The organism is Vibrio sp. 10N.286.52.C3 (assembly GCF_041468865.1).
GTDB classification, from domain to species: domain Bacteria; phylum Pseudomonadota; class Gammaproteobacteria; order Enterobacterales; family Vibrionaceae; genus Vibrio; species Vibrio crassostreae_C.
In genome coordinates this window covers 115,343-173,013 of sequence record NZ_JBFRJM010000001.1, presented here as the reverse complement: position 1 = coordinate 173,013, position 57,671 = coordinate 115,343, and the positions used below count along the sequence as shown (strand labels likewise).

Genomic DNA, 57,671 nt, shown 5'->3' with positions numbered 1-57,671 from the left:
TCGGTACGGTCGACTTCGCGACGGTCTAGTACTTCAACAATGTGCCAACCGTGTACGGTTTTGAATGGCGCACTGATTTTGCCTTCTGGTAGCGTTTCTACTTGGTGTTTGAATTCTGGTACATACAAATCTGGTGTTTGGTAGCCTAGCTCACCATCTTGTACTGCAGAACCTGGATCTTGGCTGTATTGCTGTGCAAGGTCGCCAAAGCTCGCTTCACCTGTGTTTACGCGGCGCGTGATCTCTTCAAGTTGTTCTTTCGCGCCATCGTCACTCAAGATTACGGTTGGCTTAATCAAGATATGACGAGCATTCACTTCCGTTACTGCTACGGTTTCTAAGCCTTTCACATCTTCAATTTTTAGAATGTGGAAACCTACACCGCTACGGAAAGGACCGATGATGCTGCCTTTATTTTGCATTTTGATCTGGTCAGCAAAAATGGTTGGCATCTCTTCTTTACGCATCCAACCCCAATCACCACCTTGCAGCGCTTTAGGACCCTTAGAGTAAGTATATGCCATGGTGCTGAAATCTTTGCCTGAGTTCAGTTCTTCAACCAGTTCAGTAGCTTGAGCTTCTAACTCTTCTTTGGTTTGGTCATCATTAAAGCGCAGTTGAATGTGGCCAATTTTATATTGAACGGTCGCGTTAGTCTCTTGCGCTAAGATATCTGCTAGGTTATCAACTTCCGCAGGAAGAATATTGATACGGCGACGAACTAAGGCGTTACGAGCTTCACTTGCTGCAATCTCTTTTCTTACTTGCTCTCGAAATGCATTGTAGCTAAGGCCTTCTTCAGCAACCGATGCGGTAAGTTGTTCTACCGTTTGGTTGTTGTCTTTAGCGATACCTTCAATTGCTTGATCAAGTCGAGCATCATCAATACGAACACCGATACGTTCTGCTTCTTGAGTTTGAATAGTATCGATGATCAGTTTTTCTAGTACTTGCTCATTGAGCACATCTTGCGATGGCAGTGTTTGACCGCTTTTTTTTGCGTTGGCACGCAGTGTCTTCATCGAAGCATCGATGTCGCTTTGTAAGATAACGCCTTCGTTAACGATAACTTTTACGCTGTCTAGCTCAACCGGTGCTGCAAAGCTTGTTGATAAAGTACAAGTCGCTGCAATAGCAATTAATGTGCGTTTCCACAATGTCATGTGTAATCCTTTAAATTTACTGATGTGTTATCAATAAAGAAAATTAGTTATTTAAGAAGAATGGGCGACCGTAGCTCAAAGAGTTATCTGAACTGCTATCACCAATAGCGCCGGAATCAGATCCGATATTGGTACCAAAGCCAACAATACCGAAGTTCACACTGAAGTTGTTTTCGTATTCAGGTGTGGTATTCGGGTCACTAATGTTATTTGTCAAACGGTTACTATAGGTAAAGCCGATGTACCAACAATCCGATCTATAGTTTAAACGAGCTAACCACTCTAGATCTTCTTGTGTGGTTAAGTCATAGAAATATTGAGCACTGGTGCTCCATTTCGGTGAAATTTGGTAGGAACCAAGTAAACCCGCTTGCGAAATACCATCTCTTGTTATGGATGATACGTCAAAATCTACAGTTTCATTTATGTACTCTTCTGTTACATAGCGGTAGTTGGTTTGTATGTAACCGCCTGCGAAGCGATATTCTAATGTGCTGTTTGCAAGTTGCATTGCAGTAGTATCGATATCGTATTGCACGCCACCATGGTAGAACAGGTAGTCATCATAGTTGAAATCCATTTCAATAGCCCAAGACGAGTAATTAGTTTTTTTGCCTGAATCGTCGTTGTCTAAAGTCTGTTTTGTATCTTTGTCGATATAAAAAATTTGACCGAAAGAGATATTGAGGCGCTCTTTATACTCATCATCGAAGAAACGAGATGATGCACCATAACTAATTTGATTCGCAGATGCGATACGATCAACACCGCTATATTTACGGCTTCTAAATAGACCATAGTAATCGGTCTGCAGTAGTGTCGTATCGTAAAGACCAATGTCACTTTGATCTTCTTCTGGTACGTAAAGATACTGAACTTGAGGTTCGAGTGTTTGAGTGTAATTGCCCACAATTTTTGTATCACGTTCAAGAACGATACCTGCGTGGCTTCTAAACTCTGGAATAACTCGGCTTACCGATTCTTCTAAGCCTTCATAATCAGAACCCGCACCTGTATCAACGCCATCAAGGTCTTGTTGATAGTAAGTACCAAGTAGTCGAGCTTCTGTTGTCCAAGTACCCCAAGTATTGCCTACAGGAATGGTAATGCCAGGTTCCACGTGAATACGGTTCGCAGATGGTTTACCTGCAGCGTCGGTATCAAATATTGAGACATGACTGATCATGTCGAAATCTAAATACTCCATCACTTCAGGAGCATAGTAATTGTACTCTAGCTGTGGCATTAGGCGGTAAGGTAGGTTATTGCTTGTAGTCAGAACTTGGAAATCTCGAACAAGTACCGATGCATCCCAGTTTTGGGAACGGTATGTCGCTCGGCCTTCCTGAAGTAGTTGGCCATCTTCACGGTTACCAATACCAGAACTTAGATCGGTAAAGTAATCAATATCACTGACTTTTGAATAGTCGACTTCAAACAACCACGATTGCTGGAATATCCCTGAATGTTGGAGTTGAGCACCCCAACGGTCACCTTTTTCTGAGTATTTTTTGTCATCCGGCAAATATTCAGACTCGATACTACCTGAGCCAAAATCGCTCAAGTAACGGAATTTACTATTAAGTTGAGTGCCACGTTCTTGCATGTACTTGAAGGTGGTTTCCAAGTCGTAGTTTGGTGCTAAGTTCCAATAAACTGGGATTTCAGCTTCAAAACCATCGCTTGAACCATACGAAACTGTTGGGTACAAGAAACCGGTTTTACGTGTATCACCCACCGGTACTGTTAAGTAAGGTAAGTAAAAGACGGGAACACTTTGGATTTCAAAACGTGGATTATAAAAAGTGGCTTGTTCTTCGTCTTGGTCGACACTGATGCTCGATGCTCTTAGACGCCAAGCATTATCGCCGATAGGGCAAGAGGTAATGGAGCCATCTTCAATCTCATAAACCGCTTTACCTGTTTTTGCTATATAAACAGCATCTCCGCGACCGGGCTCGCAAAGGAATTCGTAATCGGTGTTCTCAAGCGTCATTTCATCTGTAGTCAGATTATTGGTCGCTCTGTCTGAGATAGATTTGATTTGACCATCACTAAAGTTTACGTTGCCTTCAGCTACAACGATATTTTCTTGTTGGTGCAGGGTTACGTTATCTGCAAGGATGGTCTTGTTCCCTTGCGTAACGACTACGTCACCTGAGTATATTGCCTTGTCACCATTGATAGCTTCTAAGCGATCTGACTCAACATGAGCGGGTAGCTGTGTCTCGTTTTCTGCAGCGGGCTCGATCAAGCATTGATCTATAGAGGGCATTTCCTGCACACTACTATCGGTGATTGTTTCAGCTTGAGTTGTCGACACGTATAACGCCGTACTTATAGACGCGGCTAACAAGGTGCGGGAAAAAGATTGCATGAAGTTGAACTATCCTGTGTCACTAGATGAAGGGTTGATCTAGTATCAATCCAATTAATAAAGCATTTTCCTTATGATAAAGGAAATAATAGCATTCAGCATCATCAGACAGCATTACTCAGATAAAATTCATAGATAGAGAACACATAATGCAAATATTTGGCAAAATTTTGGGCGCGTTTTTTGGCTTTTTATTTGGAGGGCCACTCGGTTTAGTTTTTGGTCTGTTTTTAGGACACCAATTCGATAAAGCTCGCGGATTGAACCAATCAGGCTTCAATAGCTCTGGTTTTGGTCGAGGTCCAAGCCAAGCAGAAAGACAGAACGAGTTTTTTAAATCCGCTTTTGCGGTTATGGGGCACGTTGCTAAAGCGAAAGGGCAGGTAACGCCAGAAGAGATTCAACTCGCTTCTACCATGATGGAGCGTATGAACCTGCATGGCGAACAGCGTAAAGCAGCGCAAGATGCATTCCGTGACGGCAAAGAGAGCGACTTCCCTCTGAACGACGTACTTGAGCGAGTTAAAATCTCATCGGGTGGTCGTTTTGATCTTCTGCAGTTCTTTCTAGAGCTTCAGGTATCTGCCGCATTTGCGGATGGAAGTTTGCACCCGAGTGAACGTCAAGTTCTGCATAAAATAGCGCAAGGGCTTGGGTTTTCGGCAGCACAACTAGAACGCCGCTTGCAGATGCAAGAAGCTGCGTTCCGTTTCCAACAGCAAGGTGGAAGCTTTGGTGGCCATCAGGGTCATGGGCAATCATCAGGTTGGCAACAGGCTTCGCAACAGAACCAACTTGGCGACGCATATAAGGTTCTTGGTGTGAGTGAAAGTGCTGACGGTAAAGAGGTGAAGAAAGCCTACCGCAAGCTGATGAATGAACATCACCCAGATAAACTGATGGCGAAGGGCTTACCGCCTGAGATGATGAATGTTGCGAAAGAGAAATCGCAAGAAATTCAGAATGCTTATGACCTGATAAAGAAAGTAAAAGGTTTTAAGTAATTGAACACTAAACCGAGTAATAACAAAGTTACTCGGTTTTTTATTAAAGGGAATTATATGACGGTAACGTATCAGGATGTTCTAGAGTTTTGGTTCGATGAGTTGACGCCTAAAGATTGGTTTACTGGCGGCGCCGAGATTGACACTTTGATAGAGTCTCGATTTTCTGAATTGCATAAAGCAGCCATTCAAGGCGAGCTATTTGAGTGGCGCCAAACTGCGCAAGGACGATTGGCTGAGATTATCGTACTTGATCAGTTTTCTCGAAATATTGGTAGAAAAAGTCCGACAGCATTTTCTGCTGATCCGATGGCGTTGGCTCTAGCCCAAGAGGCGGTAGCGGGTGGTTTTGATCACCAGCTTAACGAGCAACAGAAAAGCTTCCTGTATATGCCTTATATGCACAGTGAATCTTTGTTAGTCCATGAACAAGCCGTGGAACTCTTTTCTCAAACGGGATTAGAGCATAATCTGGACTTTGAGTTTAAGCACAAGGTTATCATTGAGCGATTTGGTCGCTATCCGCACCGTAATGAGGTGTTAGGGCGAGCTTCGACTCCCGAAGAGATTGAGTTCTTGCAGCAACCGAGCTCAAGCTTTTAATTGTAGAAATACGGTCAAAGAATTGAGAAGAGGCTAGAGGTTAATAAAAACCTCTAGCCTCTTTTTTACTTTAGTGATCAACTTTAGCCTTAGAGCTAGTTTGCTTGGTTGAGCGACCAATCGTATTCATAACTGATGTTTTGAGTATTGGTTACTGCTTCAATTCGATATTGTTCTAAGTGCTGAATAAGCTGTTTCTTCGTACCAAAATCCACAGCAAACCATTCGTAAATCGATGATAGTTGAAGCTTATTGTTTGTAACCATCACGCCTTTGTCACTGCTTACAAACTCAGTTGCAGCTTGCTCTAGCAAGGCTTCAGTATTTTTAGAGGTAAAAGCGTCAGGTTGTAAGTTAGGGCAACCTAGGCTGGCACAGTTCACTGCATAATGCGTGCGAGGATCTTGCCAAATTGGTCTTAGGATTCGGTGTTCAATGTCATTGAGTGTCAGTGATTTCCCATTAACGACTACCACATCATCTCCCCACGGACCGAAACTAAATAGTCCGCCAAGTTTAGTTATGGATTTGATCGGGTAGGCATCAAGAATCAAATCGACAGTCACGGCGTTATATAGATTAACCCAGTAGGCATACTGCTCCGCTTTTGAATAGTTGAGCGGATTCACCTGTTCGAGTTGCTTGATGTATTGCTTAAGTTTGGTCTTATCGGCAGTGTTCACCGCTTTATAGCTAACTAACGTATTTTGCCCCTGTTTAACCAAGTAGCTATCGAGGAATTGCTGCCAATCTTGATGAGATACCTGTTCTAGGTTGGTTTCGTCGCTTTGCTTCCAGTATGGCCAAAGATCGGATTTAGGCGCAGACCAAGCTAAGGTTGAGAAAAGTAGGCTGACAATAAAAAGTAGTTGTTTCATGGCATTCTCCTGATGACTGACTACTAAGACCTTAAGGCTTACCATTTTCTTTCATTGCTCTTCATTTAAATAAACATATGAAGTTAAGTTAAAAGCTTAGCCAAATAAAAAAGGTTGGCACTTGGCCAACCTTTAGATTTATTCAGAAACGTCTCATTATTTTAGGAAGCTAGGAATCTTAGCTTCAAACTCTGAGATCTTATCGGCATGTTGAAGTGTAAGGCCGATATTATCTAAACCATTCAGTAAGCAGTGACGACGGAACTCATCAATTTCAAACGAGTACTCTTTGCCGTTCGCGCTGACTTTCATTGCTTCTAGATCAACCGTAATTTCTGCACCTTCATTCGCTTCAACGAATTGGAATAGCTCATCCACTTCTTGCTCAGTCAATCGAACTGGCACCATTTGGTTGTTGATCGAGTTACCGTAGAAAATGTCGGCAAAGCTTGGTGCGATCATTACTTGGATACCGTAATCGGCAAGCGCCCACGGTGCGTGTTCACGAGATGAACCACAACCGAAGTTTTCACGAGCTAAAAGAATTGAAGCGCCTTGGTAGCGAGCTTCGTTCATTACAAAATCAGGGTTTGGCTGTTGGCCTGCATCGTCTAGGAAGCGCCAATCGTGGAACAAGTGCTTACCAAAACCGATGCGGTTTACTTTCTGTAGAAACTGCTTTGGAATGATCGCATCAGTATCGATGTTGGCCGTATCTAGAGGAACGACTAATCCGGTGTGTTGTTGAAAACCTGACATGTTAAATCCTCTAATTAAAGTTCACGAATATCGACAAAGTGACCAGCGATAGCCGCTGCGGCTGCCATTGCTGGGCTAACTAGGTGCGTACGACCATCACGGCCTTGGCGACCTTCAAAGTTACGGTTTGATGTAGAAGCACAGCGCTCTTGTGGACCTAGACGGTCGTTGTTCATCGCAAGACACATAGAGCAACCCGGTAAACGCCATTCAAAGCCTGCTTCGATGAAGATCTTATCTAGGCCTTCAGCCTCAGCTTGTGCTTTAACTTGCTCTGAACCCGGAACGATAAGCGCTTGAACATGTTTCGCTACTTGACGGCCTTTCGCTACCGCTGCTGCTGCACGCATGTCTTCGATACGAGAGTTAGTACAAGAACCCACGAACACTTTATCTACGTTGTAATCAGATAGAGATTTACCGGCTTCAAGACCCATGTAAGCCAGCGCTTTTTCAGCTGATGCTTTTTCTACAGGGTCTGCGAAGCTTTCTGGTGCAGGGATTGGTGTGTCTACTGAGATAACCTGACCTGGGTTGGTACCCCAAGTGACTTGTGGTTTGATGTCTGCCGCTTCTAATGTAACAACTGCATCGAATTCTGCATCAGCATCGGTTTTTAACGTATCCCAGTATTCGATTGCTGCTTCTAGGTCTTCGCCTTCTGGAGAGAACTTACGACCTTTGATGTACTCGTATGTCGTTGCATCTGGAGCGATTAAGCCTGCTTTAGCGCCAAGCTCGATTGCCATGTTACATACTGTCATACGACCTTCCATCGTAAGGTCGGTAATTGCCTCACCACAGAATTCAACTACGTAGCCAGTACCGCCAGCAGCCGTTGTTTTACCGATGATCGCTAGCACGATGTCTTTTGCAGTGATGCCAGGAGTAACCTTGCCTTTTACTTCGATCTTCATGGTTTTAGCGCGAGCTTGTTTTAGCGTTTGCGTAGCTAGAACGTGCTCCACTTCTGAAGTGCCGATACCGAATGCTAGTGAACCAAATGCACCGTGTGTAGCCGTGTGCGAGTCACCACATACGATGGTCATGCCCGGCAGAGTAATACCTAGCTCAGGGCCCATTACGTGCACAATACCTTGGTATTTGTGGTTTAGGTCGTAAAGCGTGACACCAAACTCTTCACAGTTCTTCGATAGCGTTTCCATTTGGATACGAGCCATCTCACCAGAAGCGTTGATGTCTTTAGTTTGTGTCGATACGTTGTGATCCATGGTCGCGAAGGTTTTGCCTACTTGGCGAACTTTACGACCTTTTTCACGCAGGCCATCAAAGGCTTGTGGCGACGTTACTTCGTGGACTAAGTGGCGATCGATATAAAGAATTGGCGTTTCGCCCTTCGCTGCAACTGCAACGTGAGCGTCATAAACTTTTTCGTATAAGGTTTTTGCTTGCTGGTTTGTCGACATAGCTTTCTTCCTTGGGAGCATCAGTCCCAGTGTTTGTTTCGAGCCAAGTCATGCGGTTTAAGCAGACTTGGCTTGATATTATTCTTATGTACTTGCTTCTAATCTAAGCATCTCGCTTATGAAGCTAAGATGTACTCAGCGATCTTGTCACCCATTTCTGAGGTAGTCAGTGCTTCGTTCTTACCTGCAAGGTCTGCCGTTAGCTCGCCTGCAGAAAGTGCTTTCGATACCGCTGCTTCGATGTCTTGTGCTGCTGCTTCTTCGCCTAGGCTGTAACGAAGCATTAGTGCTGCAGAAAGAATTTGCGCGACTGGGTTTGCAATGTTCTTACCTGCGATATCTGGTGCGCTGCCACCTGCTGGTTCATATAGGCCGAAGTTGCTTTCGTTTAAGCTTGCAGAAGGAAGCATACCCATCGAACCTGTGATCATTGCACACTCATCAGAGATGATGTCACCAAAGATGTTTGAACATAGCATTACGTCAAACTGAGATGGATCTTTGATTAGCTGCATGGTCGCGTTGTCGATGTACATATGGTTTAGCGTGACATCTGGGTAATCTTTTGCGATCTCTTCAACGACTTCACGCCATAGGATAGAGCTCTGTAGAACGTTCGCTTTATCGATTGAGTAAACGTTTTTGTTACGTAGGCGTGCCGATTCAAACGCAATCTTTGCAATACGTTCGATTTCGTAGCGGTGGTAAACCTCTGTATCAAAAGCTTTTTCAGTTGCGCCTTCGCCTTCACGGCCTTTAGGTTGGCCGAAGTAGATACCGCCTGTTAGCTCACGGACTACCACGATGTCGAAACCGTTACCTGAGATGTCAGCACGTAAAGGAGAGAAAGACTCTAGACCTTTATGGATTTGAGCTGGACGTAGGTTACAGAACAGTTGGAAGTGTTTACGTAGAGGAAGTAGGGCACCACGCTCTGGTTGGTCGTTCGGTGGAAGGTGTTCCCATTTAGGACCGCCAACAGAACCAAAAAGTACTGCGTCAGATTCTTCACAGCCAGTGACTGTTGCTTCTGGAAGTGGACAGCCGTGGTTATCAATTGCAATACCACCAACATCATACTCTTCGCGAGAAAAGCTAATCGCGTGCTTCTTTTCGATCGCGTCTAGCACTTTATGTGCTTGTTGCATTACTTCTGGGCCAATGCCATCACCAGGTAGTACGGCAATTTTGTATGATTTATCAGTCATGTTAATCCTTTAATTCTTTGTTACTGAGCTATTTAGCTCGTTTTAAATTTTGTCCCTAAAGCCAATAACATCGGCTCTAGGGCTCTGTTATTGGGTGTTTAAACTGTTGCGATTCTTTGCTGTTTCATTTCAGCAATGGTGTCTGCGCGTTGAATGCTATTAATAACGTGCAGTAGCGCCTGACCAGAGGCCTCAACGATATCCGTTGAAACGCCTGTACCGTGGTACTTGCGGCCTTTGTAGTTCGCAATAATATCAGCTTGGCCTAAGCCATCTTCGCCTTCACCTTTCGCGGTAAGGTCGAATTTATCCAATGCAATTTCGTAACCCGTTAAGCGGTAGATACATTGGTATAAAGCATCAACCGGGCCGTTACCGACAGCCGCTTCGCATTTCTCTTCATCACCACATTGCAGCTTGATGCTGGTGGTAGACATAACACTACCAGATTGTACGCTTAGGTAGTTAAGTTTATAGAAGTCATCTTCGTCACGTAGATTTGCGAAGTGCATTAGTGCTTCTAGGTCGTAATCGAATACTTGGCCTTTACGGTCAGCCAGTTTCAAAAAGTCTTCGTACAATGAATCTAGGTTGTACTCATTGTCTTTGTAGCCCATTGCGTCCATGTGGCTCTTAACGGCTGCACGACCACTGCGACTTGTTAGGTTCAATGCCTTGTTTTTCAAGCCAATAGACTCAGGAGTCATGATCTCGTAAGTGTTCTTGTTCTTTAGCATGCCATCTTGGTGAATACCTGAAGAGTGGCTGAACGCGTTTGCACCGACGATAGCTTTGTTGTCTTGAATTGGCATATGGCAAAGCTGGCTAACCAATTTACTGGTACGGTGAATCTCTTTGTGGTCCAAACCGGTATGAACACCTAATAGCTCTTGACGAGTTTTGATGATCATTGCGATTTCTTCTAAAGAACAGTTACCCGCACGCTCACCAATACCATTGATTGTGCCTTCAATTTGTCGAGCACCTGCTTGAACGGCAGCAATTGAGTTAGCAACCGACATGCCTAAGTCATCGTGACAGTGAACAGAGATGATCGCTTGGTCGATGTTGGGTACGCGATCAAATAGCGTTTGGATAATGCCACCAAACTCATTCGGTACTGTGTAGCCTACGGTGTCTGGAATGTTGATGGTTTTTGCGCCCGCGTTAATCGCGGCTTCAACCATACGACATAGGTTGTCGATAGGTGTACGACCGGCATCTTCACAAGAGAACTCAACATCGTCAGTGTAGTTGCGCGCATGCTTTACCGCTTTCACTGCCATCTCGACAACATCGTCGTAGCTGCGGCGTAATTTATCTTGCACGTGAACCGTCGATGTAGAAATGAAGGTATGAATACGGAACTGCTCAGCCACTTTTAGCGCTTCTGCAGCGGCATCGATATCTTTTGCAACTGCACGAGAAAGCGCACAGATACGGCTATCTTTAATATTTTTTGCGATGGTTTGTACTGATTCGAAATCGCCTGGCGATGACACAGGGAAACCCGCTTCAATAACATCTACACCCAGTCGTTCAAGTGCATAAGCGATCTGTAATTTCTCTTTTACCGTAAGGCTTGCTGCCAACGCTTGCTCGCCGTCACGTAAAGTCGTATCAAAAATTATCACTTGATCGTTCATGGGTGCTTCCTTATATCGATATTGTATCGATTGCTATCCAAATTATTATTGAGAATGATGTTCTTTTAAAAGTGCCAGTTACAAAAAAACCCGCTCAGCGCGGGTTTTAATATTTGTGTAGTTCTTGACCCACAACTTACCCGCGCGATTGGTTCACGATAAGGAGAAGTTTCAGCAGTCGAGAAGAAGAAAAAATCATTACACAAATATCCGTAAATAAACTGTTAACACCATATTTACCGCAATTTATTCTGAGCGTCAAACAAGAAAATCCAATATCAGCGTGCTTTGGCGGTGTTTTTTTTTGGTTTGTGCTGCTTGCGTGTTGTTTGCTGGTGTTATCAGCTGATTGAGTGTTTTGTACTGGGCGGTTAGTTTATCGTTTGGCTGATGTGTAGGTTAAAACTTTGTAGTAAATCTTTTTGATGGAACGATTCACCAATAAAATTAAAAGGGTGGCTAAATTAATTAATCATTTGATTAAATAGTGAGTAATTAATCTTCTACAACCATGTCGATTTATCCCTATAATTAATCGTGTGATTAATTATAGGGATAGGTCTCAGTGATGGCAGCGCGTAAAGCAGGGCGACCTCAACAGAATCTAGATGTACGGCAGTTACTCATTGAGCACGCTCGAGATCTGTTCGTGGTTCAACCGTACGACAAGGTATCGACTCGCTTAGTTGCTGAGCGAGCGGGTGTGAATATTGCGATGATTCGCTATTACTTTGGCAGTAAAGCCGGATTGTTTGAGGCGATGCTGCGTGAAACATTACGCCCTATGCAATTACAAATGCAGAGACTCGTTGATGAAAGCAGTCATGAGAACTTTCTTGATTTAATGCGGACTTACTACAAAGAGATGGTCAAAGTGCCGAAGTTTCCTCGCTTGATAGCCCAAGTGATGAATATGCCTCCCTCTGAAGTGCAAAGAGAGTTGCTCGAAAAGGTTTTCCTCGATGTTGCAAAGCCAGCCCAAGATGTCATTTTTGAAAAGTTGGTTGAACAAGGCATCTTAAAACAGAACATGGATCCAAAATTGTGCCGTATTTCGTATGTAAGCTTGATGGTGTTTCCTTTCATCGCTCCGCCGCCTTTATTGGCAATTCATGGGATTGAGATTAATGAAGAATTTCTTAATCGTTTAATCGAACACAACATTCAATTGATGACTGAAGGCTTTATTAACGCACCGAGCCCTTCTTCCGTGCAGGACCAAAGATAATGAAAATAAATAAAAAACTACTCTTCTTTCCAGCACTTGCGGTTGGTGTTATTGGCCTTGTCGCCGCGATTAACTTGAAGCCGGATCTTCCAACCAAACCTGCGGGTGATAGGGCTCGCTTAGTTGATACTGTGAGCCTAGAACAACAACTGATAGCGCCGTTAGCGGTCGGCTTTGGCAAAGTAGTGCCTAAAGTTGAATGGAAAGCGATTGCTGAGGTGACAGGACAGATCGTGTATCGACATCCAGATCTTGAAAAAGGCCAGGTGATCCCTGCAGGAACGGTCGTGCTCAAGGTTGATCCATTGGATTACGAATTGAAACTGATACAAGCAGAGGCGGATCTAAAATCAAGCCAAACCTCATTAGCGAAATTGAATCAAGAAGAAGACAACCTTAATCAGACTCTTAAGATCGAAAAGAATCGTTTGGTGATCAGCAATAAAGAGCTACAACGTAAACAGGATCTGCGTAAGAAAGGGCTCACCTCTCAATCGGATGTCGACCTGCAACAACAAAGCGCATTGTCTCAGCAGAAGTTGGTATTAGATATCGCGAACCAAATCGCGTTGATGCCAGATGAAAAGCGTGTTGCGGAAGCGGTGATTAAGGTCAACGTGTCTAAGGTAAAAGAGGCGCAGCGCTCTCTCGATAAGACCACCATCACTTTGCCAAGAGCGATGCGAATTGCTCAGGTTGATATCGAACAAAATCAAGTAGTAAACCTTCAGCAGGAGATGTTTATTGCTCACGGGATTAATGTCATGGAAGTAGAGGCGCAACTTTCTATTCACGATATGCAAACTTTAGCCTCCAGCTTTAACCAATTTCCTCGCGATGCTGCAGGAATCCCTAATCCTTATGAAGCGCCAATCAAAGCAAGCATTCAACTTAACAGCGGCAACCTGAACCTCAGTTGGCCAGCGAAGGTGGCAAGAATCAGCGAAACAGTTGATGAAAACCAAGCGACGGCGGGGATTATTCTCGAGATCGCTCAAGATTACTCACAATTGCAACCAGACAGCGCGACGCCTTTGGTTAACGGTATGTTTGTCAAAGCTGAGATTGAGGGTGTCGCCAATCTAAGTTGGGTGGTTCCAGAGCGAGCACTGCATGGTGATAAGGTTTACCTGATGGATGACAACCAGCGTTTGCAAGTGGTCAATGTTGAAGTGCTTTATCGCAGAGACAATCAAGTGGTTGTGAGTGGAGAGCTACAAACTGGAGATAAACTGGTTCTCAATGATGTCCTGCCAGCAATAGAAGGCATGTTACTGAGAGAGTCCAACTCTGAAGAGGCTGAGCTTGAATCAGATACTCAGGAGAGTGCGTCATGATCAAGTTTTTCTCTCGGCACCCAACAGCAGCAAACTTGTTGATGCTTGGGTTGTTGATCTTGGGTATAAGCTCACTATCAACCATCAAACGTGAAACCTTCCCCGCTTACGATCCGCCTTACATTATGGCTGCGATTGTTTATCCCGGCGCCTCTCCACAAGAAGTAGAAGAGAGCTTGTGTGTGCGAATGGAAGATGCAGTAGACGGCTTAGCCAACATTGAAGAAACTCAGTGTGAAGCCATCGAAGGCAGCGCTCGTTTAATTCTAAAGTTAAATGAAAAAGCGGACATCGGCCGAATGCTGGTGGATGTGCAAACCCAGATCAACTCGATCAATGATTTCCCAACTGAGATTGAATCGCCTGTTGTTCAAGAGCTAGATTGGAATGAACCGGTTGTCGATATCGCTATAACAGCCGAAACGTCGTGGCCGGAACTTAAGGCCTACGCGGAAGATCTTAAGCGCACCATGAAGCTTGATTACGATGTCTCTTTGGTCGAGGTTAGCGGCTTCTCGGATCATCAATATCGAGTGGAACTGGATACCCAAGCTATTCGTCAGCTGGGTTTGAGCGTCGGTGATATTGCGGATCAGATTGGCCGTCAAAATGTAAAACTGCCGAGTGGTAACGTTGAAACACCAGACAAAAACTTTCTGATTCGTTTCGACGAGAGACGAATTACGCCTGTTGAACTGGAAAGCATCGTGGTTGGATCTGCGCCTAATGGCTCGGTGATTCGTTTGAGAGACATAGCCAAAATAACCGACCGCTTTGAGCTTGATGAGCAAAAGGTGCTATTTGATGGCAAGCCTTCAGCGCTGCTTAAGATCAGTAAGAACAAAGAAGACGATGCGCTGCGAATCAAAGAGAACGTAACACGATTCGTTGAAGATCAAAGCGCGATTGCTCCTGATGGCGTGACACTACAAATGACCAACGATCTCTCATCTGTGCTTTGGGATCGTCTAACCATGATGGTGAGCAATGGCTGGCAAGGTATTGTGCTGGTGTTCGCCACCATGTGGCTGTTCTTCAGCTTACGTTATTCATTTTGGGTGGCGGCAGGGTTGCCAGTGGCCTTCCTTGGTGGCTTGTTCTTAATGGCCAACCTTGGTTTGTCGATCAACATTATGTCGCTGGTCGGGTTGTTAATGGCAATCGGTATTATGATGGATGACGCCATCGTGATAGCCGAATCGATAGCCTCCCACTTAGATAGGGGACAAAGCGTCGATGATGCGGTGTACAACGGCGTTAAGAAAGTGCTTCCCGGAGTACTGTCTTCTTTCTTAACCACTGTGTGTATTTTCGGTAGCTTACTGTTTCTTGATGGCGAGATGGGCGCTGTGCTTAAGGCCGTTCCTCAAGTATTGATTTTGGTGCTGTCGTTGAGCTTGATTGAAGCCTTCCTGATTCTACCTAATCACCTATCTCATTCATTACACAAAGAAAAAAATGACAAGCCAGCGCTGCGCTTTAAAGTGGTGTTGCTTGAGAAGTTTGAGAACTTCCGTAATACCACTTTGATGAACATGGTTGAGAAAGTCGTGACCTTCCGCTACGCCTTTATGGGCGGAGTGATTACGCTGTTGTTGCTTTCAGTCGCCTTGATTGCTGGTGGTGTTGTTAAGTTTCAACCTTTCCCTGAGTTGGATGGCGATATTGCCGAGGCGCGTATTATTCTTCCGCCGGGCGCATCACTGTCTCAAACCGAGAAAGTGGTCGACAAAATTGTCGCGTCTGCTGAGCGTTTGAACAAGCAATGGAGCGAAGAGGTTGAAGAAGGCAATACACTGGTCGAGCACATAACTAGCCAATTCAATGCTAACGCCGATGCCAATGAATCCGGCCCGCACTTAGCCACAGTGCGCTTAGATTTACGCGGAGCAGAGAGTCGTAATACGGTTATCGATGATTTCATTGATGCGTGGCGAGAGGATATTGGCGATTTAGCGGATCCTATTTCATTGGTGTTCAAGCAACCGACTATGGGGCCGGGCGGTCGTGCTATTGAAATCCGCGCCAAACACGATGACCTGAGCGCATTGAAATCCGCTTCTTTGGATATTCAGGAGTACCTTAATCAGTTTGATGGGGTGCATGGCGTGCTTGATGACATGCGCATGGGTAAAGAAGAGATCTTGGTGAAGCTGCGCCCTGGAGCCGAAACCTACAATGTGAATGGGCAGATGATCGCTTCCCAATTACGTGCGGCTTTCTTTGGTCAGACAGCGGATGAGATTCAAATCGGTGTTGAGAATATCTCGATTGAAGTTCGTCTTGATAAAGAACAAGCGGGTGATTTACAGCAGCTGGCTAACTTCCCAATCATCACTGCAGACGGCAGTCAGATTCCATTAGCAACATTGGCAACGTTAGATTTTCAGCGTAACTATGTTCGAATCCAACGTATCGATGGGTTGAGAACCATCAGTATCTTTGGTGATATTGATAATAAGAAAGCGAGTTCATCCGCGATTTTGGCTCAGTTCCAAAAAGATGAAGCCGCCAAACTTATTCAGAAGTACCCGGGTTTACGCTTTGATTTCGAAGGGGAGGCCAAGGATGCAGCCAAGACTGGCGCTTCGATGGGCAAAGGATTCTTGCTCGGCTTATTCGGCGTGTTTGCGATTCTTAGCTATCAGTTCAGAAGCTATTTAGAGCCTGTGGTCGTGATGTTAGCGATTCCACTCGCTTTTATTGGGGTGGTCGTTGGTCACTGGATACTTGGCCATTCTTTGAGTATGCCAAGCATGATGGGCTTTGTGTCGCTTGCCGGAATTGTGGTTAATGATTCCATCTTGTTGGTGCAGTACATTCGTCACCATGTCGATGAGGGAGATAGCGTGCATGACTCGGTGGTGAAAGCCAGTCGCGAGCGTTTCCGAGCGGTATTCTTGACCTCAATGACGACTGCGGCAGGTTTGCTACCGCTGTTGACGGAAACCAGCTTACAGGCTCAGGTTATCCAGCCACTGGTTATTTCGATCGTATTCGGCATATTTGCCTCGACCTTATTAGTATTGTTTATGATCCCAGCGGCCTACGCGATATTGGCGGATTTCGGTTTGGTGAAAAAGCACGAGCCATTAGCCCTATAACTTTTAGTGCTATAGCCTTTAGCGCTATTATCATTAGCGAGCACTATTATCATTAGCGAACGCTATAACCATTAACACGATAGAAGTAGCGTTTGCTTGCTTATATAAAGAAGTAAAAACATAGAAGAATAAAGCGGCCTTGGGTCGCTTTATTTTTATCGACAGTTTCTAGGCCTCATCAGCTTGCTTAGCGAAAGCGGTCAATTCGCCTCAAAATTCATTTTAGTTCATTCAAAACGTCACTTAACTGTCATTTCAGGAGCATAACTTGAGCCTTAACTGAATAAGGATTGTTAAGGAGATCGTATGCGTACTATCGAACCTATTGTCCGCTGGGATGTGGCATTTTCTGTTTTCTGTTTAAACAACCGCTATGGCGGGCAACATGCAACGCTCAGTAAAGCGGTGTCTCATACTGGAGATGGACACCTTTATGTTTTGATTGCCTTGATTGCACTGCTGGTCGATAGCAACACCGGTCGAGACTTTCTTTTGGTGGGCTTAACCGCCTTCGCAATCGAACTGCCTATTTACTGGTTTGCTAAAAATACCCTCAAGCGCCGTCGACCAGCTGAATTCTCTTCACTACTTCACTCTCATATTGTGCCATCCGATAAATACAGTCTGCCTTCAGGGCATTCCGCTGCTGCTTTTGTTATGGCGACCCTAATCGGGCATTTCTATCCGAGCTTGTACCTCTTTAGCTTGGTGTGGGCAACTGCGATTGCAGGCTCTCGAATCCTGCTCGGTGTGCACTTTTTAACGGACGTACTGATTGGCGCAGCCTTGGGCATCGCTTGTACCAGCCTCGCTATCAGCTTCATCCTGTAATTATTTTGTTGGCAACCACTGCCGAGCTTAAGTGGTAAATTTAAAGGAACATGCATGAAAATTTTATATGGCGTACAAGGCACAGGAAATGGGCACATCGCTCGAGCGAGAGCAATGGCCGTCGCTTTTCGTCAGCAAAATATTGATGTCGATTTTCTGTTCTCTGGGCGAGATGAGAGCAAATACTTTTCGATGGAAGCGTTTGGCAACTATCAGACCCGCAGCGGCTTAACTTTTTACAGCGAGCAGGGGCAGGTTAAATACGGCAAAACATTCATGAAGAACAACATCTGGCGATTTCTCCGTGAGATTAACCAGATCGATCTTACGCCTTATGACTTAGTGATTAATGATTTTGAGCCTGTCACTGCATGGGCGGCTAAGAGACAAGGTGTGCCATGCATTGGGATAAGCCACCAGAATGCGTTTCGTTATGATGTACCCAAAGAAGGGGGCAACTGGATTGAACATTCAGTGATTCAACATTTCGCCCCAACCGAGCACTCTATTGGCTTGCACTGGTATCACTTTGAACAGCCGATTTTGCCGCCTATCGTTCACACGCTGGTTGGTGAGCAACAAACCAAAACAGCACAAGACTTTACGTTGGTCTATTTGCCATTTGAGGATCTTGAGTCGATCTCAGAGCTGCTGATGAAGTTCATTTCGCAAAACTTTGTCTGTTACCACCCGGATGTGATTGAGCATAGCCGAGTTGAAAATATTGAGTTCAAACCACTGAGTCATGCGGGCTTTCAATTCGACCTCAATCAGTGCTCTGGTGTGGTCGCAAATGGCGGCTTTGAATTGCCATCTGAAGCCCTAACTTTGGGGAAGAAATTGCTTCTCAAACCACTCGAAGGACAGTTCGAACAACAGAGCAATGTGGCGACGCTAGAGGCCCTTGGGTTAGCTCAAACCATGACGTTTTTAGATGCGGCTATCTTGCGCGCTTGGCTCAGTGAAAAACAGGCCGAAGTGGTCACCTATCCAGACGTGGCAAGTGCACTCGTTGAGTGGGTATTAGCAGGGAATTGGTCTAATCAAGATGATTTAAGAAAGCAACTTTGGGACAAGGTCGACTTTCCAAGTTATGCATCGCTCACCTAACTCATAAGTGCTATTTCTGAATTGACCGGTTGAACAATTCACGAGTTCAATAAATTGTAACAAATGTAACCAAACGATAGAACAGCTAAATAAGTCGAAATTAAACTCATAAGTGACGCATTTTATGTTTTTTTATAACTCTATAAATAATTGATTTTTAGATGTTGTTTAATCATTAAGGTAAAATAAAATTATTCTTTATCAATCTTGTTGGTAGCTCGAGATGCATTGGTTAATAGTAATGTCAATCCGAAAAACATCGGTCTGATAAATATAAGAATTAGTGGTTATCTATTCTCATACCATTACCAATTTAACGCTGTCGAACCGACAAGAGGCAACTTGAATGTTAGATAAGAAAGACGCAATGAGTGCTATTGCAAGCTACAGAATGGAAAGCACACTTCGTGGAGTCGACTTAAATCTTTTGACTGTATTTGATGCAGTTATGCAAGAGCAAAACATTACACGTGCAGCTCACAATCTGGGTATGTCTCAGCCTGCTGTAAGTAACGCTGTTGCTCGTCTAAAAGTGATGTTTAACGACGAACTATTCATGCGTCAAGGTCGTGGTATTCAACCGACTCAACGTGCTCGTCAGTTGTTTGGTCCAATCCGCCAAGCGCTACAGTTAGTACGCAACGAACTACCAAGTTCTGTGTTCTCTCCAGAGTCGTCTTCTCGCCTGTTCAAACTAGCGATTTGCAGCCCTTGTGATATGCGTTTTGCTCCTAAGATTATGTCGACAATCAACGAGCAAGCACCTAGCGTGAAACTGCACATGGATGCTGAATTCGATCGTCAACTTTCTGAGCGTATGCGCTACCAAGAAATCGACTTCGTTATTGATTACGCTCGTTTTGATGAGCAAGGCTTCTCAAGCACTGAAATCTTCCAAGACGAATTAGTTGTGGTTGCTTCTGCTTCTCACCCACGTATCAACGGTGAAGTTTCTGCGGCAGAGCTGCTTAACGAAAAGCACGCAAAACTGTCTCGCATCCATGGTCAACGTAGCTTCTCTGAGCAAGCTTACCGTGACCTAGATTGCACGCCTTTCTACGAAGGTACGAGCTTAAGCAACGTTCTTTACGTTGTAGGCCAATCTGAACTAGTAACAATTGCTCCTCGTTGGATGGTAGAACATGCAGCAAACAAAGAGCAGCTTCAGATTCTAGATTTCCCATTCGATAATGCGGCGATTTCTGGCTTCCTAAGCTGGCACGAATCAAGTGAAAAGGACAAAGGACACATTTGGTTACGAGATCAGTTAATGATGATCTGTGGCGAAGTAGTGGCACTTAACTAGACACTAATCCCTATGTTTTATAAGCCCTAAGCTAGGAGTCTGGCTTGGGGCTTTTTTGTACCTGCTATTTTTGTTGATAGAAAACTTAGCGTGAGACGTACTATTACTTATAACTTTGAGCTTCATCAGTTGCCTTTTCCATGATCAGAGGTACACTTGTGCGCTCAAAAAAGCTTACAGGTGTAAGCCAAAGGTAAAGAGATGGCCAATTTAGATTTTCATATCGTAAAAAGACTTCGTGACCAAATTGCCCAAGGCGGCAACCGTACAGCTTTGAAGCACAAAGTAGACAATGTATGGCAAGGTATTAGCTGGGAGCAGTTTGGACAACAAATCGATACGCTTTCATTAGCACTATTGGCTCAGGGACTGAGAGTTCAAGATAAGATCGGTATCTATTCAAATAATATGCCTCAATGGACCGTGGCAGATTTTGCATCTTTACAAGCTCGTCTTGTGACTGTGCCGATTTATCCAACCAACACAGCAGCACAGTCGTCTTACATCATCCAAAATGCGGATGTGAAGATCTTATTCGTTGGTGAGCAAGTTCAATTTGACGCGGCGGTGAGCCTATTCGAAGAGTGCGAACAGCTAGAAGTGGTTGTCGCGATGTCTGATGATATCGATCTTCAAGGCCATAGCTTTGCGGTATCTTGGGCTGATTTCATGGCGCGCGGCGTTGAAGCACAACAAGCTGAACTTGACGTGCGTCTTGCTGATGCAAGCATGGACGACCTGCTGACTCTTATCTATACCTCTGGTACCACAGGTCAGCCAAAAGGCGTAATGCTTGATTACACCAACATTGGCTACCAGTTAGAAGGCCACGATGAGCGCCTTAGCCTGAGTAAAGACGATGTCTCATTGTGTTTCCTACCGTTATCACACGTATTTGAGCGTGCTTGGACGTTCTACGTTCTTTATAAAGGCGCAACCAACTGCTACCTGCAAGATACGATGCAAGTGCGTGATGCGCTAAGTGATGTGAAACCTACTGTAATGTGTGCGGTTCCACGCTTCTACGAGAAGATCTTCTCTGCGATTCACGAGAAGGTATCTAAAGCACCATTTATTCGTAAAGTGCTATTTACTTGGGCGGTGAACATGGGAGCAAAGCTTTCAGTTTGTCACCAAGAAGGTCGTACTCCATCGTTGATGCTGAAGAAGAGCCATGCGCTAGCTGATAAGCTTGTGCTATCTAAACTGCGCGCTCTACTCGGCGGTAACATCAACTTCATGCCATGTGGTGGCGCGAAGCTTGATGAGACGATTGGTCGTTTCTTCCATGCTATCGGCATCAACGTAAAACTTGGCTACGGCATGACAGAAACCACGGCAACAGTATCTTGTTGGGATGATCGCTGTTTTAACCCTGATTCGATTGGTATGTCGATGCCGGGCGCAGAAGTAAAAATTGGTGCTAAGGACGAGATTCTTGTTCGCGGTCCAATGGTGATGCGTGGCTACTACAAGATGCCAGAAGAGACAGCTAAGACATTCGATGAGCACGGTTTCTTGAAAACCGGTGATGCGGGTCATTTTGATGAAAATGGTAACCTGTTCATTACTGATCGTATCAAAGAGCTGATGAAAACTTCTGGTGGTAAGTATATTGCCCCGCAAGTGGTTGAAGGTGCGATTGGTAAAGATCACTTTATCGAACAGATTGCTGTTATCGCTGATACACGCAAATTCGTTTCTGCGCTGATTGTTCCTTGTTATGACTCGCTAGAAGAGTACGCCAAAGAGCTTAATATCAAGTATCACGATCGCGTTGAACTGGTTAAGCACCACCAAATCGTCGAGATGCTAGAAAAGCGTGTGAATGACCTACAGCAAGAACTGGCTAAGTTTGAGCAAGTGAAGAAATTCAAACTGCTACCAAAAGCATTTTCTATGGATGATGGTGAACTGACACCAACTCAAAAATTGCGTCGTAAAGTTATCAACGATAAGTATCAAGACGAAATCGAAGAAATGTACAACGAAAAGCCTAAAGATAAGTAGTTTTCTGCTTAGATAAATTTTCAGTTGTTTAAAAATCCCCCTACGAATGTGATTGCATTTTTAGGGGGATTTTTTGTATCTAATGACACAGCACAATGTGCGAAAGCGCACACCAGCAAGCTCGCGGTTTATCGATAAATAGCGATCTATTAAAATATTAAGTGCTTTTTTTTGTTCGCTAACTAGTGTTTAAACCTGGCGTGGGGGGCTGAGTTGGGTTTTATTTAATGCTTTGAGCTAATAGTTGGTTTTTTGGCACAGTTGCCGAATAACAGGTGTTAGACCAGATGATAATAAAGCGTTAAAGTTGTTTCGTATTACTGTTTGTTGTTATCACGACAGACAGCCATAGCCGAAAAAGTGGAAGTATTTCGAATTAGGCTACGAATAAGCCCTAGACTATGAAAAACCAGCCCAACATGTTCACCAAATATGATTGGAAACTGGTGAGGAGAGCAATATGACAATAAAACCTGAAACAGCCATGTCATCCGGCGCTGAAATGTTATCCGGCGCTGAGATGGTGGTGCAGTCTCTAATTGAAGAGGGTGTAGAACAAATCTTTGGTTACCCAGGTGGTTCTGTACTTGATATCTACGATGCGCTGCATGCTAAAACTGCTGAAATTAAACACGTATTAGTACGACATGAACAAGCCGCTACCCACATGGCTGATGGCTATACTCGTTCTACCGGCAAACCGGGCGTAGTACTTGTGTGTTCTGGTCCAGGTGCGACCAATACCGTTACTGGCATTGCAACAGCCTACATGGACTCAATCCCAATGATTGTTATTTCTGGTAACGTACCAAATAACCTCATTGGTAATGACGCCTTCCAAGAGTGTGACATCGTGGGTGTATCACGCCCGATCGTTAAACACAGCTTCTTAGTTAAGAAAGCGGAAGATATCCCTGAAGTCGTTAAAAAAGCATTCTATATTTCAACGACAGGGCGTCCCGGTCCTGTGGTTATTGATCTGCCGAAAGATATCTTAAACCCACAAATCAAGCTTCCTTATGAATACCCAGAAACGCTCAAAATGCGTTCGTATAACCCAACGGTTACGGGTCATAAAGGTCAGATCAAAAAGGCGCTAAAAGCCCTTCTTGAAGCGAAGAAGCCGGTACTTTATGTCGGTGGTGGTGCGGTTATTTCTGAGGCAGATAAGCCGCTGTTAAAATTAGCAGAGGCACTGAATTTACCTGTGGTAAGCACCCTAATGGGGCTTGGCGCTTTCCCTGGCACCCATAAGAACTCTTTGGGTATGTTAGGCATGCATGGTTTATATGAAGCCAATATGGCGATGCACAATGCGGATTTGATCTTTGGTATTGGCGTACGTTTCGATGATCGAACGACTAATAACCTAGATAAGTACTGCCCTGATGCGAAGATCATGCACATTGATATCGACCCATCTTCGATCTCTAAGAACGTAAAAGTGGATCTACCGATTGTAGGTTCTGCTGAAAAGGTTCTAGAGAGCATGGTGAACTTGCTCGTTGAGCAAGGCGGCACTAACGATGCAGAAGCGATTGAAAGCTGGTGGAGTGAAATCAAGCAGTGGCAAGAGCGTGACTGCCTAGCTTACGAGAAATCGTCTGAGCGCATCAAACCACAGCAAGTAATTGAAACACTGCATAAAGTAACCAATGGCGATGCCTATGTTGCTTCTGACGTAGGTCAACACCAAATGTTTGCTGCTTTATACTACCCGTTTAACAAGCCACGTCGTTGGATTAACTCTGGTGGTCTAGGCACGATGGGCTTTGGCCTGCCTGCTGGTATGGGCGTTAAGTTTGCTAAGCCAGATGAAGAGGTGGTTGTGGTAACCGGTGACGGCAGTATTCAAATGAATATCCAAGAGCTGTCGACTGCGCTGCAATACAATATCCCGGTTAAGATTATTAACCTTAACAACCGTTTCCTAGGCATGGTAAAACAGTGGCAAGACATTGTTTATCAAGGCCGTTACTCTAACTCATATATGGACTCTGTTCCTGATTTTGCTGCTATCGCTGAGGCTTATGGCCACGTTGGTATGCGCATTTCATCTCCGGATGAATTGGAATCAGGTTTGGAAAAAGCACTGGCGATGAAAGACCGTTTGGTATTTGTCGATATTAGTGTGGATGACACCGAGCACGTATACCCAATGCAAATCAAAGGCGAGGGTATGGATAACATGTGGCTAAGCAAAACGGAGAGAACATAATATGAGACACATTATTTCACTACTAATGGAAAACCAACCTGGTGCGCTTTCTCGTGTAGTTGGCTTGTTTTCTCAGCGTGGCTACAACATCGAGTCTTTGAACGTATCGCCAACCGATGATCCGACGCTGTCTCGTCTTAATGTAACCACTAACTCGAGCGAAATGCAGCTTGAGCAGATCCAGAAACAGCTGCATAAGCTAATCGACGTACTAAAAGTGCAAGAAGTGTCTGAACTTGAACACATTGAACGTGAGCTGTTGATGGTAAAAGTACGTGCGAGCGGCTTTGCTCGTGCGGAAGTGAAGCGCACAGCGGATATCTTCCGTGGTCAGATCGTTGATGTTACGGCTTCTCAATATACGGTTCAAATGGCGGGTACTAGCGAGAAACTGGATGCCTTCATTCAGGCGCTGTCTGAAGTGACGGAAGTGCTTGAAGTAGCTCGAAGTGGTGTTGTTGGCATCGCACGAGGCGAACGTGCGTTGAAAGCCTAGACGATAAGTCTTTAAAAAATAACTTTAAAGCCGCTTTTTTAAGCGGCTTTTATTTTGTTAATTTTTTAGAGTGCTATAATCCCGCGCTGCACTTCCATTCATCTGAGTTAGCAATGCGAAATAAAAAATCAATAATTACATTGCTGATTATCTCTATCATATTGTCTTCTGCAGTATGTCTGTATTATTTGCAGCGCTACAAAGAAGTAAAACAGCAGAGCTTTGACTACTCAGCTAAGCAAGCCGTTCATCAGTTAGTGTATGCCAAGCGAGATTATGATCTTCTCAAGACTCAGTTAGTCTCGGTCATGGAGCTACTCAGTCATAGCCAGAGCTTGGTTAACTTTGCTTCCTCTCCCTCAGACCAAACCAAACATCTACTTGAAGAGGTCTGGCAATCTGTTCTCGTGAACCAGAAGTGGTATACACAAATCCATCTGTTAGATGTCACTGGCAAAGAATTGGTGCGTGTTAACTATTCCTCTGATACCGGTAGAGTGACGTTTCCTCAACAGCTGCAAGATAGGTCGGATTCTAACTACTTCCAATACGCTCAAAAACTAGAAGCCGAACAGATTGGCGGTTGGGGTATTGAGCTTGAAACTGAGCATGGTGAAGTCACCTTCCCTTATTCGCCGGTAATCCGTGTCTTTACCCCAGTAGAAACCCCTGACGAAAGAGTAGGCTACCTCGTCATCAATCTTGATGTATGGGGCTTATCGTCGCGTCTGAGCTTTTCACCAGATAACGATCTTAGAGCAGAAGTTCTCAATGACGCGGGTTACTTCATCGCGAGTAACAACAGCGGTAAGTTGTTCGGAGACTCTATTCCTGAAAGAAAAGGCTATAACCTGAAAAATATCGCGCCGAAGACGTGGGATGCGATCTCCAATGATCAGGTGGGATACGTTTTTGAAGATGGTAATTTGTTTGCCTTTAACACGGTTATGCTCGCGAACAGTCAAAAGGTCCATTTACTGATTCAACTTAATCAAAAGCAACTGATGGATCGGGCTGAGCGTGATCTAGATGATTTGGCCCATGAAGAGATCATTGTTCTGATTACGGTGCTGATATTCGCTTTCCCGTTTGCTTACCTGGTGACGCACTGCCGACGCCGAAGCCTAGAGAGTAAATTGGCACGCGCCGCATTGAATGGTATGTCGGCAGTGATGATCTCTGACAAGCAGCACCGCACAATGATGATCAACAACGAATTTGAGAACATGACTGGGTACTGCAAAAAACAGGTGATCGGTCAAAATGCATTGCAGTTGCTGCTTGAGAATACCGACCAAGTGCTCTCAAGCTCGGCTATTTGGAGTCATTTAGAGCAAGAAGAAGTATGGGAAGGGGAGGTTCAGTGTAAGAACAAGCTGCGTATTCCTTTTACTGCGATCATGCGAGTGCATGCGGTCAAAAACAATTCAGGCAAAGTCAGTTACTACATCACCTCGTTGGTTGATATTTCCGTAAGGAAGGAGCTTGAGGTACGTTTGAGGATTTTAAGTGAACGTGACTCTTTGAGTAATCTCTGGAACCGACGAAAATTCGAAGAGCAGCTGGCCTACTATTCTCGCTTAGTTGAGCGTTACCCGATCGAAGCGACCACCTGCTTAGCCTTGGTGGACATCGATAACTTCAAGCGAATCAATGATGAGCTTGGCCACGACGAAGGTGACCGTGTGATCGCTGGTGTTGCTAAACTTCTGCAAGATAGCCTTCGTGGGACGGACTTTGTTGCACGTGTCGGAGGAGAAGAGTTTGCACTCTTGATGCCACACACCTCACTGTCAGAAGCAAAGCGCGTATTGGATCGCTTGCGAATTGAGATTGAGCTAGCTGCCGGAACTAAGATAACGGTGAGTGTTGGCTTTACGGATTTAACCAGTAACAGCACTCGCTCATACAAGTGTGCGGATGTTGCGCTTTACGAATCTAAATCGTCTGGCCGTAATACGGTCTCTATGTGTCCTAGCTACGATGATGTCGCTTAGGTTCGCTTCTATCTAGTCCTGTCTTCTATTTGCTTCACCTCTTCAAGTCGCGCCCCGACTCCTTTTTCCTTTCCCTCTTTTTATTAGGAATCTCACTTTTGAGCGACCTGTGTCACAAAATCTATACAGTTAGACTAAAGTCTAATGTTGGTGGAAATTTGAGCTAAAATTAACAGTAAGTAAACTACTTTGCTTCAGATTACATCGTGTTAAACGATGTAATAAATAGAGTGTTTACCAGATGTAAAAGGATGACACCGTTAACTTAATTCAGCTGGTTAGCTAGCCTTATCAATAACTTGAAAGGCAGCAGTAGAATTAGGTTAGCTGGAGCAATAGTTTGGGGATCATACAGTCTGGTTAAAAGAGGCGTGGTATGTTTGTCGATTTTTTAGTGAGGTTAACCATAGGCACATTAGCCATTCTTGGCTTTCAACTTAGTGCATTGTATTTTTTACCTATGGTTGTGCTGCTCAATACTCATCACAAAGAGTTTTTTGGGTGGTAGTTCAGTCGTAATACTGGAAACAAAAAACGGAGCCATTGGGCTCCGTTTTTATTTGGTTAGAAGCTACTTTAGCGTTATGCCGCTTCGATAACTTCTTCAATTCGTTTCATTGAACCTAGCAGGTGTTGATCAAGCAGTTCAGTCGCTTGTTCTACATTCTTAGACAGTACTAGTTTCATGATCATTTCGTGTTCATCAATATTGAACAGATCATCTGATGCGCTTTCTGCAGACATAGCGAGGAAGCGGTAACGTTTCACTTGGTTAATTAGGTCATCAAAGAACTTAAACATGTTCTCTGAATCTGCACCTTCAAGCAGTGCGACATGGAATTGCTGGTGGCGCTCTTCCCATTCTACACAGTCAAACTCTTCAGATACGTACTGTACTCGCGATAGTTTATGGTAAGACGTTAGTACATCCAGTTCCCAGCTCTCATCACCTGCTGCAATCGCTTTTTTAAGCAGAACCGATGATACAACACGAAGGCTTTCGTATAGGTCATTCAGTTCTTTCTTTGATACAGGAGATACCCAGCAGCCTTTTTGTGGCTCTAGCTTTACGTATTTGCTCCAAGATAACTGTACCAAGGCTTCGCGAATAGGGGATGCGCCAACGTTGTAGCGTGCTTTTAGATCAGCAACAACAAGCTTTTGGCCTGGGGTTAACTCACCATTAAGAATATCTTGGCGAATCATCTTTGATACTTTGTCAGTGAGCGTAGGACTAGACATTACAAACCTCATCTATATATGATTTCTAGTCTGCTAATCCGTCTCTTAGAAAGAGTCAGTTGGAGGTTAACAGTACGTAGTTCTATTGTGATTGATAATACAGCGTACTGAAAAGTTAGGCAAGATTTTGTTTCATAAAAAAAGAGGGCCGAAGCCCTCTTTTATATTTTATGCGAATCGGTTCATTCTTATAGAACGTGAACAGATGCCGTGTTTGTAGTACCAGAAGCTACTAGAGCACCAGAAACCATAACTACGATGTCGCCTTTGTTACCTAGGCCAGATTGTAGAGCGATTTCTTTACCGTTGATGTAGAACGCGTCTGTGTTCTCGATAGAGTCAACAAGAACTGGCTTAACACCTTTAGTAAGAACTAGCTGTGCAGCTGTCTTTTCGTTAGTTGTTAGAGCTAGGATGTTTGCAGTTGGGAAGTACTTACGTACTGAACGTGCAGATTTACCGCCTTCAGTTGCAACAACGATTAGAGGAGCAGCTAGCTTCTCTGCTGTGTCTACAGCGCCTTTACATACTGCTTCAGTGATGCGTAGACGTGGGCTGTCTAGACGAGAACCTAGCTCAGCTTTAAGAGCTGAATCAGTACGGTTCGCGATTTGAGCCATGATAGTAACAGCTTCAACTGGGTACTTACCTTTAGCAGTTTCACCAGAAAGCATTACTGCATCAGTACCATCCATGATTGCGTTCGCAACGTCACCCGCTTCAGCACGAGTTGGACGTGGGTTGCTGATCATAGAGTCAAGCATTTGAGTTGCAGTGATAACCATCTTACGTGCACGGTTACACTTCTCGATCATCATCTTCTGAGCGAAGATTACTTCTTCAGCTGGGATTTCAACACCTAGGTCACCACGAGCAACCATGATGCCGTCAGAAGCTTCAAGGATTGAATCGAAGTTATCTACACCTTCTTGGTTTTCAATCTTAGAAATGATGTGGATGTTCTCGCCGCCGTTAGCGTTTAGAAGCTCACGGATTTCTTTAACGTCTTCTTCTTTACGGATGAAAGAAGCAGCAACGAAATCTACGCCTTGCTCACAACCAAACTTAAGGTCAGCTTTGTCTTTCTCAGAAAGAGCAGGAAGTTGAACAGAAACGCCAGGAAGGTTAACACCTTTGTTTTCGCCTAGAGCACCGTTGTTAAGAACTTTACACTTAACTTCAGTTTCTGTTGTTGCGATAACTTCCATTTCGATTAGGCCGTCATCAACAAGGATAGTGTTACCTGCTGTTAGGTCTTTAGCGAAACCTAGGTAAGTTACTGCTACTACGTCTTTGTTACCAACAACTGTTGCGTCAGTTGTGAAAGTGAACTCTTGACCAGCTACTAGATCTACGTCGTTACCATCTTCAAGTTTGATAGTACGGATTTCTGGACCTTTAGTATCTAGAAGGATAGCAAGTTGCTCACCTTTGTTTTCCATTACTTTACGGAAGTTCGCGATACGAGTGCCGTGCTCTGCGAAATCACCGTGAGAGAAGTTAAGACGCATAACGTTCATGCCAGCATCTACTAGTTCAGTTAGCTTCTCTACAGATTCAGTTTTAGGGCCAATCGTACATACGATTTTGGTCTTTTTCATGGAAGGTACTCTCCGGTAAGTATTGTTACAATTTGAAATTTATTTAAGTTCTGAAGATTGGTCCGCTACATCAACATTTTGTGCCTGTTGTGTAAAAGCGCGGGACTTCCAATATGTCCTTCAGAGTTGTAAGTCTTTCATCAATTTTAGTCATTTTATGACTAAAAGATTTTGATTCAATATCGGTTTTCTGTGACTTACCCCACTATATAGGGGGTAAGTTGCAAAAAAATAACAGTCAGTTTTGTAATTTTTTTTCTTTTCGGGTGCGGATTCTACCACCTAATGAGTTCAATATCACTGCTTAACAATTGTCTTAGGACAAGGTTTTATCGCTATTTATTAATTTTTTGGATCAAAATAAATGGACTAAATAGTTTCGTTGTAACTATAATATGTTTCATATCGAAACTTAATGGCCTTTTTTAAATGTCGAAACGAAACACCCAGCTCAGAAGACATGCAATTTCTAACCTAGTGAATGAAAAAGGGGAGGTTAGTGTTGATGAATTATCCGCTAAGTTCGAAACCTCAGAAGTCACTATTAGAAAGGACTTGGCGTCTTTAGAGAAAAACGGTCAGCTTTTACGCCGTTATGGTGGTGCGATTTCGTTACCGAAAGAGGTTGTCAACGAAGAACTGGGTCAACAAGTTTCGACTCGAAAGATTTCATTGGCAAAAGCCGCTGCAGATTTAATTCGCGACCATAACCGCATCGTGATCGATAGTGGCAGTACGACCGGTGCTCTAATTCAGCAGCTTAATGCTAAGCGTGGCTTGGTTGTTATGACCAACTCATTGCACGTTGCTAATGCGCTTAATGAGCTTGAAAGCGAGCCGACGTTATTAATGACTGGCGGCACTTGGGATACCCATTCGGACTCTTTCCAAGGCAAAGTTGCAGAGTCGGTACTTCGTGCTTACGATTTTGACCAACTATTTATTGGGGCTGATGGTATCGACCTCGATAGAGGCACAACCACGTTTAACGAACTGGTTGGCCTGAGCAAAGTAATGGCTGAAGTGTCACGAGAAGTGATCGTGATGGTTGAGTCGGAAAAGGTGGGACGAAAGATCCCGAACTTAGAGCTGGCATGGGAACACATTGACATCTTAATTACCGATACAGACTTAGGCGAAGAATCCAAAGCAAGTATCGAATCACATGATGTTCGAGTGATCCTGACCGATCCAGCGTAAAAACAAATTTAAGTATTATGCATTTACCTTCCTATAATTGATCTTAATGAAGATTTGGCCTTTGCTTGCTGCCAATAGGAATAAAACAAAATTGATGGAGTGAAACTATGTGTGGAATTGTTGGTGCAGTAGCACAGCGTGATGTAGCTGAAATTTTAGTAGAAGGCCTTCGTCGTCTAGAATACCGTGGCTACGATTCAGCTGGTGTCGCTGTAGTCGATACTGAATCTAACCTAACTCGTGTACGCCGCCTAGGTAAAGTACAAGAGCTAGCTGACGCAGTAGAAGAGCAACAAGTGATTGGTGGTACAGGTATCGCTCATACACGTTGGGCGACACACGGTGAGCCGTCTGAAGCGAACGCACACCCACACATGTCTGGTGATATTGCCGTTGTACACAATGGCATTATCGAAAACCACGAAGCACTGCGCGCTATGCTGCAAGAGCGTGGTTACGTATTTACTTCACAAACGGATACAGAAGTTATTGCTCACTTAGTTGAGTGGGAACTTCGCACTTCAGCTTCTTTGGTTGAAGCGCTACAGAAAACAGCAAAACAATTAGACGGTGCGTACGGCACGGTTGCGGTTGATCGTAAAGATCCTAGCCGTATCGTTGTAGCTCGTTCTGGTAGCCCGATCGTTATCGGTTTTGGTGTCGGCGAGAACTTCCTTGCTTCTGATCAACTGGCGCTACTGAGCGTAACTCGTCGCTTCATGTACCTAGAAGAAGGTGATGTTGCTGAGGTAACTCGTCGTGATGTTACGGTATTTGATGTAGCGGGTGAGCGTGTTGAGCGTGAAATCGTTGAGTCAAACGCTGAACACGACGCAGGTGACAAAGGTCAATACCGCCACTTCATGCAGAAAGAGATCTTCGAGCAGCCAACAGCGCTGATCAATACAATGGAAGGCCGTACCTCTGACACTTCGGTTATCACTAACGCGATCGGCGTTAAAGCTGAAGAGATCCTAAGCAAGGTTGAACACGTGCAGATCATCGCATGTGGTACGTCTTACAACTCAGGCATGGCAGCGCGTTACTGGTTTGAATCTCTAGCTGGCGTAAGCTGTGACGTAGAGATTGCTTCTGAATTCCGTTACCGTGATTTCGTTGTTCGTCCGAACAGCCTATTGGTGACTCTGTCTCAATCTGGTGAAACGGCGGATACGCTTGCTGCACTTCGTCTTGCAAAAGAGAAGGGTTATATGTCTGCAATGACTATCTGTAACGTTGCGGGTTCTTCACTGGTTCGTGAATCTGATTTTGCCTTCATGACTCGCGCAGGAACAGAGATCGGTGTTGCTTCTACTAAAGCTTTCACAACTCAACTAGCAGCGATGCTGATGATGGTAACGTCAATTGGTCGTCTACAAGGTCGTATCAATGAAGAAAAAGAAGCGGAAATCGTTCAAGCACTTCACCAACTGCCTGCTGATATCGAGAAAGCATTAGCGTTCGATAAAGAAATTGAAGCACTGGCACCTGATTTTGCTGATAAGCATCACACACTGTTCTTGGGTCGTGGTGAGTTCTACCCAATCGCGATGGAAGCGTCTCTTAAACTGAAAGAGATCTCTTACATCCACGCAGAAGCATACGCAGCTGGTGAGCTTAAGCACGGTCCTTTGGCTCTTATCGATGCAGATATGCCTGTAGTCGTTATTGCACCAAGCAACGACTTGCTAGAGAAGCTGAAATCGAACGTTGAAGAAGTGCGTGCTCGTGGCGGTCTACTTTACGTATTCGCTGATGAAGATGCGGGCTTTGAAAGCGATGAGAACATGAAGATCATCAAGATGCCTCACGTAAGTGAAGTAACAGCGCCTATCTACTACACAGTACCGATGCAGCTGCTGTCTTACCATGTCGCACTAATAAAAGGTACCGACGTTGACCAACCTCGTAACCTAGCGAAAGCGGTAACAGTTGAGTAATCGACAGCTTACCTAAGATATAGATAATAAGAAGCCCATCCTGTGATGGGCTTTTTTATGTCTGTTAGTTAACGATCAGTGTTAGAGCTAGCTGTAGCGTCATTAAGCGCTCAGTGCTTGCTCTAGGTCAGCCAAGATATCGTCAATGTGCTCGATACCTACTGATAGGCGAATCATCTCCGGTGATACACCGGCTTGTTTCTGTTCAGCTTCGCTTAGTTGACGGTGTGTCGTCGAAGCTGGGTGACAAGCGAGAGATTTCGCATCGCCAATGTTAACTAAGCGCTTGAAGATTTGCAGTGCATCATAGAAGCGAACACCGGCTTCATAACCGTCTTTTAAACCAAAAGATAGAATGGCCGATGGCTTACCTTGCATGTACTTTTCAGCGAGTGGATAGAATTCTGAATCAGGCAGGCCAGCGTAACTTACCCAACTGACTTTCTCGTGTTGCTTGAGGTATTCCGCTACTTTCAAGGCATTCTCTGTGTGTCGCTCCATGCGTAGCGACAACGTCTCCAAACCTTGCATCAACATGAAAGCATTCATTGGTGACAGTGCTGCACCTGTATTACGTAGGGGAACCGTTCTAGCACGACCAATAAACGCAGCCTCACCAAAGGCCTCGGTATAAACCACGCCATGATAAGAAGGCTCTGGCTGATTAAACACAGGGAAGCGGTCCTTGTGCTGTGCCCATGGGAATTTACCTGAGTCGACAATCACGCCACCTAACGTTGTACCGTGACCACCCACGTATTTAGTTAGTGAGTGCACCACGATGTCAGCACCAAAATCGATAGGTTTACACAGTACAGGCGTCGCCACCGTGTTATCAACAATCACAGGTACACCTTGTGCGTGAGCAAGTTCAGCAACACGCTCTAAGTCGATAATATTACCTGCTGGGTTACCGATACTTTCGCAGTAAACCGCCTTGGTTTTTTCGTCAATCAGTGCCGCTAAGCTTTCTGGTTTATCGTCTTTAGCAAAACGAACTTCGATCCCTTGGTTTGGCAGCATATGAGCAAATAGGGTGTAAGTACCACCGTAAAGCTGAGGTGTTGAAACAATGTTGTCACCGATTTGCGCCAACGTCTGAATCGCATAGTTGATCGCAGCACTGCCCGCACTTACCACTAAGCCTGCGATACCTCCTTCTAAGGCGGCCATGCGTTTTTCTAACACATCATTGGTTGGGTTCATTATGCGAGTGTAGATATTACCTGGCACCGCAAGGTTAAACAGGTCGGCGCCATGTTGTGCGTCATCGAATTCGTAAGCGACGGTTTGGTAAATAGGTGTGGCAACCGATTTGGTTGTTGGATCAGTTTCGTAGCCGAAGTGAATCGAGAGTGTTTCGTCTTTCATGTTTCTTCCCTGAACTATTGAATGATTTGTGTACACTCATATTGCCGATTTTTTTATAAAAGAAAAGTATGTTTAGTCACAGAGAGGCAATTGGAATTGTGTGCGGGATGATTCGTTATTGGTTAGGAAATGCAGGGCGTAAGTTGTACAGATTTAGAAAAGCAAAAAGCCAGAGCAGCATGAACTGTTCTGGCTTTTCTAATTTGGTGGCCCCTCCCAGATTTGAACTGGGGACCGAACGATTATGAGTCGTGCGCTCTAACCACTGAGCTAAGGGGCCGTAGGGCATAGATTATAGGGGAAGCGTTCAATGGTGTCTAGACACTATAAGGGGCAATTCCGCTTACATCTTAGCCACTTAAATCACACAGATAAAAAAAAGGTGAGCCAACGCTCACCTTTTCTTATTTATGCTTAAAAGCTAACCACACTTGAGTGTGCGATTACTCGTCTAGGAAGCTACGCAGAGTTTCTGAGCGGCTTGGGTGACGAAGTTTACGCAGTGCTTTTGCTTCGATCTGACGGATACGTTCACGAGTTACGTCGAACTGTTTACCAACCTCTTCAAGAGTGTGGTCAGTGTTCATGTCGATACCGAAACGCATACGCAGTACTTTAGCTTCACGAGGTGTTAGGCCTGCAAGAACGTCTTTAGTTGCACCGCGTAGGCTGGTTGCCGTTGCAGAGTCTAGAGGTAGTTCTAGCGTTGTATCCTCGATGAAATCACCTAGGTGCGAATCTTCGTCGTCACCGATTGGTGTCTCCATTGAGATTGGCTCTTTAGCGATTTTCAGTACTTTACGGATCTTGTCTTCAGGCATTTGCATGCGTTCAGCCAGTTCTTCCGGAAGTGGTTCACGACCCATCTCTTGTAGCATTTGACGAGAGATACGGTTTAGTTTGTTGATCGTTTCGATCATGTGAACCGGAATACGGATAGTACGAGCTTGGTCGGCAATCGAACGAGTGATTGCTTGACGGATCCACCAAGTAGCGTAAGTAGAGAACTTGTAACCACGACGGTATTCAAACTTATCTACCGCTTTCATCAGACCGATGTTACCTTCTTGGATTAGATCCAGGAATTGTAGACCACGGTTTGTGTACTTCTTAGCAATCGAGATTACTAGACGTAAGTTCGCTTCAACCATCTCTTTCTTCGCACGACGAGCTTTCGCTTCACCGATAGACATGCGACGGCTGATATCTTTGATGCTTTGAACAGTAAGAGACGTTTCACGTTCGATCATATCCAGCTTTTGGATAGAGCGACGGATGTCGTGCTCGTTACGTTTAATCTTTTCTGCGTATGGCTTGTCTGAAGCAAGAACTTCATCCAACCATGCTTCGCTAGATTCGTTGCCAGTAAATAGAGCAATGAAAGATTTCTTCGGCATTTTGCCGTACTCAACCGTTTGACGCATGATTAGGCGTTCTTGAGTACGTACGCGATCCATAGAGTTACGCAGTTCGTTTACTAGGTAATCAAACTGTTTTGGTGTTAGACGGAACTCTTTGAATACGTCTTGCATCATTGTCGTTGCAAGCGTTGCTTTCGGGCTTTCATGGCCGTACTCGTTGATCGCTAGTTGACGATTCTGGTAGCTAGTACGAAGTGCTGTGAACTTCTCAAGAGCAAGTTCAGGATCGATACCTGTATCTTCTTCTTCCTCTTCCTCGTCGTCTTCTGCGTCTTCTTTGTCTTCGTCTTCCAGATCAGTTTCAGCAAGTTCTGAACCGATGTGAGTCGCCGTTGGCGCAGCTGTGCCATCGTCGTCTGGGTCAACAAAGCCATTGATTAGGTCTGTTAAGCGAATCTCTTCTGCTTGTACGCGGTCAAACTGTTCCAAGATGTATGGAATAGTGCCTGGGTACTCAGCAACCGATAGTTGAACTGTATTGATACCATCTTCAATACGCTTCGCAATGTCGATTTCGCCTTCACGAGTCAGTAGTTCAACTGTACCCATTTCACGCATGTACATACGAACTGGGTCAGTAGTACGGCCAATCTCGCTTTCTACGCTTGAAAGCGCAGCAGCTGCAGCTTCGGCTGCATCTTCATCTATATTGGCATCGTCATCATTAAGTGCTAGATCATCAGCATCAGGTGCAGTTTCAACTACCTTGATACCCATGTCGTTAATCATTTGAATGATGTCTTCTACCTGTTCAGAATCCACGATTTCTGCAGGTAGGTGGTCGTTTACTTCGGCGTAGGTCAGATAGCCTTGTTCCTTGCCTTTAATAACAAGTAATTTTAGCTGTGACTGCGGATTTTGATCCATAGATGATATCCAACTTCAGGTCTGGTGAAGGACGTTGCATTCTCAAATGCAAACCAATTATGTTAACAAATTTATTAAATGCTGACTAATCAAACAGGGTTACGCTTTTAGATCTAGCATTAAAGCTAGTAGCTCCCTTTTTTCTTCGGCTGATAAACCGACGCTTCTTGCTTTGGCCTGCAGGTTTTCAATTTGTTTTTCAACGCACTGGGCAAGTATGTTGTCCAATGAGTCTAAAAATATGTCTTCTTGATTGTCTTCGTCGAGGGGGATTTCCCAGCTCGCGAGACGAGACAGAAGAGCCTCATGTTTATTGTGTCGCCAATGCTCTAATAATTGGCCTGTGTTGATATGGGGATGCTCGTGGCATTTATCAAGTACTTCGACGAATAAACTTAGTCCGGGCAACTGTAAGCCTTTGACACTTGATAAATCCGGTACCATATCAGCATAGCTCGGATTTTGGATAAGCAAAGCGATAACTTCACGCATTGGAGTGCGCTTCAGCTCTTTATGTGGTTGAGGTGTCGGGTTCTGTGTATGAACACGCGCACGTCTCAATTGGTTATCAAATCCAGTTCGCTCATCGAGCAGTTTTTCGAGCAATTCTTGGAAGTAACTGTCAGGGATTTTATTAATCAAGGCGCTGGCGTGTGCACGCAGTGCTGATTTCCCTTCGGTTGTTCCCAAGTTTAACTTGTGTATTTCAATCAGGTTATCGAACAAATAGGTCGAAAGCGGCGTCGCATTGTGGACCAGCTGTTCAAAAGCGGCTTTGCCATGCTCTCTAATATAGCTGTCTGGGTCTTCACCGTCGGGCAAGAACAGAAACTTAAGCGTGTTACCGGTTTTGAGATACTCAAGTGCGTTTTCTAGTGCGCGCCATGCGGCCTCTTTACCTGCTCGGTCACCATCGTAACAACAAACCACAGTGCTGGTTTGACGGAACAACATTTGAACATGGTCGCCGGTTGTCGAGGTGCCCAGTGATGCTACTGAGTAATCAACACCATATTGCGCTAATGCCACGACATCCATGTAACCTTCAACCACAAGTATTTGCGGCGGTTCACGGTAGGCTTGCAGCACTTCATAAAGGCCGTAAAGCTCTTTACCTTTATGGAAGATAGGCGTTTCTGGTGAGTTGAGGTATTTTGGTGTGCCGTCTTCTAATACACGACCACCAAAACCAATCACACGGCCACGACGATCACGAATTGGGAACATTACGCGTCCACGGAATCGGTCGTATCGGTTACCTTTATCGTTCTCAATTAGCATGCCGCCAGTCACGAGCATGTCTTGGGCTTCTTTCTGTTGGCCAAAGTTCTTACGAACTAAGTCCCACTCATCGGCCACATAACCAATACCAAACTTCTGGACGATCTCGCCCGAAAGGCCACGATTCTTTAGGTAATCAATCGCAGGTTTGTTGGCTGATATTTTCAATTGAGAGCGGTAAAAATTACTGATGCCGCCCATCAAATCGTAGAGGTTACGTTTTTGTTCGCTGTTGGCTCTTGGTGCTGTTGATATCTCGCCGCTGCGCTGCTCTCTAGGAACATCGAGGCCTAAGAAAGAGGCAAGCTCTTCAATAGCTTCAACAAAATCGAGACGTTCGAACTCCATAATGAAGTCGATAGCATTACCGTGTACGCCACAACCAAAGCAGTGATAAAACTGTTTTTCTTGGCTTACGCTAAAAGAAGGGGTCTTTTCGTTGTGGAATGGGCAACAAGCACCATAGTTTTTGCCTTTTTTCTTAAGTTTCACGCGTGCGTCCACAATGTCGACAATGTCGAGACGCGCTAGGAGATCATCGATGAAACTACGCGGGATGTGTCCTGCCATAAAACCTTAGAAAAATGCACTAACTGAGAGTGTGGATAATAATAGTTTGAATAGGTTACAGATACAAACAAGCCGTGCGTTCCGAAGGATTGCACGGCTTGTTGCAATTTGATTTGGGATTAAGCGAGTTTAGAACGAACTAAACCACTAACTTTACCCATATCTGCACGCCCTTGAATTTGTGGTTTCAAGATAGCCATTACTTTACCCATGTCTTGCATGCCCGCTGGTTGAGCTTCGGCGATTGCGCTATCAAGTAGTGCAATAACTTCTTCATCACTTAGCGGTTGAGGCATAAAGCCTTCAAGTACCGTAATTTCTGCTTTTTCCACGTCAGCAAGATCTTGACGATTTGCTGATTCATATTGAGCAACAGAATCGCGACGTTGCTTAACCATTTTAACTAATACAGCAAGAATGTCGTCGTCGTTCAGAGTGATCCGTTCGTCAACTTCACGTTGCTTAATTGCTGAAAGAGCTAAGCGGATAGTGCCAAGGCGCGGTTTGTCCTTGGCTTTCATCGCTAATTTTTGCTCTTCTTTGAGTTGTTCAATAAGAGCCATAACTCAGTCCTTATGGATTAAGTTATTAGTACAGGCGAACGCGACGTGCGTTTTCGCGAGCTAGCTTCTTAGCGTGACGCTTTTGAGCTGCTGCTTTAGCGCGTTTGCGAACTGTAGTTGGCTTTTCGTAGTGCTCGCGACGGCGAACTTCAGAAAGGATACCTGCTTTTTCACAAGAGCGCTTGAAACGACGTAGTGCAACGTCGAACGGTTCGTTTTCACGTACTTTAACTATTGGCATATGCCTTTCACCTCAGGGGTTATTCATTATCGCTGGCTACTCAGTACCAAATCAGAGAAGTTACCCATCGAGCTAACTCTCTATTCGCGTTTGGCCATTAACCAGCTTGATCAAAAATGGTGCGGAATTTTAATCCGATCACAGTGGCTTTGTAAAGCACTTTGTCGATTATAGTCTGTACAATATTTGTTTGAAGAGCTTAGGCAGGGTAATATTGCGCTAATTTCCCATTTTAGACGAAGCGTGCCGAGAAAATTATGCGCATTATTGGTATTGAAACCTCTTGTGATGAAACAGGAATCGCAATTTATGATGATGAGCAAGGGCTGCTTTCTCATCAATTATATAGCCAAGTAAAGCTGCACGCCGATTACGGTGGTGTGGTGCCTGAGCTAGCTTCACGTGACCACGTGAAAAAAACAATTCCTCTTATTAAAGCGGCATTAGCTGAAGCGAACCTAACGTCGAAAGACATTGATGGTGTGGCTTATACCGCTGGCCCTGGTTTAGTGGGCGCTCTACTGGTTGGTGCAACGATTGGTCGCAGTATTGCTTATGCGTGGGGCGTGCCTGCTGTGCCTGTCCACCATATGGAAGGTCACCTTCTTGCGCCAATGTTAGAAGACAATCCACCTCCATTCCCATTTGTGGCTCTGCTGGTTTCTGGCGGCCATACTATGATGGTAGAAGTGAAAGGTATTGGTGAATACCGAATCCTTGGTGAATCGATTGATGATGCAGCGGGTGAAGCGTTTGATAAAACCGCGAAACTGATGGGCTTAGATTACCCTGGTGGCCCATTGCTATCTCGCTTGGCGGAAAAAGGCGCTCCGGGTCGTTTTAAGTTCCCGCGTCCAATGACCGATCGTCCGGGTCTAGATATGAGCTTTTCTGGTCTGAAGACGTTTGCAGCGAATACCATTCGTGATAACGATAATGATGACCAGACTCGTGCTGATATTGCTTACGCATTCCAAGAAGCTGTTTGTGCAACCTTAGTAATCAAGTGTAAGCGCGCCTTGGTAGAAACGGGTATGAAACGTATAGTGATTGCTGGCGGTGTAAGTGCCAACAAACAACTGCGCGTTGAGCTTGAAGCTCTTGCCAAGAAAGTCGGTGGTGAGGTGTACTACCCACGCACAGAATTCTGTACAGATAACGGTGCGATGATCGCTTATGCGGGCATGCAGCGCCTGAAGAATGGCGAAACGGCTGATTTGTCTGTTCATGCCACACCGCGTTGGCCTATTGACCAGCTAGAGCCAATTGCGTAATTGACTATAGTGTTTCGATAAACGGTCGCCTTGTGCGGCCGTTTTTATATCCTAGCTTACCGACTGTATGTCGATAAATAATTGCTGATAGAGATTAGGGAAGAAAATGAACAAGTTCACAGTAGACAATCAATCGATGGCGTACCTAGATGAAGGTCAAGGTCCTGTTGTTGTACTCGGCCACAGCTACCTTTGGGATAGTGCAATGTGGAAGCCGCAGATCGAAGCGTTAAAAACTCAGTATCGCTGTATTGTTCCAGAGCTTTGGTCTCATGGTGAATCTCAAGCAGCACCCACTTCGATGCGTAACTTGAAAGATTACGCTCAGCACGTTTTGGCTCTGCTTGATCATTTAGAGATCGAAGAATTCTCAGTGGTTGGCTTATCGGTTGGCGGTATGTGGGGGACTGAGTTAGCGGAACTTGCACCTGCACGTATTAAGTCTTTGGTTCTAATGGATACTTTTGTGGGTTTAGAACCAGAAGTTGCTCACGCAAAGTACTTCAGCATGTTAGATACCATCACTCAAACCAAGACGGTTCCTCAGCCAATTGTTGAAGCGGTTGTTCCACTGTTCTTCGCTAATGATACGCAAACCAACACGCCAGCTTTAGTTGAAGGTTTTACTCAGCAGTTATCAGCTCTTGAGGGCGACAACGCTGAAGAAGTGGCACGAATTGGTCGAATGGTGTTTGGACGTCGCGATATGATTGAATCGGTAGAGAACTTTGCTCTGCCTGTTTTGATTGCTGTAGGACAAGAAGATAAACCACGTCCGGTACTTGAGTCATACCTAATGCACGATTGCATTACGGGCAGTGAATTAGTGGTGATTCCTGGCGCAGGTCATATTAGCTCGTTAGAGCAACCAGAGTTTGTGAACACAATGCTGAAGACGTTTTTAGATAAACATCTGCTGTAAGTTCTTAAATACTGAATAGTGTTGTTCGACTTATACTTACGTCGGTTTAAACGCATCTCGGTTTAAAAATAGTTCGGCTTAGACGTGACAGTTTAAGCCGATTTTTTTTGTCCGAGTTTTGGTTCGCTGCCATCGAGTAGGCGGCGGATATTCTGGTGGTGACGTAACACGATCAAACAGCACAGCATGGCTACTGGCAATGTGTATTGAGGTTTGACTAACCAAGCGTAGAAAGGGGCAAGTAGCACAGTAACCAGTGCCGCTAAAGAAGAGTAACGAAACAAAAACGCGACCACTAACCAAGTCGCCATGATCATTCCGGTTAGATCGAATCCTATTGGGGCGATAGCGCCAAGTGCGGTTGCCACGCCTTTACCACCTTTGAAGTGGAAGAAGATCGGATACATATGGCCAAGACACGCCGCAATTGCCACAACCCCAAGAATGATTGGGTCGATCTTGAGGTAGTAGCCAAGCCAGACAGGGATAGTGCCTTTCAGCATGTCACACAAAAGGACGGCAGCTGCTGCGCCTTTACCGCCAACACGCAGGACATTGGTTGCTCCTGGGTTGTTAGAACCTACTGTTCGAGGATCTGGGAGCCTCAAAACTCGGCATATCAAGACCGCACTAGAGATTGAACCTAGTAAGTAGGCAGCAATGATCATGATAAGTGCCAATGGGGTCATGTCTGTCCTTTAACGGTTATACGCCTAACGATGGGAAAATAATGCTCAATCCAAGAGTAATTGATATCATATCTCGAATTACGCAAATAATACGTTTTTTTCCCCAATTTGGGTATCCGACCTCTAAAAGGACAAGTCATGGCACTGGATAAAGTTTTCATTGAGCAGCTAGAAGTAATTACAACGATCGGTGTTTACGATTGGGAGCAAGAGATCAAACAGAAACTGGTGCTTGATATTGAAATGGCTCATGACAACCGCCCAGCAGGCAAGAGTGATGATGTGGTTGATGCTTTGGATTATTCGAAAGTGAGCACTGCAGTACTTGAGCACATTGCAAATGGCCGTTTTCTACTCGTAGAACGTGTTGCTGAAGAAGTCGCAGAGCTTATTATGACTCAGTTCTCTGTGCCGTGGATTAAAATCCGATTGGCTAAACCTGGCGCAGTGCCACAAGCAAAAGCCGTTGGTGTGATCATCGAACGAGGTCAAGCATGACAGTAGCCTATGTTGGTGTTGGCACGAACATAGACCGCGACAAGCATGCAAGGGTGGCATGGACAGAGCTTCAATCGTTAGGGACTAACCTTAAATGCTCTAAAATCTATCACTGTGAGCCCGTCGGTTTTAATAGCCATCCGTTTTATAACTTTGTGATAGAGCTCGACACGTCACTCTCATTGACTGAATTTTCACAGCAGCTGCGTAAAATTGAGTTTAAATGGGGTCGCTCTCAAGATGCGCACAAACTACAAGATCGAAAACTCGATCTTGATATTGTGCTGTTTGGAGAGGAGGTTTCTGAGTGTGAACCAGAATTACCACGCAGTGATATCTACAAATATCCTTTTGTAACACAGCCGCTTTATGATCTTTGTCCTGCGCGAGTGATCCCGCAAGACGGAAGAACCGTCAGTGAAATATGGCAGAAGATGCAGCAATTAGACTCGCTCTCTGTCGTAGATATAAAACTATAATTTTTAAGGTAAGTAATGAGTTATTTTGAAGCGTTTATATTGGCGTTGGTGCAAGGCTTTACAGAGTTTTTACCTATTTCCAGTTCTGCACACCTAATCCTTCCTTCAGCTGTTTTAGGCTGGGAAGATCAAGGTTTGGCTTTTGATGTCGCTGTCCACGTTGGTACTTTGGCAGCTGTTGTTATCTATTTCCGTAAAGAAGTGGTCTCTCTGTTGAGCGCATTCTTTGGTTCAGTGTTTAAAGGCGATCGTAGTAAAGAAGCGAAGTTAGCGTGGATGATCATTCTCGCGACGATTCCTGCGTGTATCTTTGGCTTGTTGATGAAAGATATTGTTGAGCTTTACTTACGCAGTGCGTGGGTGATCGCGACGACAACGATTATCTTTGGTCTATTGTTATGGTGGGTGGACAAGAACTCAAGCCTGCGCGATGACGAATACCAAGCGGGTTGGAAAAAGGCGCTGTTTATTGGTCTTGCTCAAGCAATGGCGATCATTCCGGGCACGTCTCGTTCTGGCGCAACCATTACCGCGGCGCTTTACCTTGGTTTCACACGTGAAGCGGCGGCTCGATTCTCTTTCTTGATGTCTATCCCAATCATCACTCTGGCTGGTGGTTATTTAGGTCTTAAGTTGGTGACAAGCGGTGATCCAATCCATGTTGGCACTTTGCTAACGGGCGTTGCGGTGTCTTTCATCAGTGCTTACATCTGTATCCACTTCTTCTTGAAGCTTATCTCTCGTATGGGCATGACACCGTTCGTTATCTACCGCCTGATTCTAGGTTGTGGTCTGTTTGCTTTCTTAATGATGCAGTAACAGACACAGGCAACGGTCTCGCTGTAAGAATTGAAACAAAAGGCCCGCTTAACTGCGGGCTTTTTATACGTTTTAGGTAGAGCGGCGACGATTAACTGCTAGCGAGTTCTGATAGGGCGTTTTCAATTGCGATGGCTCTGCGTTTCTCTTGTTCTTCTCGAATATCTTTGCCTTTAAAACCATCGATAATGATCGCTTTTACTTCGACTTGAAGCGCCGCTTGGTAGGCGACTTCAAAGCGCGCTTTTTGAGGATAAGGCTGATCTTCTAATCCTTTTCGGCCTGCGTGGTCGGCCTGGCAGCAAAGTAGTATATCGTCGAACCTATCTGGCTTACGCCAAACATCGAACTTGTTGAGAACCTTGAGAAAGGTGGTTGGTTTGAGCTCGCCTGCGCGGTGGATATTAGAATGTTGCTCGCACACTAACAACGCAAGGTCTCTGAACTCATTGGGCACTCTCACTCGCTCACACAGTTTCTTGATTATCTTAACACCTGTGTGGCAGTGCATTTTATGGCTTGGCCATTCAGCTTGTGGTGTGACGCCTTTACCTAAGTCATGCACTTGAGCTGCAAAGCGTACCGGTAGCGATGGGCTTAATAGTGCGGCTTGCTGAGCAACCATCAGAGTGTGAATACCCGTGTCGATTTCAGGGTGCCATTTTTCAGGTTGAGGGACGCCAAATAGAGCGTCAATCTCAGGTAATACGACTGCCAATGCACCACACTCTTTCAATACAGAGAGGAACACTTCAGGGTGCGGTGTACTAAGAGACTTATGCCACTCTTGCCAAACTCGCTCTGCAGTAAGGTGTGCCAGTTCACCAGATTGGACGATCTCACTCATCATATCCATGGTTTCAGGTGCAACCGTGAAGTTAAGATGGTGAAGCTTGGCGGCGAAGCGAGCCACACGCAGTACACGAAGAGGGTCTTCAACAAAAGCGTCTGAAACGTGTCTTAAGATACGATCCGAGAGATCTTTCTGGCCATGATAAGGATCGTGAAGTTGGCCTTTATCATCTTGAGCTATAGCGTTGATGGTCAGATCTCGACGCATCAGGTCTTCTTCCAAACTCACGTCTGGCGCGAAGTAACATTCGAAGCCTGTGTAACCAGAGCCTGATTTTCTCTCAGTGCGAGCCAGTGCGTGCTCTTCTTTGGTTTTTGGGTGCAAGAATACCGGGAAATCTTTTCCCACAGCAGTAAAGCCAAGGTTTTCCATCTCTTGAGGGGTACTCCCTACCACGACCCAATCTCTATCATAACTATCAATATTGAGCAGCTTATCGCGCACTGCTCCACCGACTAGATAGCGTTGTAGCCCGTTGTCTTTTGGTAGGCTATCGTAAATTTGCAACTTATCACCTCGAAATGTTTTATCACTGCTGGACTTTACTGCAAGCAATGGTACTTTCCATTAATCGTAATTATAGGGCAGCACATGTATAAGGAATATTTTGGCTTCGTTGAGATGCCATTTTCGATTGTACCAAATTCTCGCTACTTGTTTTTGAGTCAGCGCCATCAAGAAGCGATGCAGAACCTACAAGCCGGTTTAGGCGAGGGTGGGGGCTTTGCGATGCTTACTGGTGAGGTTGGTACAGGGAAAACAACGGTCGCTAAGGCGATGTTGTCTTCATTGGATAGTCATACTCAGGCTGGCCTTATACTTAACCCTACGTTTTCAAATACGGATTTACTAGAAGCTATCTGCGATGAGTTTGAGGTCGAGTACCCAGAACAAGCATCGTTGAAACAGCTCAGTCAGGCTATTCATTATTTTCTACTTGATAGCCATGCCGAAGGCATTCAAACCCTATTGGTGATCGATGAAGCCCAACACCTCGCTGCCGATGTGTTGGAGCAGTTACGCCTTCTAACAAACTTGGAAACCGACAATCGTAAGCTGTTAAAAGTACTGTTGGTCGGCCAGCCGGAATTACAACAGCACTTACAAACCACGCAGCTACGTCAGCTAGCACAGCGCATTACTGGTCGTTATCACTTACTGCCTCTTAATACCGAAGAAACGGGCAAGTACATCGCGTTTCGTTTGGAGACGGCGGGTGGCGAGCAGATGTTGTTTTCGAACCGTTCTATCAAGCTGATTGCTCAATATACGCATGGTATTCCAAGGCTCATTAACTTGGTGTGTGATAAAGCACTGCAGTTGGCTTTTCATGACGGTGAGCAGCTACCGAGCAATGAAACGGTTAACCGAGCGTGTCAGCAGGTTATGTCCTTTCAGGCCGATGTGTATCACGTCGAGAAAGCTCTAACTTCTCGTGTCGCGCCTAAGTTATTCCAATACGCAGGGATTGCGACGTTAAGCGTTGGTCTTGCAATAGCGACCTTTAACTTCGCTCCAAGCTATATCAATGCTTGGTTGCCTACGGATGCATCAAATGAAGCAAAGACGGAAGTGTTAGCACGTACTCAGCGTTCTTTGGTATCAGATGTTCCTAAGTTGGTTGCTGAGCCAAAACCTGCCAAGTTTGAATTGCCACAACACATTCAACAACATTTGATACAGGGGACCAATCGTTCTCTCGCTATCAAAGACTTGTATACGCTGTGGGGATATCAATCTTCACTGCGTGATGGATTGTGCTTAAGTGAGCCACAAAGTGTTTTTGTGTGTGAGCAGCAGCAGGCCAGTTTGGATACCTTGTTAGAACTTGGTGTTCCTGTGGTACTTAATCTCGACATAGACCAAAAACCAGTGTTTGCTGTGCTGTATGGCGTGTCTAAGGATTCTGTCGAGTTGCTGGTTAATGAAAAGCTGTTGGTGATGCCGAAGCAATCCTTAGAGCAAATCTGGCAAGGCGATTACGTCGCTATTTGGAAGCAGCCGCTGCGAGAGACCCTTAAAGAGGGCTATCAAGGTGAAGCGGTTGCTTTGCTTGATCTACTGCTTTCTGAAGTATTAGGAGAGGTTGTTTCCGGTAGTGATGTATTTGATTATGAGTTAAAAATGAAAATCGAAGCATTTCAAACGTGGCAAGGTATGTCTGTTGATGGCATTGCAGGTAAGCGCACCTTAGCAAGATTGCAGAGATTAGCTCAACTCGATTCGCCTAAGCTGATGTCACTAGAAGGGGGCGAAAGCTAATGTCACGTATTATGCACGAACTTAAACAGCCGTCTCACAAGCCATCTTCTATTAATCAGCACTCTCTTAGCAAACCAAGCTTCAAAGGCTACCAGAATCATCATGTTCCTAATTCTGCAAAAGGGATGAGCAACAAGCGAGGTTCATCGTTAGCGATGGGGCTACTCTTAATCTTGGTTCCTTCTTTGTTGGTGGGTGGCGTCTTGGCTTATCAATCGTATATCCAACAACAAGAAGCCGTGAACCAAGCGGCCAATGTCGCTCTGCCAGAATTTAAAACTGAATCAGACATTGAGCCTGAAATTGCGGATGCTGACATAGCAAGCATGGATGCCGTGTCTGAGGAAGAAGATGCCTTGTTCACCGTTCGCCCTGCACCGGCGAGCCAACCGTTGAAAGCATTGCCACGCCAAGAGATGTATGCACAGATTGATTCTGGCGCTAATCGTGCAAACACCGCTGGTGGCTCAGCAGTGATCTTCGCTAATGCTGATAACAACACTCAAATGACAGCCAGTTCTGAATCGTCATCCGTTCAGCCAGGCGCGAGTGATGAAACGACTGCTCTGCAATCAAGCACTGATCAGCAATCAACTAGTGACTTACAATCGGACAGTGATCTGCTGCAAGGGCTAGACCTCAGTGAGTTGCCACCTGATTTGGCATTGAAGCTTGAATCCATTATGGGGGAGCAACAAAGCACTCCTGAGCCGATGGACTCTAGACCCGCAGGGCAAAGAGGCTCTCAGGTTATTGAGTTGGAAACGCACACCAATAGCTTATCAGGAGTCCTTCCTAAGTTAGACCTACAAACTCATATGTACTCGAGCAGCGAGACCAAACGTTGGGTAAAAGTGAACGGCCAAGAAGTGGCGCAAGGAGATTGGATTGGACAAGACATTCAATTACTAGAGATTAAGCCACAATCAGTGATCATAGAGTTCAATCAACAGAAGATAGAAATCCCGGCTCTGTACGAGTGGAAAGGTTAGCGATTTCTATACGTATTTAGATAACAGACAAATAAAAAGGAGCACCTCGGTGCTCCTTTTTGATATTCGATACTGAATTTACTGTACCTGATACAAGCGTTAAGTCTACGCCCAACCGTTTGGTGATTTTCTGCGACGAGGCATGATGTGTGGCAGAACAAGGCCTAGAAGTAGACCAATACCCGCAACACCACCACCGTACATGAAGTACTTCAATAGTAGGTCGTCTTTTTGAGTGTCTAGCTTAGCGCGCAGTTCACGGTTCTCTGTTTGAGAACTCGTTAGCTGTTGGCTAATTTCACTGTAGTTCTGTTCTAGTTCAGCAATCTGCTTGTTACGAGAATCTAGAGAGCTTGCTAGGCCAGCTTTTTCGCTGTCAGCACTCTGACGAGCATTCGCTAGCTTGCCTTTAACTTCCGTCAGCTCTTTCTCTAGCTTAGGCATACGCAGTGCCATGCTTTCTTGAGTGCTTACAAACTTGCTTTCAACCCAACCTTTACGGCCACGGTTGTCTTGAATTTGGGTGTAACCCGTACTCTTGTTAGTTTGTAGGAATGTAATCTTTTCACCAGCATCAACACTACCGATGATACGGAATGTGTTGTTTGGGCCAGAATGCATATAAGTAAATAGTTTGTCAGCAATATAACGGTCTTGTGCAAAGGCAGCTGGAGCCGCAAGCATTGCGAACAAAACTAAGCTAATCAGTTTTTTCACAGTAAATCCCTTAACGATTCAAATTGGGTAGGCGTATGAGTCAGCCTCAATCAGCAAATAATATTTAGTTTCTTTATGCGGTGCAACAAAGAAGGGAGGCAAAGCCTCCCTTTCTGTGCGTTTGAGTCAATAATGACATGGCATTTACATATCGTTACTGAAGCTCACACTGTTCTGACGCTAGTATTCACTAACGCAGTCGCGATTACATAGTAAACGCAGCTTGAATTCCGTAGAAGAACACAACAGCAAGTAGAGCACCTGCAGGTAGTGTCACAATCCAAGAAGCCACGATATTACGTACAACGCCTAAGTTTAGTGCTGCGATACCACGAGCAAAACCAACACCTAAAACAGCACCAACGAGTGTTTGTGTAGTAGAGATTGGAAGGCCAGTACCTGAAGCTAGTACAACCGTACATGCAGTTGCAAGTTGTGCAGCAAAGCCACGGCTTGGTGTTAGTTCTGTAATACCAGTACCAACGGTTGCCATTACTTTATGACCCATTGTTGCAAGACCAACAACGATACCGAATCCACCTAGAGGAAGAATCCACCATGCGATAGTACTCTTACCTGTGATTTCACCCATGTGCTCAACGGTTGATACAACAGCAGACAGTGGACCAATCGCGTTCGCAACGTCGTTTGAACCGTGTGCAAATGCCATCGCACAAGCTGTGATAACCATGAGTACAGAGAAGATGCCTTCAACACCTGCAAAGCCGTGGTCTTCTTCGCGGTTAGCGAATTTCTTCTGGATGTATAGGTAACCGCCGATCATTACAAGCGCAGAAACGCCAGCAGCCCAAACCCATGCTTCAGTGTTGCTTAGGTGAAGACCAACGTGCTTAAGGCCTTTCTTGATGGTTACAAGTGCAATTACCATTGTTGTAATGAACATGTATACCGGTACAAAGCGTTTCGCGTTAAATAGCGGGTTCTCTGTATCAAAAATCAGTCGTTGAGCACTTACAAATATGACGTAAGCGAAGAAACCGGAAATAACCGGTGTGATAATCCAACTGCCCACAATGCCTTGAACGCTGTTCCAGTCTACCGCTTCAGTACCTACAGACACACAAGCGAAGCCGATGATTGCACCGATGATTGAGTGAGTCGTAGAAACCGGCCAGCCCATGTAAGAAGCGAGAAGTAGCCATGTACCCGCAGCAAGAAGTGCTGACATCATGCCGTACACAAGTACATCTGGTTGATGAGCGAATAGAGACGTTTCGATAACACCTTTACGGATCGTGTCTGTTACTTCGCCGCCCGCAAGGTAAGCACCTGCGAATTCAAAGATCATTGCGATAATGATCGCTTGTTTAACGGTTAAAGCTTTAGAGCCTACAGAGGTGCCCATTGCGTTCGCAACGTCATTTGCACCAATACCAATAGCCATCAAGAAACCGAAAGCTGCTGCAACAATAATCAGGACAGTGCCGTAGTTAGCAAGGATATCCATCGTAATACCTAGTTGTTTGATAACAAGCGGAACAAATTTAGACGCAAAAAACCGCTCAGCGAGAGGAATACTCAGCGCATAAGTGGTTTGTTCAAAAAATGCTCTTCGTTATATGGTTAACGTATGATTTAAGATCGAGAAAGCATTACTTCAAGACGAGCGCCTACACGCTGTGCTTGATCTGCAATACCACCAACCCATTCAAGAATTTTGTATAAGAACATGATATCAACTGGATTCAGATCGCCTTCAATTGCCATTAGTTGTTGGCGTAGTTCGATCTGCATCGCATCCGTGTCATCTTCAATTACATCTAATTGATGAATCATTTCGGCAACGAGTGTTACTTCACGGCCTTTAAAGCCAGTCTCAAGTAATTCGTCTAATTCATTGATTACGTTTTGTGCTTGGTTCGCTGCATCTAGACAACGTTTAACGTAAGCGATGAAGTTTTCTTGCATAGGAGCAGGAATGACAAGTTGACGACCATATACACGGCCAGCAATGTCTTTCGCTAGGTTTGCGAGTTTGTCTTGTTGAGTTAATAGCTCCAACATATCGGTGCGATCAACTGGCATAAACAAACCACGAGGAAGTTTAAGGCGAATTTCACGTTTTAGTACGTCAGCTTCTTTCTCAAGGTGAGAAATTTGAGCTCGAATTTCTGATGCTTTTTCCCAGTCACCTTTTGAAGAAACTTCAAAGAAATTAACTAGGTGAGAACAACATTCGTTCACGCATACTACGTGACGCTGCAAAGGTTTAATTGGGGACTTTGCAAATAACCCCATAATTGTATTTACTGGCATGGTCATCCAACCTAATAAATAATAACCTTAAAACAACATACACCATATTCATGGTGAAATGTTAAGCGATGGCTACAAAGTCGCGCATGTTAACCTAATCAATCTCTCATTAAAACTGTTTTAGATCATCATAAGGGCGATATTTCTGACTTGCCGACTTTTCAAATTGGCAATATCCTGTCCCTATCTTCACAGAAAGGTATAACTATGGAAACCGAGATAGAACTGAAGTTTTTTGTTTCTCCTGAATTTTCAGAGACTTTACGCAATAAAATTGCTGAAACTAAAGTACTTCAGCACAGTTGTCGTGAGCTAGGTAACATCTACTTTGACACCGCTGACAACTGGCTACGTAAGCACGATACAGGCTTACGCATTCGACGCTTTGATGACGTATTTGTACAAACCGTAAAGACTGCTGGTCGTGTGGTTGCTGGCCTGCATCAAAGGCCTGAATACAATGCAGAACACGACAGCAATCAACCCAAGCTTGCCTTGCATCCAGAAGATATCTGGCCTGAAGGTAAAAATATCGAAACACTGGAAGCCGAGCTTACTCCACTCTTCTCTACTAACTTTACACGAGAGCAGTGGCTGATTGGCATGCCTGATGGTAGCCAAGTCGAGGTCGCATTCGATCAAGGCTTTGTTGAATCAGGCGACCTGCAAGAACCGATTTGCGAAGTCGAATTGGAACTTAAATCCGGTCAAACGGATGCGCTATTTACATTGTCTCGCCAATTCTGCGAACAAGGTGGCATGCGTTTGGGTAACCTAAGTAAAGCAGCTAAGGGTTACCGTCTTGCTCAAGGTTATCAAGGAGATGAAGTTACTCCTTTGACCTTAGTTGATACTGACAAAAGTGATACCGTTGAATCGTGTTTTATTCAATCTTTAGAGCATGCTCTCGCTCATTGGCATTATCACGAGCAGATTTTCACAGAGCGTCAATCGATTGAAGCTTTGCATGAGATCAGTCACTCGCTGAGTTTTATTCGCCAAACTTTCACTATCTATGGCGGCATTGTCCCTAGACGAGCAAGTGCGATTTTACGTCAAGAGTTGAAGTGGCTTGAGCAAGAGCTCGACTGGCTGAAAAGCTATGATCACTTCGAAGACTTGCTGGAAGATAAAGGCCATGTACTACGTAAACTCGATGCGCGTAAGTTCTTAGTCGCTGAGCTTAAAGAGATGCAAGAGCAACTGCCAGATCGTGAAGATCTGCTTACCTTGCTGAGCTCTGCTCGTTACACCGGTTTATTGTTAGATCTGAGCCGTTGGATCTTGTCTCGTGGCTGGCAACCTTTCTTAGATGAAAAAGCACGTGAGCAAATGGCTCGTGGTATCGAATGGTTTTCCGTGCAGCAACTCGATCGTACATGGGCCGATTTGATGGAAGCTTTCCCGCCAGAGCGAGTGATGACCAGCCAAGCGTATATTGATCAGCAATACCGTTTGATGCGTAATTTGTATTCTGGCGTTGGTTTCGCGAGTTTGTATAATGACGATGAACGAAACAGCTTCCGCTTGCCATGGGCCGATATGGTGCAAGGCATTGATGACTTGCTGGCACTCAAAACATTGGAGCCTTTGACTGAGAAGTTGGAAGGCGATGAGAAAGTTCAGCTAGAGCGTTGGTTGGCTCGCCAAGAAGTGTCTATTCTGCATGCGATGGAGCAGACACGACAAATCAGCGTTGAGGTTGAGCCATACTGGCAAGACTAAACTCAATACCGATATCAGTATAAGTATGAATTTGAAAATAGGGCTTCGGCCCTATTTTTTTGTTTGTTGCTCGAGCTTTTCTAGTCGCTCTAGTATTTTTTGTTGTTGCTCTATGATCTTTTCAAGATGCTTCTCTTTGTTTTCTGCTCGTTGATTCTCATGGTGAGTTGGGGAGGTGATCAGAGAAGTAATCAAGCCTGAAATCATACCAAACACACCGACACCACAGATGATCACCATTGAAGCCACTAACTGACCGGAAGTTGTCACTGGGTAATGGTCGCCATAACCCACAGTACTGATGGTCACAAACGCCCACCATAAAGCATCATGACCTGTAGTGATGTTGGCGTTCGGATCTTTGTGTTCCAATAGCAGGATCGTGCCAGCACCGATAGTCAGTAAGATCACCAAAAGCAGAATGATGGAAGCGAAAGTGGTCTCTTTCCTATTACGAAATAACTCTCTGAAAATACGTTTACTTGAACGCAGAACTAAGATGACTCGCAGAATTTGAAAAATACGGGCGAAACGAAGAGGCTCGATCATTGGGATACTTGCTAAGAAATCGATCCAGTGTACTTTTAGAAATTCTTTTTTGTTTTGTGATCTAAATAGATCAATTGTGAGCTGAAAAAGAAAAACACTACAGATTATAAAATCGAGGCCGATAAGGACTTGTTTCGATTCTTTATCGATCGGTACGAACAATAAGCCTGAGATCACAAATAACGCTAAGAAAGAGAGAATCAGTGACAATAAGCTCATCGGCTTGGTGGCGTCTTTGGTATTATTCAACATTCATACGAGGCTCAAAATAAATCGCGAACTTTGACTGACATAGCCACCTCGCGGATATAGAAGCCATCAATATATAAGAATTAATGGAGAACTGACAATGACTAAACTGTCATTCAAGCCGTGGGAAAGGGTAATCTCTGACGTTCGTCTCGTTCCAAAAATGGTCATGTTGATGATATTCAGCACTATCTTGATCATTTCGAAGCAGCTATGGGACGCAAGTACGTTTTACGATTCATTGCTTGCTGTAACGAACAATGCGCAAGTCGCACAACAGCATTACGAGACTTACCTAGTTCAAGTGGCTTGGCAAACAGCCTTGATGATCATTGTGTTTGTGGTTCTTCTGTTAGCAGCGGCGCGCGTTATGCTGCGCCAGACTCAATACCTTAATGACGCCATTAAAACCATGGCAGATAAGAACTTATCAGTGCCGATTCAAATGGACTGTAAAGATGAATACGGCGATGTGGCACGCGAACTTGAAAAAACTCGCGTCCAACTGAACGACATGATCAAAACTCAGGTGGCCTCTTCTGATGAGCTGTTTGCTCTGACGGAAGTGATGACCATCAGCATGTCTGAAACCAAAGAGTCAGCTCAAGAAGAGTTCAACGAGATCGATCAACTGGCAACAGCAATGAGTGAGATGACGTCGACGGTGCAAACTGTCGCTGAGCATGCACAAAGCGCTTCGTCATTGACTGAACAGGCATCAGGCCAAGCTCTTACTGGTCAGAAGTTCGTTCAAGGATCAGTGTCTAAGATGAGTGAGCTATCTTCAGATATCGCAGCATCTGCAGCAGCGGTAAACCAAGTAGAAGAACGCGTTGACTCAATTGGCAGTGTGGTTGGTACTATCCAAGGCATTTCAGAACAGACAAACCTACTAGCATTGAACGCTGCAATTGAAGCGGCACGTGCCGGTGAAGCGGGTCGTGGTTTTGCGGTTGTTGCTGATGAGGTTCGTAACCTTGCACAGCGCACTCAGCAAGCGACGGTAGAGATTCAAGACATGATCAGTCATCTACAAAGCAGCGCTAACTCTGCGGTAGAACTGATGGAGAAGAGTGTTGTTGAAGCGGCTGAAGGTGTAGATCTGGTGACTAACGCGGGAAGTGAGCTTGACGGCATTGTAAGCCAAGTCAATCAAATCAATGATATGAACTTCCAGATCGCGACCGCTGCAGGCCAACAGAGCAGTGTTGCTGAAGAGATGAGCGTCAACCTGACCAATGTACGCGAGCTTGTTGAAGCTTCAGTTGTGGTGGTTGGTGAACTGCTCGAGACCTCTCAGCTTATGGAAAGTAACGCGCAAGAACTCGACGGTAAGATTAAGCAATTTAAGGTTTAGTCCTCAGCACCCAATCTTCATCCGTCAAAGGCTAATTCCCAGAGACTGTTTCTCGGTTGTAAGCTCAACCAGATAAGTTAATCGATAAAACGCCCACATTGCTAATGTGGGCGTTTTTTATTGGCGTAACTTTGGTATAACTTATCTTTAGTTATGAAAACTCGTTATTGAAGAACTGAATCGATAAACCGATTGTTCGGCGCGCAGCTTATACAAGGAAGAAACATGCCATTGCCTTCTCAACTCATCACTCACTCCCAGTCTGCTTTTGAGCAATTATTAGAGCATCAAAGTGAAGCCATCAATACTTGGTCTGAGCCACTGACTGAAGATCTTAAACGTGTACTCGGTTTAAGCTGTTTTATTGGTGATTGCCTGCAGCGTGATACGGTTTTATGTGGTGACTTACCTAATATGTTGGCATGCGAAGAACGCGCTGAAGGATACCGAGAACGCTTGGCTGAATTACTTTCTAGTTGCACCGATGAAATGAGCGGTCAGCGCGTGCTGCGTCAATTCCGAAATCGAGAAATGACCTACATTGCTTGGCGTGATTTTATGGGTTCGTGGGAGCTAGAGCAGAGCCTAAATCATCTATCGATGTTGGCTGAGGCGATGATCTTCGAAACCTACCAATGGCAGTACGATATTTGTTGTAAAGAGTGGGGCACACCTTGTAATGAACAAGGCGAAGCACAGCCGATGTTGATCATTGGTATGGGCAAGCTAGGGGGCGGTGAGCTTAACTTCTCTTCCGATATCGATCTGATCTTCACCTACCCAGAGAATGGTGAAACCCAAGGTGCAAGACGCAGCATTGCCAATGCGCAGTTCTTTACACGTCTCGGGCAACGTATTATTAAGGCGCTTGATCAGCAAACCTTCGATGGATTCTGTTATCGAGTAGACATGCGCCTGCGTCCATTCGGTGAGAGTGGTCCACTGGTCATGAGTTACGCTGCGCTAGAAGATTACTATCAAGAACAAGGTCGCGATTGGGAACGCTACGCTATGGTCAAAGCGCGTGTGATGGGCAGTGAGATGTACCCTGAGTATCAAGAGCTTCGCCAAATGCTACGCCCGTTTGTGTTCCGCCGTTATATTGATTTTAGTGCGATTCAATCTCTGCGCCGAATGAAGTCTATGATCAGCAGCGAAGTGCGTCGTCGTGGTCTCTCGAACAACATCAAGCTTGGCTCTGGTGGTATTCGTGAAGTTGAGTTTATCGCACAAGTCTTCCAATTGATTCGTGGTGGACGCGAGCCTAGCTTACGCGGTCGAGGGTTACTCGAAACCTTAAGTGCGATTGAATCCCTTCATCTGCTAGAGTCTGAAGAGGTGGGGCACCTACGTGAAGCTTATCTGTTTTTGCGTCGCCTTGAGAACCTGTTACAAGCCATGGCTGATAAGCAAACTCAAACCTTACCTGACGGTGAATTCGAACAACTGCAGCTTGCGGTTGCCATGCAATTTTCCGATTGGGATAGCTTGATTGTGGCAACTCGCGCCCATATGGCGAATGTACATACCGTGTTCGAAGACCTAATTGGCGTTGATGAAGATGACGCTAATCCGATCGCGAGCCACTTTAGCGAGTTGTGGGATATGGCCCATAAACCCGATGTAATTGAGCACGTGTTGGAACACGACATTGCGGTCGCGAGCCCGCCTGATGCGGCGAAAACGATCATTCAGTTTAAAGCCGATTTGGCTAAAAAGACTCTTGGCCCTCGTGGGCGGGAAGTCCTCAATCGACTGATGCCGAAAGTGTTTCAAGCGCTGTACACCGCTAAGGATGCCGAGTTTGGTTTGTCGCGAGTACTGCATCTGCTGCATAAAATCGTTACGCGTACCACTTACCTTGAACTACTAGATGAACACCCTGCCGCGTTGACTCAGCTAGTTCGCCTGTGTACGGCAAGCCCGATGATTTCGGAGCAGTTGGGTCGTTATCCAATTCTGTTAGATGAACTTATCGACCCTCAGCAACTCTACAATCCCGTGCCTTTAGAGTCTTACAAGACCGAGTTGCGTGATTATCTAGCCCGTATCCCTGAAGATGATATGGAGCAACAGATGGAAGGTCTGCGTCAGTTTAAGCAGACCTGTATATTGAGAATTGCAGCCGCGGATATTGCGGGTGCTCTACCTGTCATGAAGGTCAGTGATCACCTGACCTACTTAGCAGAAGCCATTGTGGAGGCGGGGGTCAATCAAGCTTGGTTACAAGTATCCGCCAAGTTTGGTGAACCGACCCATGTTAAAGATCGCGAAGGTCGCGGTTTTGCTGTCGTTGGTTATGGCAAAGTCGGTGGTTGGGAGCTTGGTTATAACTCCGATCTTGATATCGTGTTCATGCACGACTGCCCGGTACACATCTATACTGATGGAAAGAAAGAGATCGATGGACGCCAATTCTACTTAAGATTAGCGCAGCGTATTATTCATATTTTCTCGACCAGAACTGCTTCTGGCATTTTGTACGAAGTCGATACTCGCCTACGCCCTTCTGGTGCATCTGGTCTATTGGTGAGTCCAACCGATGCCTTTGACGAGTATCAGCACAATGACGCGTGGACATGGGAGCACCAGGCCCTCACTCGTGCTCGTATGATTTACGGTGATGACTTATTGGTATCTGCGTTTAACAAAACTAGGCATGAGGTTTTGTGCTTGCCACGAGATGAGGCAACACTCAAAAAGTCAGTTGTGGATATGCGTGGAAAAATGCGTGGCCATTTAGGCGGTAAAAAAGCCGATCGATTCATGCTTAAACAAGATGCGGGTGGTATTACCGATATTGAATTCTTAGCGCAATATTTAGTGCTTAGATACAGTAATGAGAAACCTAAGCTTACTCGTTGGTGTGACAATGTGAGAATCTTTGAAAGCTTGTTGTCGCAAGGGATAATGGACGAGCAACAAGGTATGGCATTGACCAATGCGTACACCACATTAAGGGATGAAATCCACCACCGTAATCTACTTAACCTTGATGCGGATGTGGCGA

The 57,671-nt window shown here is 45.0% G+C and carries 44 protein-coding genes and 1 tRNA gene (2 of these 45 running past the window's edge); 24 read left to right on the top strand and 21 right to left on the bottom strand.

The window, feature by feature from the left end; translation table 11 throughout:
* Positions 1–1,163: the 5' portion of a peptidylprolyl isomerase SurA gene (gene surA / locus AB4138_RS00695; RefSeq protein ID WP_065584690.1), read on the bottom strand. Its footprint begins 136 nt before the window's first position; the window shows 1,163 of its 1,299 coding nt (coding positions 1–1,163); it begins with the start codon at positions 1,161–1,163; its stop codon lies off the left edge, out of view.
* Between the two features lie 43 nt (positions 1,164–1,206).
* On the bottom strand, positions 1,207–3,540 hold the full coding sequence (lptD, locus tag AB4138_RS00690; protein ID WP_372112559.1) for an LPS assembly protein LptD: 2,334 nt from the start codon (positions 3,538–3,540) through the stop codon (positions 1,207–1,209).
* A 149-nt stretch (positions 3,541–3,689) separates the two neighbouring features.
* On the opposite strand from lptD, the gene djlA reads away from it, so the two are divergent.
* Positions 3,690–4,544, top strand: coding sequence for a co-chaperone DjlA (gene djlA, locus AB4138_RS00685; RefSeq protein ID WP_017061385.1), 855 nt, complete (start codon positions 3,690–3,692; stop codon positions 4,542–4,544).
* Positions 4,545–4,601: 57 nt separating this feature from the next.
* Entirely contained in the window at positions 4,602–5,147 is a 546-nt protein-coding gene (locus AB4138_RS00680; RefSeq protein WP_017066942.1) for a DUF924 family protein, read from the top strand.
* A gap of 95 nt (positions 5,148–5,242) precedes the next feature.
* On the opposite strand, the gene AB4138_RS00675 is transcribed toward AB4138_RS00680, so the two are convergent.
* From AB4138_RS00675 to leuA, 5 genes are all read right to left on the bottom strand, one after another.
* The gene (locus tag AB4138_RS00675) at positions 5,243–6,025 is read right to left on the bottom strand and encodes a DUF547 domain-containing protein (protein WP_017061387.1); all 783 of its coding nucleotides are present in this window, start codon (positions 6,023–6,025) and stop codon (positions 5,243–5,245) included.
* A gap of 156 nt (positions 6,026–6,181) precedes the next feature.
* Positions 6,182–6,784 (bottom strand): 3-isopropylmalate dehydratase small subunit, encoded by a 603-nt coding sequence (gene leuD, locus AB4138_RS00670; protein WP_017062937.1) that lies wholly within the window; start codon positions 6,782–6,784, stop codon positions 6,182–6,184.
* A gap of 14 nt (positions 6,785–6,798) precedes the next feature.
* The gene (gene leuC / locus AB4138_RS00665; RefSeq protein ID WP_108167343.1) at positions 6,799–8,211 is read right to left on the bottom strand and encodes a 3-isopropylmalate dehydratase large subunit; all 1,413 of its coding nucleotides are present in this window, start codon (positions 8,209–8,211) and stop codon (positions 6,799–6,801) included.
* 116 nt (positions 8,212–8,327) lie between these two features.
* Positions 8,328–9,419: a 3-isopropylmalate dehydrogenase gene (leuB, locus tag AB4138_RS00660; RefSeq protein WP_102393667.1), complete on the bottom strand. Its 1,092-nt coding sequence runs from the start codon at positions 9,417–9,419 to the stop codon at positions 8,328–8,330.
* A 98-nt stretch (positions 9,420–9,517) separates the two neighbouring features.
* Positions 9,518–11,065, bottom strand: coding sequence for a 2-isopropylmalate synthase (leuA, locus tag AB4138_RS00655; protein WP_048614879.1), 1,548 nt, complete (start codon positions 11,063–11,065; stop codon positions 9,518–9,520).
* Between the two features lie 568 nt (positions 11,066–11,633).
* Here leuA and AB4138_RS00650 point away from each other — a divergent pair.
* The 10 genes from AB4138_RS00650 to AB4138_RS00605 all read left to right on the top strand — a co-directional run bounded on the left by AB4138_RS00650 (position 11,634) and on the right by AB4138_RS00605 (position 26,702).
* Positions 11,634–12,293, top strand: coding sequence for a TetR/AcrR family transcriptional regulator (locus tag AB4138_RS00650; protein WP_017062933.1), 660 nt, complete (start codon positions 11,634–11,636; stop codon positions 12,291–12,293).
* Positions 12,293–13,630: an efflux RND transporter periplasmic adaptor subunit gene (locus tag AB4138_RS00645; RefSeq protein ID WP_050053092.1), complete on the top strand. Its 1,338-nt coding sequence runs from the start codon at positions 12,293–12,295 to the stop codon at positions 13,628–13,630. The genes AB4138_RS00650 and AB4138_RS00645 overlap by 1 nt, the downstream gene beginning before the upstream one ends.
* Positions 13,627–16,734 carry an efflux RND transporter permease subunit gene (locus AB4138_RS00640; RefSeq protein ID WP_372304660.1) on the top strand — a complete coding sequence of 1,036 codons (3,108 nt, stop codon included), beginning with the start codon at positions 13,627–13,629 and terminating at the stop codon, positions 16,732–16,734. Before AB4138_RS00645 ends, AB4138_RS00640 begins: the two co-directional genes overlap by 4 nt.
* Positions 16,735–17,040: 306 nt before the next feature.
* Positions 17,041–17,565, top strand: a complete 525-nt coding sequence (locus AB4138_RS00635; RefSeq protein WP_017062930.1) for a phosphatase PAP2 family protein — start codon at positions 17,041–17,043, stop codon at positions 17,563–17,565.
* A gap of 54 nt (positions 17,566–17,619) precedes the next feature.
* Positions 17,620–18,675, top strand: a complete 1,056-nt coding sequence (locus AB4138_RS00630; RefSeq protein ID WP_017068817.1) for an MJ1255/VC2487 family glycosyltransferase — start codon at positions 17,620–17,622, stop codon at positions 18,673–18,675.
* A gap of 346 nt (positions 18,676–19,021) precedes the next feature.
* Entirely contained in the window at positions 19,022–19,981 is a 960-nt protein-coding gene (gene leuO / locus AB4138_RS00625) for a transcriptional regulator LeuO (protein WP_017061397.1), read from the top strand.
* A 201-nt stretch (positions 19,982–20,182) separates the two neighbouring features.
* Positions 20,183–21,991 (top strand): long-chain fatty acid--CoA ligase, encoded by a 1,809-nt coding sequence (locus tag AB4138_RS00620; protein WP_136973936.1) that lies wholly within the window; start codon positions 20,183–20,185, stop codon positions 21,989–21,991.
* 460 nt (positions 21,992–22,451) lie between these two features.
* Positions 22,452–24,209, top strand: coding sequence for an acetolactate synthase 3 large subunit (locus AB4138_RS00615; protein ID WP_372304658.1), 1,758 nt, complete (start codon positions 22,452–22,454; stop codon positions 24,207–24,209).
* 1 nt (position 24,210) lies between these two features.
* Positions 24,211–24,705 (top strand): acetolactate synthase small subunit, encoded by a 495-nt coding sequence (gene ilvN, locus AB4138_RS00610; RefSeq protein WP_008219984.1) that lies wholly within the window; start codon positions 24,211–24,213, stop codon positions 24,703–24,705.
* A gap of 113 nt (positions 24,706–24,818) precedes the next feature.
* A complete protein-coding gene (locus AB4138_RS00605; protein ID WP_372304656.1) occupies positions 24,819–26,702 on the top strand; it encodes a diguanylate cyclase in 1,884 nt (627 codons plus the stop codon).
* A gap of 582 nt (positions 26,703–27,284) precedes the next feature.
* On the opposite strand, the gene AB4138_RS00600 is transcribed toward AB4138_RS00605, so the two are convergent.
* Both AB4138_RS00600 and pykF read right to left on the bottom strand, forming a co-directional pair.
* Complete coding sequence (locus tag AB4138_RS00600) at positions 27,285–27,956, bottom strand: GntR family transcriptional regulator (protein ID WP_080582236.1); 672 nt, start codon at positions 27,954–27,956, stop codon at positions 27,285–27,287.
* A gap of 176 nt (positions 27,957–28,132) precedes the next feature.
* Positions 28,133–29,545, bottom strand: coding sequence for a pyruvate kinase PykF (pykF, locus tag AB4138_RS00595; protein ID WP_017061403.1), 1,413 nt, complete (start codon positions 29,543–29,545; stop codon positions 28,133–28,135).
* Positions 29,546–29,974: 429 nt separating this feature from the next.
* On the opposite strand from pykF, the gene AB4138_RS00590 reads away from it, so the two are divergent.
* Together AB4138_RS00590 and glmS are read left to right on the top strand one after the other, a co-directional pair.
* Positions 29,975–30,745, top strand: a complete 771-nt coding sequence (locus AB4138_RS00590) for a DeoR/GlpR family DNA-binding transcription regulator (protein WP_017061404.1) — start codon at positions 29,975–29,977, stop codon at positions 30,743–30,745.
* A 107-nt stretch (positions 30,746–30,852) separates the two neighbouring features.
* On the top strand, positions 30,853–32,685 hold the full coding sequence (gene glmS / locus AB4138_RS00585; protein WP_372304654.1) for a glutamine--fructose-6-phosphate transaminase (isomerizing): 1,833 nt from the start codon (positions 30,853–30,855) through the stop codon (positions 32,683–32,685).
* A gap of 102 nt (positions 32,686–32,787) precedes the next feature.
* On the opposite strand, the gene AB4138_RS00580 is transcribed toward glmS, so the two are convergent.
* From AB4138_RS00580 to rpsU, 6 genes are all read right to left on the bottom strand, one after another.
* Entirely contained in the window at positions 32,788–34,056 is a 1,269-nt protein-coding gene (locus AB4138_RS00580; protein WP_136973934.1) for an O-acetylhomoserine aminocarboxypropyltransferase/cysteine synthase family protein, read from the bottom strand.
* Positions 34,057–34,260: 204 nt separating this feature from the next.
* A tRNA-Ile gene (locus AB4138_RS00575) sits at positions 34,261–34,336 on the bottom strand.
* Between the two features lie 163 nt (positions 34,337–34,499).
* A complete protein-coding gene (rpoD, locus tag AB4138_RS00570) occupies positions 34,500–36,344 on the bottom strand; it encodes an RNA polymerase sigma factor RpoD (protein WP_017061407.1) in 1,845 nt (614 codons plus the stop codon).
* Positions 36,345–36,443: 99 nt separating this feature from the next.
* Positions 36,444–38,195: a DNA primase gene (gene dnaG, locus AB4138_RS00565; protein WP_017061408.1), complete on the bottom strand. Its 1,752-nt coding sequence runs from the start codon at positions 38,193–38,195 to the stop codon at positions 36,444–36,446.
* A gap of 119 nt (positions 38,196–38,314) precedes the next feature.
* Complete coding sequence (locus AB4138_RS00560; protein ID WP_017061409.1) at positions 38,315–38,758, bottom strand: GatB/YqeY domain-containing protein; 444 nt, start codon at positions 38,756–38,758, stop codon at positions 38,315–38,317.
* 25 nt (positions 38,759–38,783) lie between these two features.
* On the bottom strand, positions 38,784–38,999 hold the full coding sequence (gene rpsU / locus AB4138_RS00555; protein WP_004396009.1) for a 30S ribosomal protein S21: 216 nt from the start codon (positions 38,997–38,999) through the stop codon (positions 38,784–38,786).
* Between the two features lie 257 nt (positions 39,000–39,256).
* Between rpsU and tsaD the strand changes: the two genes are divergently transcribed.
* Both tsaD and AB4138_RS00545 read left to right on the top strand, forming a co-directional pair.
* The gene (gene tsaD, locus AB4138_RS00550) at positions 39,257–40,273 is read left to right on the top strand and encodes a tRNA (adenosine(37)-N6)-threonylcarbamoyltransferase complex transferase subunit TsaD (RefSeq protein ID WP_372304652.1); all 1,017 of its coding nucleotides are present in this window, start codon (positions 39,257–39,259) and stop codon (positions 40,271–40,273) included.
* A gap of 106 nt (positions 40,274–40,379) precedes the next feature.
* Complete coding sequence (locus AB4138_RS00545) at positions 40,380–41,195, top strand: alpha/beta fold hydrolase (RefSeq protein ID WP_017061411.1); 816 nt, start codon at positions 40,380–40,382, stop codon at positions 41,193–41,195.
* 92 nt (positions 41,196–41,287) lie between these two features.
* On the opposite strand, the gene plsY is transcribed toward AB4138_RS00545, so the two are convergent.
* Positions 41,288–41,884, bottom strand: coding sequence for a glycerol-3-phosphate 1-O-acyltransferase PlsY (gene plsY, locus AB4138_RS00540; protein ID WP_009847793.1), 597 nt, complete (start codon positions 41,882–41,884; stop codon positions 41,288–41,290).
* 138 nt (positions 41,885–42,022) lie between these two features.
* Here plsY and folB point away from each other — a divergent pair, with 138 nt between their 5' ends.
* The 3 genes from folB to AB4138_RS00525 are packed head-to-tail and all read left to right on the top strand — an operon-like array spanning position 42,023 to position 43,680.
* A complete protein-coding gene (folB, locus tag AB4138_RS00535) occupies positions 42,023–42,382 on the top strand; it encodes a dihydroneopterin aldolase (RefSeq protein WP_017061412.1) in 360 nt (119 codons plus the stop codon).
* Positions 42,379–42,861 (top strand): 2-amino-4-hydroxy-6-hydroxymethyldihydropteridine diphosphokinase, encoded by a 483-nt coding sequence (gene folK, locus AB4138_RS00530; protein ID WP_017062921.1) that lies wholly within the window; start codon positions 42,379–42,381, stop codon positions 42,859–42,861. Before folB ends, folK begins: the two co-directional genes overlap by 4 nt.
* A 15-nt stretch (positions 42,862–42,876) precedes the next feature.
* Positions 42,877–43,680: an undecaprenyl-diphosphate phosphatase gene (locus tag AB4138_RS00525; RefSeq protein ID WP_010434624.1), complete on the top strand. Its 804-nt coding sequence runs from the start codon at positions 42,877–42,879 to the stop codon at positions 43,678–43,680.
* A 91-nt stretch (positions 43,681–43,771) separates the two neighbouring features.
* Here AB4138_RS00525 and AB4138_RS00520 read toward each other — a convergent pair whose 3' ends face one another.
* Positions 43,772–45,088, bottom strand: a complete 1,317-nt coding sequence (locus AB4138_RS00520; RefSeq protein WP_102321465.1) for a multifunctional CCA addition/repair protein — start codon at positions 45,086–45,088, stop codon at positions 43,772–43,774.
* A 36-nt stretch (positions 45,089–45,124) separates the two neighbouring features.
* Here AB4138_RS00520 and AB4138_RS00515 point away from each other — a divergent pair, with 36 nt between their 5' ends.
* Positions 45,125–46,795: an AAA family ATPase gene (locus AB4138_RS00515; protein WP_372304649.1), complete on the top strand. Its 1,671-nt coding sequence runs from the start codon at positions 45,125–45,127 to the stop codon at positions 46,793–46,795.
* Positions 46,795–47,787 (top strand): general secretion pathway protein GspB, encoded by a 993-nt coding sequence (locus tag AB4138_RS00510; protein ID WP_372304647.1) that lies wholly within the window; start codon positions 46,795–46,797, stop codon positions 47,785–47,787. The genes AB4138_RS00515 and AB4138_RS00510 overlap by 1 nt, the downstream gene beginning before the upstream one ends.
* Before the next feature lie 105 nt (positions 47,788–47,892).
* Here the strand turns inward: AB4138_RS00510 and AB4138_RS00505 are convergent, their stop codons facing one another.
* The 3 genes from AB4138_RS00505 to AB4138_RS00495 form a co-directional block, all read right to left on the bottom strand.
* Positions 47,893–48,504, bottom strand: coding sequence for a TIGR04211 family SH3 domain-containing protein (locus AB4138_RS00505; RefSeq protein ID WP_017062917.1), 612 nt, complete (start codon positions 48,502–48,504; stop codon positions 47,893–47,895).
* Between the two features lie 205 nt (positions 48,505–48,709).
* On the bottom strand, positions 48,710–49,972 hold the full coding sequence (locus AB4138_RS00500) for an inorganic phosphate transporter (protein ID WP_017062916.1): 1,263 nt from the start codon (positions 49,970–49,972) through the stop codon (positions 48,710–48,712).
* A 128-nt stretch (positions 49,973–50,100) separates the two neighbouring features.
* Positions 50,101–50,781: a TIGR00153 family protein gene (locus tag AB4138_RS00495; RefSeq protein ID WP_010434644.1), complete on the bottom strand. Its 681-nt coding sequence runs from the start codon at positions 50,779–50,781 to the stop codon at positions 50,101–50,103.
* Between the two features lie 207 nt (positions 50,782–50,988).
* Here AB4138_RS00495 and AB4138_RS00490 point away from each other — a divergent pair, with 207 nt between their 5' ends.
* On the top strand, positions 50,989–52,506 hold the full coding sequence (locus tag AB4138_RS00490; protein ID WP_372304645.1) for a CYTH domain-containing protein: 1,518 nt from the start codon (positions 50,989–50,991) through the stop codon (positions 52,504–52,506).
* Positions 52,507–52,557: 51 nt separating this feature from the next.
* On the opposite strand, the gene AB4138_RS00485 is transcribed toward AB4138_RS00490, so the two are convergent.
* Positions 52,558–53,307, bottom strand: a complete 750-nt coding sequence (locus tag AB4138_RS00485) for a potassium channel family protein (RefSeq protein ID WP_102321461.1) — start codon at positions 53,305–53,307, stop codon at positions 52,558–52,560.
* Positions 53,308–53,404: 97 nt separating this feature from the next.
* On the opposite strand from AB4138_RS00485, the gene AB4138_RS00480 reads away from it, so the two are divergent.
* Entirely contained in the window at positions 53,405–54,661 is a 1,257-nt protein-coding gene (locus AB4138_RS00480; RefSeq protein ID WP_017061421.1) for a methyl-accepting chemotaxis protein, read from the top strand.
* 225 nt (positions 54,662–54,886) lie between these two features.
* Positions 54,887–57,671 carry the 5' portion of a bifunctional [glutamate--ammonia ligase]-adenylyl-L-tyrosine phosphorylase/[glutamate--ammonia-ligase] adenylyltransferase gene (gene glnE, locus AB4138_RS00475; protein WP_372304643.1) on the top strand. 65 nt of this gene lie beyond the right edge of the window, so only the first 2,785 of its 2,850 coding nucleotides appear in the window; the start codon lies at positions 54,887–54,889; its stop codon lies beyond the right edge, outside the window.

Bases quoted from the DNA above. Each gene is read 5' to 3' on its own strand.
- AB4138_RS00590 (WP_017061404.1), top strand. From the start codon at position 29,975: ATGTCGAAACGAAACACCCAGCTCAGAAGACATGCAATTTCTAACCTA.
- AB4138_RS00515 (WP_372304649.1), top strand. From the start codon at position 45,125: ATGTATAAGGAATATTTTGGCTTCGTTGAGATGCCATTTTCGATTGTA.
- leuC (WP_108167343.1), bottom strand. From the start codon at position 8,211: ATGTCGACAAACCAGCAAGCAAAAACCTTATACGAAAAAGTTTATGAC.
- ilvN (WP_008219984.1), top strand. From the start codon at position 24,211: ATGAGACACATTATTTCACTACTAATGGAAAACCAACCTGGTGCGCTT.
- leuD (WP_017062937.1), bottom strand. From the start codon at position 6,784: ATGTCAGGTTTTCAACAACACACCGGATTAGTCGTTCCTCTAGATACG.
- leuO (WP_017061397.1), top strand. From the start codon at position 19,022: ATGTTAGATAAGAAAGACGCAATGAGTGCTATTGCAAGCTACAGAATG.
- AB4138_RS00615 (WP_372304658.1), top strand. From the start codon at position 22,452: ATGACAATAAAACCTGAAACAGCCATGTCATCCGGCGCTGAAATGTTA.
- tsaD (WP_372304652.1), top strand. From the start codon at position 39,257: ATGCGCATTATTGGTATTGAAACCTCTTGTGATGAAACAGGAATCGCA.
- rpoD (WP_017061407.1), bottom strand. From the start codon at position 36,344: ATGGATCAAAATCCGCAGTCACAGCTAAAATTACTTGTTATTAAAGGC.
- folB (WP_017061412.1), top strand. From the start codon at position 42,023: ATGGCACTGGATAAAGTTTTCATTGAGCAGCTAGAAGTAATTACAACG.
- AB4138_RS00525 (WP_010434624.1), top strand. From the start codon at position 42,877: ATGAGTTATTTTGAAGCGTTTATATTGGCGTTGGTGCAAGGCTTTACA.
- djlA (WP_017061385.1), top strand. From the start codon at position 3,690: ATGCAAATATTTGGCAAAATTTTGGGCGCGTTTTTTGGCTTTTTATTT.
- lptD (WP_372112559.1), bottom strand. From the start codon at position 3,540: ATGCAATCTTTTTCCCGCACCTTGTTAGCCGCGTCTATAAGTACGGCG.
- AB4138_RS00500 (WP_017062916.1), bottom strand. From the start codon at position 49,972: ATGGATATCCTTGCTAACTACGGCACTGTCCTGATTATTGTTGCAGCA.
- leuA (WP_048614879.1), bottom strand. From the start codon at position 11,065: ATGAACGATCAAGTGATAATTTTTGATACGACTTTACGTGACGGCGAG.
- AB4138_RS00645 (WP_050053092.1), top strand. From the start codon at position 12,293: ATGAAAATAAATAAAAAACTACTCTTCTTTCCAGCACTTGCGGTTGGT.
- AB4138_RS00600 (WP_080582236.1), bottom strand. From the start codon at position 27,956: ATGAGGTTTGTAATGTCTAGTCCTACGCTCACTGACAAAGTATCAAAG.
- plsY (WP_009847793.1), bottom strand. From the start codon at position 41,884: ATGACCCCATTGGCACTTATCATGATCATTGCTGCCTACTTACTAGGT.
- AB4138_RS00510 (WP_372304647.1), top strand. From the start codon at position 46,795: ATGTCACGTATTATGCACGAACTTAAACAGCCGTCTCACAAGCCATCT.
- AB4138_RS00545 (WP_017061411.1), top strand. From the start codon at position 40,380: ATGAACAAGTTCACAGTAGACAATCAATCGATGGCGTACCTAGATGAA.
- folK (WP_017062921.1), top strand. From the start codon at position 42,379: ATGACAGTAGCCTATGTTGGTGTTGGCACGAACATAGACCGCGACAAG.
- AB4138_RS00630 (WP_017068817.1), top strand. From the start codon at position 17,620: ATGAAAATTTTATATGGCGTACAAGGCACAGGAAATGGGCACATCGCT.
- AB4138_RS00675 (WP_017061387.1), bottom strand. From the start codon at position 6,025: ATGAAACAACTACTTTTTATTGTCAGCCTACTTTTCTCAACCTTAGCT.
- AB4138_RS00680 (WP_017066942.1), top strand. From the start codon at position 4,602: ATGACGGTAACGTATCAGGATGTTCTAGAGTTTTGGTTCGATGAGTTG.
- AB4138_RS00605 (WP_372304656.1), top strand. From the start codon at position 24,819: ATGCGAAATAAAAAATCAATAATTACATTGCTGATTATCTCTATCATA.
- AB4138_RS00485 (WP_102321461.1), bottom strand. From the start codon at position 53,307: ATGTTGAATAATACCAAAGACGCCACCAAGCCGATGAGCTTATTGTCA.
- AB4138_RS00480 (WP_017061421.1), top strand. From the start codon at position 53,405: ATGACTAAACTGTCATTCAAGCCGTGGGAAAGGGTAATCTCTGACGTT.
- dnaG (WP_017061408.1), bottom strand. From the start codon at position 38,195: ATGGCAGGACACATCCCGCGTAGTTTCATCGATGATCTCCTAGCGCGT.
- AB4138_RS00635 (WP_017062930.1), top strand. From the start codon at position 17,041: ATGCGTACTATCGAACCTATTGTCCGCTGGGATGTGGCATTTTCTGTT.
- leuB (WP_102393667.1), bottom strand. From the start codon at position 9,419: ATGACTGATAAATCATACAAAATTGCCGTACTACCTGGTGATGGCATT.
- AB4138_RS00495 (WP_010434644.1), bottom strand. From the start codon at position 50,781: ATGCCAGTAAATACAATTATGGGGTTATTTGCAAAGTCCCCAATTAAA.
- AB4138_RS00580 (WP_136973934.1), bottom strand. From the start codon at position 34,056: ATGAAAGACGAAACACTCTCGATTCACTTCGGCTACGAAACTGATCCA.
- AB4138_RS00490 (WP_372304645.1), top strand. From the start codon at position 50,989: ATGGAAACCGAGATAGAACTGAAGTTTTTTGTTTCTCCTGAATTTTCA.
- AB4138_RS00650 (WP_017062933.1), top strand. From the start codon at position 11,634: ATGGCAGCGCGTAAAGCAGGGCGACCTCAACAGAATCTAGATGTACGG.
- pykF (WP_017061403.1), bottom strand. From the start codon at position 29,545: ATGAAAAAGACCAAAATCGTATGTACGATTGGCCCTAAAACTGAATCT.
- AB4138_RS00560 (WP_017061409.1), bottom strand. From the start codon at position 38,758: ATGGCTCTTATTGAACAACTCAAAGAAGAGCAAAAATTAGCGATGAAA.
- rpsU (WP_004396009.1), bottom strand. From the start codon at position 38,999: ATGCCAATAGTTAAAGTACGTGAAAACGAACCGTTCGACGTTGCACTA.
- glmS (WP_372304654.1), top strand. From the start codon at position 30,853: ATGTGTGGAATTGTTGGTGCAGTAGCACAGCGTGATGTAGCTGAAATT.
- AB4138_RS00620 (WP_136973936.1), top strand. From the start codon at position 20,183: ATGGCCAATTTAGATTTTCATATCGTAAAAAGACTTCGTGACCAAATT.
- AB4138_RS00640 (WP_372304660.1), top strand. From the start codon at position 13,627: ATGATCAAGTTTTTCTCTCGGCACCCAACAGCAGCAAACTTGTTGATG.